The organism is Chitinophaga polysaccharea, assembly GCF_007829335.1.
Taxonomy (GTDB): domain Bacteria; phylum Bacteroidota; class Bacteroidia; order Chitinophagales; family Chitinophagaceae; genus Chitinophaga; species Chitinophaga polysaccharea_B.
Map to the genome: position 1 here is coordinate 403,701 of NZ_VIWO01000005.1, position 57,671 is coordinate 461,371.

The following is a 57,671-nucleotide window of genomic DNA, read 5'->3' on the forward strand; positions in this document are numbered from 1 at the left end:
AGGCCACGGAGCCGGTCAGGTCCTTCCGTTTGGTGCTACCATAACCTACTACCACATACTGATTGAGATCGTCGACTTTAGCTTTCAGTTCTATTTCCAGCTGAACCCTGCCTCCCAGGCTGAAGGTTTGTGATTCGAAGCCTACGCAGGACACCAACAGGGTGGCATTCCTGGTTACTTCTTTCAGGCGGAAATGCCCTGTAGCATCGGTAATAGCAGCCGTGTTGCTGCCTTTTACGCGCACAGAAACACCCGGAACGGGCGTCCCTTTGGCGTCGACTATTTTCCCTTCCACTTCCTGCGGGGGAACCGGCTCGGCCGCCGTTATTTCCGGCGCCACTGTTTTGCGGGAAATAACAATCGTGTTGCCTTCCATGTCGAAAGTCAATGGCTTATCCTGCAGCAGCTTTCCCAGGGCTACTTTCAGGGGTACTTCTTTCAGTTGTGCCGACACTGGCGTGATATCCGACAGGTCTTTACTGCGATAAAAAAATACGAAGCCGGTTTGTTGTTTAATAATACTGAATACCTGCTGTAAAGGCATATCCTTGCAGGACACACTGACCGTTTGTGATAATCCCTTGGCACAAACGTGCAGGGCCAGTACCGTTAAAAAGAGGGCGGTCAATCTCATTGCTCTCCAGATTTTGGTGACATAATCGTTCCCTGGTTGATGGGAATACTCGTTGCTGAAAGACGGGTCGTTGCGATGCCCGCTGCGAACAACATTAATTTTCATACCTTAGATTGGTTTTTGGTTGACAAAATGCTTCTAACCGCTTTTTTGAGCAGTAGAATCGTTTTCCTGAATGAGTTAACCATTACTAAAACCTGGTGCGGACGCCAATCTTGACACCAGGTTTTTTTTATGGATGAACATAACTAGCCCCTGTCCGGTGGACTATTATCGTTCATAACACGAAAATTGACAGGATAGCTATCGATGCAGGCGTTGGTGGTGCCTGGCATCATGGTGGCTGATATTGGTGGTATCAGCAATGGTTGGTGATTGGTTTTTGATTATGGATAAATGATAAGCTTTCTCCCCTCTTCCACTTTAAACTGAATCTTTGCCTGCGCCAGTATTTTCAGTAGTTGTTCCTGTGTCAGACTTCTGCCAATCTCCCCTGTAAACTTCTCTTCCGGTATTTTGCCGGCATAGCTCACTTCTATATTATACCACCTCGACAATTGCCGCATTACGGTAGGTATATCTGCATCATCGAATGAAAAGTAACCATTCTTCCAGGCCATCACATTATTCACATCTGCTTTTTTCACAAAGGCGATTTCCTCTTTACCGGGCATCACCCTGGCTTGCTGACCGGGGTCCAGCTGTTTATACTGGCTGCCGGCTCTTACCAGCACTGCGCCTTCCAGCAAAGTGGTATTCATGGTACTTTCGTCCGGGTAGGCATTCACATTAAAATGTGTACCCAGTACCAGTATTTCCATATTGTTGACCCTTACCGAAAAGGGCTGATGCGCGTTGGCCGCCACTTCAAAGTATACTTCCCCGGTAACGGTCACCGCCCTTTCCTTACCGGCAAACGCCGTAGGGTAGCTGATAGAAGAGGAAGCATTCAGCCAGGCATCCGTACCATCGGGCAGCTTGATTTTAAACTGTCCACCCCGGGGTGTGCGTAGTACGTTGTTGCTGACAGATTCCGCCGCTGGCCCGCCATGCTGGTAAACAATTTCCCCTTTGCCGCTTTTCTGTACCTTGCTGCTTCCTTGTATAGTGGCCCATCCGCTGCCTGTGGTATCCAGGTCCACTACCGAACCGTCGGACAGGGTGAGCGTAGCTTTATCGCCCCCGGGGGCGATAGGCAAAGCTTTGGCAGCCATGCTGTTTTTAGGTTTACTGGTAGAGACATAATAGGTGATACCTGCTCCCAGTAATAAAACCACTGCCGCGGCCACTCTCCAGCTTTTGTAAAACACCGGGCGCAAACGGGGCTGGCTTTCCGGCGGCAGGGTTGCCGCCAGTAAACGGGCCTGCATGCGCTGTTCCAGCGATGCTTCCGTTTCGCCTACTGCGGCCGCCATATGCACAGTTAAAGCCGCCTCGTCGTAGGCATTGTACCATTGTAACAACCGGGTCGTTTCTTCCTCACTGGCTTTCCCCGCAAGGTACTTCTCCGATAGTATGGCCAGCTCATTAGTTTCCATCCACAGTCATGATTTAATAAGGTGTTATATAAGTAGAGTAGGAAAATGGATGCCCTACCCTACCTCTCCGGAAAAAAATTTTTTTCCGCTACCACAGTACCAGGGTGTGAAAATAGTTCCGGAATTGTACGCGTAAACGCTGTAAGGCTTTGGTGATATGCTTTTCCACCGCTTTCTCAGAGATCTGTAGTTCGGCGGCAATTTCTTTATTGCTCATCCCCTTTTCCCGGCTATATTCAAAAACGATCCGGCATTTTTCGGGTAATTGTTTCAGCTGCTCCTGCATAGATTGTTGCAGGAAATGGATGGTGGCCGCATCGTCGGTTACGGCCTGCACTGCTTCGGGCAAGGCTTCCACCGGCGTTACCGGTATCAATTTCGATAGTTGTGTAAACACCGCGTAGCGGCTGGCGGTAGCCAGGTAGGCCGGTAAAGACCGGATAATCGTATGCCCTCTCCGTTGCCACAGGCCGGTAAGTACGTCCTGTACCACGTCTTCAGCCAGTTCACGGGAGCGTAAGCGATCATATGCCAGCACGTACAACCGCTTCCAATAGCGGTAATATATAGCGGTAAAGGCGTTGTGATCATCTTTACCCATCATCTGAACCAGCTCTTCATCAGCAAAATGGGAGTAATCAGTCATCATCTCACCTATAAATCTATTACATTAATGGCATAAAAAGTCAAACAAGATAAAGACTTATTTATGAAAGTTATACCCGTCAGCGCCGATACATTGCCGGCATAGATTGCGCCGCACAAAAGTGCAGCACTATCGCTCAAAAAAGTGTAAATTGTAAGTACCTATATATACCGATATGAGTATACCCAAACCAGGCCCCCGCCTTTTATGGGCATTATTATTTTTCTTTATCATAAACGATGCAACTGCTCAATCTGCGCAAATGTGGAAGGAGCGGGCGCAACTACCTTATATTAAAGACAGCATTGCCCTCATTGATGCGATGAACCGCGTAGGATTACTTTACCAGGCTAAAAATGTGGATAGTTGTTTTTATTTTGGACTTAAAGCCAAAGCCCTGTCTCAGCAAATGCATTATTTAAAAGGGGAAACAGATGCGGACAATGTTATCGCTATTGCGTTTTCCTACCGGGGACTCATCAGGGAAGCGTTAAGCTTATATAGTAGTGCACTGGCAAACTATCAGCGAATGCGTGATACCGCCAATATAGTGCAAATGCTCATGAACACGGCCTTGGTATATGCACAGGTAGACACGCTCAAATCCAGGGCTTATTTCCACCAGGCCATAGCGATGGGGAGCCAGTTAAAACAGGACAGTATTATGAGCATTTTATTCGCTAATTACTGTATCTGCGTCCCCTCACTAAGCACCGATAGCATTCACTATTACCTGGACAAATCCCGGGCCATTGCCCTCCGGTATAAGCTCGACTGGATTTCAGTCTTGATCATGCAAATGCAAGCCGATGTCCTGACTGGCCAGGGCAGCAAGGAGGCGTTGCCACTCCTGAAAGAATGCCTGGACAAATCCAGGCAACTGAACAACGAAGTATTTGAGATAAATGCGTTAGCCGGCATCGGCAGCTATTATGAACAAAGCGCCCCTGACAGCGCGCTCAAATATTATTATCAGGCCTATGAAGTTGTTCAAAAATCAGGTTATACCACTATGATGGTATCTGGCGCAACCCCAATACTGGCGGCTGCCAAACGTACCGGTAACCCGGCCAATATCAGCCGCGCCCAGGAGCTGCTCGAAAACGCCCTCACAAAAGAAAATGCTAACCTGAAAAACTTTATCGGCGACTATGTGAAGTATAACAATATAGAAGAAGCCAATAAGCTGCTGGCCGTTAGCAATCACAATAAGCAGTCAAAAATTTGGTTGTTGATCAGTATATGCATTGCCTGCGCATTACTGGCCATTTTTATCTACCGGCAATACCGGGTATCCAACCAGCTCAACAAAAAAATAATGGAGCAGAACAATGACCTGCAAACGACGCTCACGGCCCTGGAACAAAGCCAGGAAGACAATACAAGGATCATGAAAGTAGTGGCGCACGACCTCCGTAACCCGGTGGGCGCCATGACCACCATCGCCACCATGCTGCTGGAAGAAGGGGCGCAGTCGCCCGATAACCAGATAATGTTGGACCTCATCAAAACTTCCGGCGAACATTCCATGGAAATGGTAGACAACCTTTTAATGATGCACAGCCGCTCCGAAGAATTAAAAAAAGAGAAAGCAGATATATACGATATGCTGCGCTACTGTGTGGACTTATTACAGTTCAAGGCGGAAAATAAAAAACAACACATCCACCTCGGCGCGCCACGTGTAACGCTACCCATCAACCGCGAAAAAATATGGCGGGTGATGAGCAACCTTATTACCAACGCTATTAAATTCAGTCCCGACGGCGCCGATATTTTCGTACAGATGGAAGAAAAATCCGGAGAAGTGGTGATTACCGTAAAAGACAATGGCATAGGCATTCCGGATAACATGCACGACAAAATATTCCAAATGTTTACCACCACCCGGAGAAAAGGCACCGCAGGGGAACACTCCTTTGGATTGGGGCTGGCCATCTCCAAACAAATCGTAGAAGCACACAAGGGCCGTATCTGGTATGAAAGCCAGCCAGGCTATGGGACTACCTTTTTTGTGGCACTCCCAACAACCTAAAATATTTACTCCTATGATCATCAGAGAAGCCAGACACCACGACATCCCCCAAATACAAACGGTGAGAAACGCCGTGAAAGAAAATATGCTATCGAATCCAAAACTGGTTACCGACCAGGACTGCGAAACCTTCCTGTTTACCCGGGGCAAAGGCTGGGTATGTGAAATTGGCCGACAGGTAGTAGGATTTTCCATTGTCGATTTGCAGGATCATAATGTGTGGGCGCTATTTGTTCACCCGGAATTCGATCAGCGGGGCCTCGGCAGGCAACTGCATGATGTGATGCTGGACTGGTATTTTACCCAAACTGATACCCCGCTGTGGCTGGGTACTGCACCGGGTACCCGGGCAGCATCCTTTTACCGGAAAGCCGGCTGGAAGGAAATAGGCCTGCATGGAAAAGGTGAAATCAAGTTTGAAATGACGGTTGATCAATGGCGGCGGCTGTAATGATGTGCTGATAGCACTAAGCGACCAGCTCTGCCACCGGCATGCAAACAGGCCAGTCCCCGGATGTCCGGTTCCGGACGTTTAATCGTTCGCTGGCGGACAAAATCCGCATGATCATCAACACCAAACCATTGACAGTCCTACATTTGAAAGGCCGGCAATATTCTTGCCCCGGCACCTGAAAAGCAATTCTGATGTTAAAGAGCTACTTTAAAATTGCCTGGCGGAATTTATCCAAGCAAAAAATGTATGCCGCCATTAAAATTGGTGGATTTGCCCTGGGTATTGCCGCCTGTTTACTGATTTTCTTATACATCATAGACGAAGTGAGCTACGACCGGCAGATTCCGGGGGGCCACCAGGTCTACCGCATATTAGGTACTTATAACGACAACGGTAAATTAAACAAAGGTACCGCCTGGCCTGCGCCGCTGGCCAACACCGTTGAAAAAGATTACCCCGAAGTAGAAAAGGCCGGACGATACCTCGACAGCCCTGGCTGGGGTGATGGCGGCAACAGCCAGGTACGGCGCTCCGACCAGACAGAAAACAATTATGAAGAAGGGCTGGTATATGCCGACCAGTCACTGCTCAATATCTTACAGCCGCATTTCGTTTACGGCGATGCCTCACAGGCACTCACCGCCCCTAATACCATCGTTATTACCCAGAGCAGGGCAGAAAAGTATTTCCCGGGAGAAAACCCTGTGGGCAAGCTACTGGTACTTAACAACAAGATAGACAAGCCTTACCGGGTATCCGGTGTCATTGAAGACTTCCCTGCTACTACCCACTTCCGCCATAATTTCCTGATTACCCTCGCTGGTGTTGAATTCTGGCCGGGAGAACAAACCTTCTGGCGCGCCTCCAATTATACAACTTATGTAAAACTGCGGCCAGGTACAGATTACAGCGCGCTTGAAAAAAAGATAACCACCGGCATTATCGAGCATTACTTTATTCCTGCGATGAAAGAAGTAGGTGATGTAGATGCCGCCACCCTGGCAAAAAATGCAGCGCTTGTTCTGCAGCCGCTGCGGGACATCCACCTCAGATCAGAGGGCGTTGACGATGGCCTCCACCACGGCGATATACGCCTCGTATGGCTCTTTGGCGCCGTGGCGGGCTTTATCCTGCTGATTGCCTGTATCAACTTCATCAACCTGGCCACCGCCCGCTCCGCCGGCAGAGCCAAGGAAGTAGGGCTCCGGAAGGCCATTGGCGCACAACGTACCGGCCTCGTATATCAATTTCTCAGTGAATCCCTGCTATATAGTTTGCTTTCTTTTTTGCTCGGTATAGCACTCGCCTGGGTACTACTGCCTTTTTTCAATACCATGGCAGACAAATCGCTCAGTATTCCCTGGCAGGCCTGGTGGTTTGCCCCAGGGATGTTCCTGGCAGCCATTTTCACCGGGATAGTAGCCGGGCTGTACCCGGCCTTCTACCTGTCGGCTTTCCAGCCAGTATCAGTACTCAAAGGCACGATGATGGCCGGCAGTAAAAGTGCAGCGGTACGCAGCGGCTTGGTGGTATTTCAATTCACCGCCTCCGTAGTGCTCATTATTGCAACAATGATCATTTACCGGCAAATGGGATATATGCTGCATAAGAAGCTGGGATTTGACAAGGAACAGGTCATGGTGATACAGGGCGCCAGTACCCTGAAAGAACAGGCACCCGAGTTCAGGAAAGCCCTGTTGCAGGTACCAGGTGTAAGCAATGCCACCGTAAGTGGTTACCTGCCAGTAGAAGGTACCCGCCGCGATCAGAATGGATTTTGGAATGAAGGTAAACGGGAGCTGGAAAGTGGACTGTCTACGCAAATATGGATAGTAGACCAGGACTATGTGAAAACGCTGGGCATGAAAATAATCGCGGGGCGCAATTTCTCTGCTACCATGCCTACCGACTCCCAGGCCGTGGTGATCAACCAGGAGATGGCTAAAAAACTATCGCTCAAAGATCCGATCGGCAAACGCGTGTCTAATGCCTGGACCACCTATACGATCATTGGCGTAATGGAGAACTTCCATTTCGAATCCATGAAACAAACCATTGGTCCACTTTGCCTGAGACTGGGTAACAGCCCCGATATTGTAGCCGTAAAAACCAGTACCGCCGACTTTCCCAAATTGATTGCCGCTATCACCGGCGTATGGAAAGCATTTGCGCCGCATCAGCCTATCCGTTATACCTTCCTGGATGAAAACTTTGCCAGGATGTATGCCGATGTACAACGCACCGGCAGCATTATTACTACCTTTTCTATATTGGCGGTGATAGTAGCCTGTCTTGGGTTATTAGGGCTATCGGCCTTTACGGCGGAGCAACGTACCAAAGAAATTGGTATACGGAAAATATTGGGCGCCAGCGTACAAAACGTGGTGATACTGTTATCGAAAGATTTCCTGAAACTGGTGCTGATCGCCATTATCCTGGCTATCCCACTGGTATGGTATGGCATGCACCGCTGGCTGGAAAATTTTGCTTACCAAACCGATATCAATTGGTCGCTGTTTGTAATTGCCGGACTGATCGCCCTGTTCATCGCCCTTTTCACCGTTTCTTTCCAATCCATCAAAGCGGCTTTGATGAACCCTGTGAAGGCGCTCAAAACGGAATAATACGTATAGCCGGGATAGTTATTCCGGCAATTGAGCGGGTCAGGCCATGCCTACCATAAACTCAATAATGCGGGCATCTATCCTATCGCGCAACCACTGCACTTTATCCGCCTCCAGGTCGGTCAGGAGGTTGTTATGATCGATGTTGAAATCGGCGAAGATATCGTCCAGGAACTCCCGGCGGATCTCGCTCACACGTTGCGCATTGGTAAAATCGAGGCGACCGGTTTTCGACACAGCGCTGTTCAGCCTGTTTTTCGTAATATAGGCAGCCATTTCGGTTACCAGGAACGACAGCTCTTCTGACCGGGAGCTGACGCCCGGGATAAAGGACCACTTCTCTGCTTCGTGAAACTTCTTTTCTTCGTCGAACTCCGGGTTCTTAAGCTTAACAATTGGACGAACGCCGGGGGGCATGATATCCGTATGACGCAAAGGCTTGATCACTACGCCCTCCATCAGGTTGGGGCTTAGCTCCGGCAACTGCAACTGCCGGGGAATGGTGGAGTCGATCCGCATATTAAAGTTGAGTACTTCGTTTATTTTACCGGCGAATAATACCCTGGCGTGGAAGATGCCAAAGCGCTCAAAATAGGCCAGGGCCACCTCATAATCGAGGTAGGCCTTCCCGTCCGTTTCGGCTGTTTCCAGTGCAATATCGAAGGCGCAGAAACGTATCGCCGGACTATAGTACACCCCGGTTTGAATAGCCTGTACGTCCGGATCAGGCGCCACCTCCGGGTGAGGGTATTTTCCTCCAAACAATTCACCATACAAGATATATCGGTAGGCCGGCCTATCCTGCTTCAGCTGCTCAAACAGGGCCAGTACCCGGTCTTCCATTTCGGCAGCAACGGCCTGGAAACCAAAAAAATCGTCGGTCCACTTCAGGTAATCTTTTCGCTTGGCATATAACAACCGGCGGTCCTCATATACAAAGCTGAAATTGGCGCCATGTATTTTTTCGGTGACTACCCATTTTAATTTATTCAGCTCCTGTTGTGCTTTTTCTGAGAGGTGAAGGCTTTTCAGATTTTTGGGCATTTTCTCATATTCAGTATTCGGATTCATATCGGTTGTTCTCATCTCGCTGGCTGGCAATATAAAGCTTTCAGAAAAAATCAATCACACATTTCTCTAATTATCTCAGCATTAATTTGGCGGCAAAAGCAACGCCAGGCTTTAAAATAATCTTGAATTTTTTGGATTTTTAGTGTATCTTTCGTTGTGTCAGGCTCCTGCCTTTGCAATTTCTGATCTAGTCTGGATTATTTCTTTTCTTCCTCAGTCCCGCTTCCAGCTGCCGCATTTTTCATTTCTCAACTTTTACAATATGAATATTCCCGATAATAAATTCATCCAACTAAACGAACAACCATTAAAATATGGTTTAGCATAATCTGTGCTGTGATATAAATTGTGACACATATACGGTCGTATACAATGTTAATTAATCTATCAAAAATATCCAGGTAGGGATACATAACAACTATCATTTTAAAGTTAACGCGGATATGTTTCAATCTGTTATTACCGGATCGGGTTCCTATATACCCACTGAAGTGAAAAAAAATAGCGATTTCCTGGGTCAGCAATTCTATGCAAATGACGCACCTTTGACCCAACCTGCTGAACAAATCATTAAAAAATTCCAGCAAATAACCGGGATTGACGAGCGCCGGTATGTTTTACCTGAGCTAACCATATCAGACATTGGTTACCTGGCTGCAGAAGCTGCCATCCTGGATGCAGGAATTGACCAGGAAGAAATAGATCAGATCATTGTAGCGCATAACTTTGGCGATATGCGGGAAAATGGGAGGCAATCGGTGATGGTACCGGCCATTGCCTGCAACATCAAACAAAAGCTGGGTATATTAAATCCCAACTGTATTGCATACGACCTGATTTTTGGTTGCCCGGGATGGCTGCAGGGCGTTATTCAAATGGACGGCCTTTTCAAAGCCGGTATAGCCCAAAAAGCATTGATTATTGGTGCGGAAACCCTCTCCCGGGTTATCGATAAATACGACAGGGATAGCATGATTTTCAGTGATGGCGCCGGCGCTGTAATATTGGAATCTGTAGAAATGCCGCAACAACAACGCGGAATTCTTTCATCGTGTGCACAAACATATGCTTATACCGAAGTCGATTACATCAATATGGGAAAATCTTTCAGCCCAGTGCCGGACCCCGAAACGATGCATATCAAAATGAATGGCAGGAAGGTATATGAATTTGCATTGCTGCATGTGCCGCACGCCATGAAGTTATGCCTGGATAAGAGTGGTAGGAACATAATGGAACTCAAGAAAATTTTCATTCACCAGGCCAATGAAAAAATGGATGAAGCCATTATTGAACGTTTTTATGACTTATACGGAATAACGGAGTACCCTAAGGACGTCCTGCCAATGAGCATTCAATGGCTGGGAAACAGTTCAGTAGCCACTATTCCCACGCTATATGACCTGGTGCTTAAACATAAGATACCGGAACATACACTGGAACCGGGCGACCTGATTATGTTTGCTTCTGTGGGAGCGGGGATGAATATTAATGCGGTGTGTTACCGGTATTAACTCACCCGCTCAATAAAATAAAAAAATCGGGACCACTACAAGTCCCGATTTTTTTATTTCCCGAGGAGGCACTTCTAAAACCTTGCCGCCACGCCTGCGTAAAAACTCCTTCCATCGGAAGGGATAATACCAGGACCAGGATATTCATCAGTACGACGGGTAAAATAGGCCTTGTTGGCGAGGTTATTAACACCGGCTTTAAAAGTATACCGACTGATTTTATAGGTAGCGCTTACATCCATAACGGTATAGGCAGGAATATAGCCTGCAATGGGATCTTCGCTGAATTTTGCATTGGTGGCATCACCATAGGCATCTCCTACATTATTTAGCTGGAAAGTAGCGGAGAAGTGAGGATCGCTGTAAATGAGGCCAACGCGATTGATATATTTGGCAGCCGCTTCCACGCGATTGTTCTTAAACTCGCCGGACGTATACTTTGCATCTGTATAACCGAAAGCATCAAAAATGCTGATACCCTTCCTGGCAGCCGGATACAGCCATTTCAATATATTCAGTTCTACATAGCTTTCCACACCCTTATGTATGCTGTTGGCAACGTTAGTGCGGAGTGTATAGGGATTTCCCCGTTCATCGTTGAGTAGTACAGTGCCAATCCTCTTGTTGTAGGCGAGATAAAACAAACCAATATCGAAGTTCAGGAAATTTTTCACAGTGCCCCGGTAACCCAAGTCAGCATTGAATCCGGAGGCATCTTTCATATGCGGATCTATCTTCGATGTAATACCTATGGGTGTTAGCTGCGAATAATCTACCGGGCGGTAGGCCTGGCTGATATTTGCATACACATTGGTGTAGCTGCTGGTTTTATACTCCGCACCCAGACCGAACAACGGGAAGCTGCGCGATTTGCGGTCGTTTGTAAAAACTTTTTCACCGTCGGTGATATAGCCTTTAGCCGTGTTTTTCAGGTACTCCAGCCGAAAGCCGGGCGTAACAGATAACTTTTTCCCGATCCGGAAAATATTTTCAATGAATGGCGCCACATTGGTGGTGGTAAAGTCCAGTGCATATTCATATTCGCCGTTCACATGCAAATCGAAATCGCTGGCAGTAGTACCTTCACCGCCACCTTGCCGTTTAAACCATGTGTAACTGTAACGTATACCTCCGGCCAGCGTATTATTCATTTCTCCCAACTGGTAGTGATGTAACAGGCGTACTTCGGTGGTGGTGTTATGCATTATTTCGTTTTGTACTTCCCGGGAAATGTATTGCCCCGTAGCCGGGTCTATGGTATCCAGCACACCAGGGCCGCCATCTTCATTTCTCCATACCAGTGCCCTGCTGCTGAACAGGTAGGTAGTTTTTACATGCAACGTCGTGGCCGGAGAGATATCATAGTTGAGATACCCCGTAATCACATTCCAGGGGCTTTTCAGCCAGTTACGCGCGCGGAAGGAGGAACGCGGATCTGCATGAAACATACTGTCGTTGAGCCCACCAGGCATTTTAATACGATTACGTAACAGTGAATATTCCACTCCCACATTCAGCTTATCGGACGCATTATATTGCAATCTGCCGTAACCGGTAAACTGTTGCTGATGGCTATTGGGGCGATATCCGTCTAATGTGCGGTATTGCAGGAAGCTATAGTAGCTCCACTTTTTGATAGTGCCTGCAAACGAATGAAAGGTGTTGAACAATCCAAAACTACCGGCGGTTTGTGACGTGTAGTATTCAAATGGCTTATCGGCCGGAGGAGTATGTAAAACATAATTTACCAATCCCCCGAACTGAGAGCCAAATTGAAGCGACGCAGCGCCTCTTACCATTTCTACACGGCTTACGGCTTCCATAGGCGGCAGGTAATAAGCTTCGTTATAGCCATAAATATCTGCGGAGATGTTGTAGCCATTTTGCCGGGTGTTCATCTCAATGCTCTGGGTAGGATTGAGTCCGCGTGTAGCAATACCATTGGCCGTAAAGCCGCCGGTTTCCGTTTCCGTGATATTTAATCCGGGTATACGTCCCAAGATCTGGCGGGTATTGTTAATGGCTTTATTGGCATCCAGGCTGTCCACTTCTACCACTTCATTCTTTTTGCCTGCATAAATAACCCCGTCACTTTCTTCCGGCAGGTGGCCGGTTCCCCGTACCGTGCGAATACCTTTTACCTGGATATCTTTCAGGTAATAAATCCTGGTTGAATCGGTATGCCGCTGTGCAAAGACCAGCACCGGCAGTAAAATAAAGGGAAGCCCCGACAATAATTTGCGCATAAATGTCTGATGTGCTGCAAAGGTCGACCGGCTACCAGCCTGCCAGTGATCGAATCGGGAAATTGATTTACGCAATCGGGAAAATTATCTAGCGGCATTAGAAACAGCTTAAAATCAACTTAAAATCGGGGCAAAAGGGGCCTATTTACCTGTTTTCCATCCATTGCAAAAACTGCGTAATCTTCTCCTTCCCTATCACCAATGGCTCCGGCGTAACAACATTGAGCTGTAGGGCCAGCTTTCGTGCCGAGTAATGTTCCACCTCTTTGATAGCATCGAAATTCACCAGGTACTGGCGATTGAGCCGGTAAAACTGCCGGGGCGACAACTGCGACTGCAACTGTTCCATGGTTTGTGAAATGATGTATTTCTGGTCCTGGAAAGTAACGATATATGGCGCATCGTATTTGATATAAATATAGGCGATGTTATCGGTGCGCACCGTGAGGTACCGGTTATTATGAAAGACCAGGAAGCTGGTTTTGCCTTCATTTTTATCGAGGCGTTTAATCAACTCCTGCCAATCCGGCTGAGCAGATTTTTGCTGGAAGAAGTTCCGGAGGTTATCCGTTTTTTCGAAAGCGGCTTCCAGGTCGGCCACTGCGTATGGTTTCAGCAGGTAGTCGACACCATTGGATTTGATGGCATCCATGGAATATTCCCCGAAGGCGGTACAGAATACTACCGGGGAAGATATTTTTACCTGTTTAAATATTTCAAAGCAGAGGCCATCGGCCAGCTGTACGTCCATAAATACCAGGTCGGGCGGCTCGTGGGCCGACAAATAAGCGACGGCGCTTTCCACGCTGTGCAACATGGTTTCCACGGTGGCCGCGGGCCTTACTTTGGCGATCATGCCGGCCAGCGACTTAGCGGCTTTTATCTCATCTTCTATTATGACTATCCTCATGGATGATGGGTAATTTTACTACAAATAGGTCTGTACCGGGGGTGATGATAATATTCTTATTGAGCAGGTGTTGATACCGTTCGTTGATATTATCCAATCCAATCCCGGTAGATGATTCTTTCGTGATCTTTGGCCGCACATTATTCTTTACTACAATATACTCCTCTTCTGAATAAATGCTGATCTGCAGCGGCTTATCCGGCGCTACAATATTATGCTTAATACAGTTTTCCATCAACAGCTGCAGCGTAAACGGCGGTATCATGGAATGCTGGTGCTGCTCCGTGACCTGTATATCCACTTCAATGCCTTCTTCAAAACGGGCTTTCAGCAAAAAGAGATAGGCCTGTACAATTTTCATTTCTTCTGAAAACCTGATGAGATCCAGCTGCCTGTTTTCCAGCGTAAACCGGTAGAAATCGGATAGTTTAAGGATGAAGTCCACACTGTTTTCATCCTGGTTTTCCACCATGTATTTCAGCGTATTTAAAGTATTAAAGAGAAAATGGGGGTTTACCTGTTGCCGCAACAGCTCAAATTGTGCCGCGAGGTTATCCATCCTGGTGCGTTCCAGCTCAATGCTTACCCGCTGGTTCTGGTAGGTTTGGTACAGGAGATGGATAAACATATAGAAAGTGAGATTGATGAGTACCCCTCTCACTTCAAACATGAGCATCACCGGGCCAAAGTTCAGGTGGGTTAGGATCAGCTGTTGTAGATAAGACAACAGAAACATCACCACAATACCAACCACCAGGTTTTTCACGAGAGGATACATAGAAAATCCCCGGTTGATTTCCTGGGAAGTATATACCGGCAGCGTGAAGATATTATAATACCAGACAAATACGGAGAATATAAAGGTGATCGCTGAGTTCGCGATAGTTTCATAAACGTTGAACTGATGCTGGATCAGGCTGGGCAACGATACGATGACTCCCAGAAACAGGGAGCTAAACCATATGACCCGGCCGGAAATATTGAATGTATTTTTTTGCTGCATAACACCTCAAAGATATAAGGATTTAGGTGGTGTAGGACAAAAAGGAGGGCCAACCCGGCATTTTGGGTCGGGATACCGGCATTTTCCGGGCTTAACAGGACCGGGCACCACACCTGGCATGATGCCTCGGGAAACAAGGATGTTTTTCCAGGTGCGTTTTTGTCCGGTACAACCATTCAATTGCCGGGTACAGGGTATTGCATTTCCCCGGGGAGCCCGATTGCTGTCTCTTTGTATTGTAATACTTCGACACATGAAAATATCCAGGCTTCTTAAAATCGCGCTGCTTACTACGGGCGCATTGACCATGGCAGTAGCAGCCATTTCCTTTACCACGCAGGTAGTGGAAAATCCGCCGGTAACCGGCGAAATCAACGCACCTGAAGAAGTGAAACAACTGTTCAGACATGCCTGTTACGATTGCCATTCTAACAACACCCAGCTGGCCTGGTATGATAAACTACCTATAGTAGCGGGTCTTGTCAGGAAAGATGTGATAGCTGCCCGGGAGCACCTCAACTTCTCCGAATGGGACCGGCTGAGTGCTGCTCAGCAGCAGTCGGCCTTATGGGAAGCCTATAATATGATCAACTCAGGTACCATGCCCCTTCCCTCCTATGCTGCCCTGCACAGCAACGCCAAAGTAACGCCGGCGGAGCTTTCCGGATTGCGGAATTACCTTAATACCAAACGGGTAAAAGTAGTACCGGATAGCGCAAAAACAGCCCAGGCCCGGCAACAATGGGAAAAAGCGGCGCCTGCACAACTCCCGGTATCCGTAAATGGTATCCGCCATATGCCTGAATTCCGCCAGTGGCAGGTGATGAGCACCACCTCCCGTTTTGATAATACCACGATGCGGGTCATGTTTGCCAACCCGGTTGCCATGCAAGCTATTAAAGAGCAAAAAATCAACCCCTGGCCCGATGGGGCGGTTATTGTGAAAGTTGTATGGGAAAAATCCATAGACGCCAACGGCAATATTCATCCGGGTAAATTTCTGAACATCCAGTATATGGTGAGAGAGGCAAAACGCTACCAGGACACCGATGGCTGGGGATATGCCAAATTTGAAACACCCGCTTTAAAACCTTATGGCAGTACGCCCATGACCTTCCGGGAATGCAGCTCCTGCCACCGTGCTGCCAACAAAACAGGCGGCATCTTCGATCTTTCCACTTTAAACTAATTCGTATATGCGTTACATATATTTCATTCTCTTCGCCGCCGCTTTGATGAGCTGTTCCCAGGCCAAACAACAGATACCCGCTATCAGGCCTTATGAATTCAACGACAGCGGCTACCAGGTGATCACCACCGTTATCAATGAGAAAGACAATTCGGTAGCCATGCTGTATGGCAATAAAGCCGCCATGCACTTACCATCCACCGGCGCCGTATACAAACTGGTCACCTACCGCGAACAGGATAACCAATTCTGGTATGGCAGCTACATCAACGGGGAACTATTAAGCGTGGAAACGGTAGATATGGCGCCTGTGGCCAACGGACAACCACCCGCCTACCAGTTCATGCCATACCACGGCACTACCGCTGCCTGTGATGCCACTGCCAGAACCGCCTTCATACAAGCATTACAACCAGCCTGGTATCCCTGCGATCCACAATAATTCACTATTAAAATATTCATCTCATGAAATCACTGATCATCACCGCCATCTTTTCGCTTAGCAGTCTGCTGGGCGCCTGCACTAATGTACTGGGCAACAACAATGGTCCACTGGTAACCAGCACCGATAGCACCAAAGGATTTGCCGTAGTAGAACTGTATACTTCAGAAGGCTGCTCCAGCTGTCCCCCTGCCGACGAACTACTTTCCAGGCTGGAACAGGAAAGCAACGGCCAGCCACTGTACCTGCTGGCCTTCCACGTAGACTACTGGGACCACCAGGGCTGGCGCGACAGCTACAGTCAACATGCCTTTTCCGAAAGGCAGCAGCAATATGCTTCCTGGCTGGGGCTATCCACCGTATATACGCCACAAATGGTGATCAACGGCACTCGTGAAATGATAGGTTCTAATGTAGCTGCCGTAAAACAAGCAGTTAACACCGCGCTGGATCAACCGGCAAGTGCTAGCCTGATATTGCAGGCGCATTCCGAAGCGCGCCAATTGGAAGTAAACTGGCAGCTGTCATCTCCCCGGAAAAATACCCACCTGTTGCTGGCACTGGTACAAAAAAGCGGGCAAAGCCAGGTGAGGGCAGGCGAAAATGCCGGTAGAAAATTGTCACATGTACAAATCGTACGACAGCTTACTACGGTGAATGCGCAGGAAAGCAATCATACCACCCTGCAGCTTCCTGATGGGTTTAACAATACGGACTGGGAATTGATTGGCTTCGTGCAAAACAGCGCAAACGGGAAAATTATCGCGGCCGCCAAAGCAGCCCTTCACTAATTAATCATCTACTTCAACAACTTTTTTATGCAAACTACCAAAACATATAACCGGCGGCACTTTCTCGGGTTAGGAGCACTGGCATTGGGAGCCCTCAGCATTCCTTCCTATCTCCGCGGCGCTGTTGCCACCAACACTTCCCTAGGTCCTTTCAAACAAATTAATGCCGGCGTACTGAATATCGGTTATGCAGAAATGGGGCCTGCACAGGGCGTTCCCGTGATCCTGCTTCATGGCTGGCCCTATGATGTACACAGTTACCAGGAAGTAGCACCAGCGCTGGCTGACAAAGGCTACCGGGTAATTGTACCTCACCTGCGGGGCCATGGCACTACCACTTTCCTGGATGCCAGCACCATGCGTACCGGGCAACAGGCAGCCGTAGCACTCGACATCATTGCCTTAATGGATGCCCTGCACATCAAAAAAGCCATCCTGGCGGGTTACGACTGGGGTACCCGCACTGCCAATATCATTGGCGCCTTATGGCCGGAAAGGGTAATAGCACTAGTATGCGTAAACGGTTACCTGGTAAATAACCGCGAGAAAAATAAACAGCCGCTATCCCCACAGGCAGAATGGAGCTGGTGGTACCAGTATTATTTCGCTACGGAACGCGGACGGGAAGGGCTGAAACTACACCGCGAAGAACTGGCCCGCTTGATATGGAAGTTCAATTCCCCTAAATGGGCATTCGACGACAAGACCTTCCAACAATACGCCACCTCTTTTCATAATGTCGACTATACCGATGTGGTAATCCACAACTACCGGTGGCGTCTGGGCCTCGCCGACGGCGATCCCCGTTACGACTCACTGGAGCAGCAGCTGGCTACAGGCCCTGTGATCAGGGTGCCGTCCATTACACTGGACGGTGATGCCGACGGAATTGCCACCGCTACTGATGGACAGGCATATAAAAAGAAATTCACCGGAAAACATGTTCATCATATTATTCCCGGCGCCGGGCATAATCTGCCCGCCGAAGCACCAGGCATATTTACCAACGCAATTATCGAAGCCGCCTGCCTGACTGATTAATCCACTAATAAAACAGCATAAAAAATGAAAAAAATGTTCTTACAACGTATCCAGGAAGGCCTGCGATTCACGGCTTTCCTTCTGCTATGTCTTCCTGCACTATCTACCATGGCGGCTTCCGGCGACAATGATCCACCTCCCAAGGATATCAGGAACATTGTTTTAGTACATGGCGCCTTCGCAGATGGCTCCGGCTACAAAGCATTATTTAACATTCTTACCGCCAAAGGATATCATGTAACAGTGGTGCAAAATCCGCTTACGTCTTTGAAGGATGATGTGGCTGCCACCCGGAATATCCTCGATAAACAGGACGGTCCCTGCGTGCTGGTAGGACATTCCTGGGGCGGTACCGTGATCACCGAAGCAGGTACACATCCCAAGGTAGCTGCCCTGGTATATATTGCGGCCTTTCAGCCCGACAAAGGCGAAAATACTGCGCAGCTGGCTGGTTCAAGACCTGCCACTGATCCTTCAGGTATCCTCCCTCCCGATGATAAAGGCGTAATCTATTTTGATGTAGCACAGTTTCACGACGGTTTTTCAGCAGACCTGCCCATCGAAACTTCCAATTTTATGGCCGCCTCACAGGTACCCATTTTTGCGGCATGCTTTGGCACCCCGGTATCGCAGGTGGGCTGGAAAAATAAGCCCAGCTATGGGATCGTAGCTACCGATGATCATGCCCTGCATCCGGATATACAACGTCGCATGTATAAAAGAGCCGGCGATCATATTACCGAAATCAAAGGCAGTCAGTTTTTATTTCCCAGCCTGAAGCGGTGGCAAATGTTATCATCGCAGCAACACATACACAACAATAGCTTCATAAAAAGATCCATTTATATGCAAACTACTAACACTACTGCAAGAATATTGTATACCGGCAAAACACGTACTACCGGCGGCCGTGAAGGGAAAGCCATCAGCACCGACGGGCAACTGGATATTTCATTGGGCACACCCGGCAGTGGCAAAGGTACTAACCCTGAACAGCTGTTTGCTGCGGGATGGTCGGCCTGCTTTATTGGCGCAATGGGATTGGCCGCCCACGCGTTGAAAATTAAACTGCCAGAACAAACCGCCGTTAATGCGGAAATTGACCTGGTGTTGAACGACGGACAATACAGCTTACAGGCAAGGTTATACGTAGCGCTGCCCGGACTGGATGCTACGCTGGCGCAACAGCTGATAGACAGCGCGCATGCCAATTGTCCTTATTCCAAAGCCACCCGGAGTAACATACCGGTGAGCATTTCATTGGTGTAAAAGCTACCATACAATGTTTAAAGCCCTCCCCAGGCCGGGGAAGGCTTTAAACCTATTCATATCATCAACCGATTTTTACCGGGCGTTTGTCGTTGTCAATAGCCACGAATGTAAACTCCCCTGCTATCGCCTTCTCCCGGACCGTTGAGTACATTTGTTCGATAAACACTTCCACTCTTACTTTAAGACTGGTATTACCAACAAACGACACGATGCCTACCAACTCGATAATAGTGCCTGCGGGAATAGGTTTGGTAAAGTCGATACGATCGCTGCTCACCGTCACCATTTTCTGGCGGCTATAGCGGGTGGCAGTGATAAAGGCCACTTCGTCCATCAGCGCCATGGCGGTACCGCCAAACAAGGTATCATAGTGATTGGTACTATCAGGGAATACAGCTTTAAATATCCGGGTAACAGATTGATCTATCTTGTCCTGGCTCATGGTATTATTTTTTTATGAGAATAATTCAACAGGCGGTTAACGGCTGCTGAACGTCAGTTAGAAAATTCTTTGATGCACCAACAATGCTGCTGGAAAGATAGTAGTGTGAGTGATACGCACGATGGTTCATTCCCCGCCCAGGCGGGGTGGGTTAAAGCGTATATCAGTTCAACAGCTGCTTCATTCCGCGAAAGCATTGTCAATTGCATAAAGGCAGGTCTCCTGGCTTGTAACATTTCTACCGTCCTTCCCACCTCTATTCCAGAGAGACAGTGGACAACCAGGGTAAAAATTTTCAGGTTACTTACAGTTGCGGGACAGCTTGCGATTTACACGCAATTCCCTATTAATCCCACGTGACGTGGGAACCTTTGCTGCTTGATAAAATATCAGGAAAGAACTTAGGGGCACAAATTAGGATATTTTGAAGGATTTAAAAATAGGGTCAGGCGAAAAGGCATGGGAGGCTCGTTTTAATCATTTCATGAGCGCCATTCAAAAAAAATTTGCGCAAGTAAATACTTGCATATAAATTTGCAAGCAAATACTTGCATATCATGGAAGCACGCAGAGATGTTTTTCAGGCTATTGCCGACCCAACCAGACGGGCCATCATCGGAATGATAGCCCGGCAACCCGTCAACGTCAACACCATTGCGGAGCAATTTGACGTGAGCCGCCAGGCTATTTCCCTGCATCTTAAAGTACTCTCTGAATGCGGACTGCTACATATAAAGCAATCGGGCAGGGAACGCTTTTGCGAAGCCAAACTGGAAAAACTCAATGAAGTACATGAATGGGTAGCCCAATACCACAAGCTGTGGACAGGCAGGTTGAAAGCGCTGAAAGACTTTATTGAACAGGATGAAATACCGGCTTCCGCGAAAAAAAACAAACGTACCAACACCGCTAAAAAATAATATCATGGAAAATCGCGTCAACAATAACGAAGTATTCATTGAAGAAACGTTCAATGCCCCAGCTGAAAAAGTTTTCAGCGCCTGGACAGATCCTGATAAATTAATGAAATGGTATGCTCCCGAAGGCTGTACCATCTTTTTCAAAAAACTGGAGATAACACCTGGTGGACAATTCCATTCCTGTATCAGGAATCCGCAATACGGCGACTGCTGGTGCATTGGCGAATACAAGGAGATCCTGCCCTATAAAAAAATTGTATTTACGTTGGTCAATGCCGATGAAAACGGGCAGCCCATCAACCCGGCGGATGCTGGCATGGACGCCAACTGGCCCGGCGCTACACTGGTAACCGTCACCTTTGCCATGGAAGACGGGAAAACCAAATTGCAACTGCGTCAAACCGTTTCCCAGGAACTGGCAAAGAAAACCGGCGCCTATCCCAGTTGGCTGCAAATGCTGGATAAGATGCGGGCATTACTTCATCAAAACTAATGACATTCCATGAAAACATTCACTATATACATTGCTGCGGTATGGCTGTTGCTATCATCGTTCACCAATATCCAACAGGCAGGCACTACCCCGCCATCAGCAAAAGATAGCGTTCCTAACAGGCATGGTTACGCGGATGTGAACGGAATTAAAATGTATTATGAAATTTACGGAGAAGGCAAGCCACTGGTATTGCTCCATGGCGGCGGTTCTACCATTCAAACCACCTTTGGGAGAGTAATTCCCCTGCTGGCGCAGCACCGGCAACTCATTGCTGTAGAACTACAAGCGCATGGCAGAACCAGCGACCGGGCAAAAGATCTCACTTTTGAACAGGATGCCGACGATGTAGCTACGCTCCTGCAGCAGCTGCATATCAATAAAGCCGATTTCTTTGGATTCAGCAATGGTGGCACTACGACCCTACAGGTAGCTATCCGACACCCGGAAGTTGTAGATAAAATGGTGCTGGGCTCTGCGCTTTGCAAACGCAATGGCATGCCCCCGGGGTTCTGGGATTTTATGAAACAGGCGCAGCTGAGCAATATGCCCCCCGAGCTTAAGACCGCTTATCTGCAATTGACGTCTAATGCCGCCGGGTTGCAGAACATGCACGACAAGGATGTAAAAAGAGTGCTCAACTTCCGGGATATACCAGATGAACAACTCAAGGCTATTCATGCTCCCGCGTTGATTATCGTTGCCGACCAGGATGCTATACAGCCCGAGCACGCGATAGCCATGCACCGGCTACTACCTCATTCCACACTGGCCATTATACCAGGCGTACACGGGGAATATATTGAAGAAATAACCACCCTGACATCCGGCTCCCATGAAGCAGATTATGTAATTCCCATGGTGGAACGATTCCTGGACAAGGATACAGTGAAGCAATAACATTTACAATAAAGTGCGCCTGTACAAGCGTACAGACGCACTCACCCCCTATTAAACAATTTACTCTTCAGCAGCGTTCCGTTGTAAGGATTTCAACAGTTTGTTATAAGTGGAGAAATCTCTCTCCGGCTGATTCTCCAACCAGCCATAGGTAAGCCCCTGTATCCTCCCCTGGTAGAAATCTGCATCTTCAGGATACATATTCAGTCCTTCATAATATTTTGCCAGGAACCATTCGTAGTTAGCACGGTCTTTCCTGCTGGCAAATCCCTCCCCTTCCTGGTAGCCGTAGTTATACTCCCGTTCAAACGTTGTCAGCACCGGTGCGGTCTGAACAGGCTTAAGCGGCGGAAGTGTCTGCGCACTTACAGCTAAAGTACCGAATACGCCTATTAACAGCACCGCAGCTATTTTAGGAACTGCATTCCATTTGTCGCACCGGTTTTCTTTTTGTGTTTTACTTTCCATAAAATAGTATTTTAAGGAATGAATTTAGCACTCCTTACTATCAGGAAATAGTACAAAAACGACAAGTCGATTGTCCATCTATTCAAACCGCAGCAGCTTCCTCAGTTGGTAAAAGAATCGTTCTATCAACCGCAGGTCCTGCGTTACGATGTCGGCATTACCTTTTAATTCTTTATCAAATGGTAGGGTTTTATGGAAAGAAGTCTGTAGGCCGCGGGGCAGTATTACATTCACGTAATAATTACCGTCTTTATCGGGGCTGCTGGCAATATTCTTCACCCTTCCTTCCACGATACCAAATTCCTGGTAGGGATAGTTATCCAGCTTCAGGAGTACCTTCTGCCCTTCCTTCACCTTACCGGAATTGGTGGTGGGCACCAGCAGGCGGCCAATGAGCATATCTTTATCGTCTGGCATCACCGACAGCAGGATATCGCCGGCTTTCACGAACTGGTGCTTCCCCAGGAACTGCTGAAAGCTAACCACACCGGGCACCGCAGCCATTACCAGGTAATTTTGCTCCCAGGCATTGAGCGATTTTCTCATTTGCTCAAAGAGTTGCCCGGTTTGTGCGGTTAAATTGATTTTATCTTTTTCCGCATTGATGCTGGCGCCGCTCCTGGTTTTCTCAATTCCCAGTATTCCTTCCTGTAGCTGGGAGATGGAAATATTAATGCTTTCCAGGTTCTGGCCGGCCTGTAGAAATTTTATTTTCTCCTGGTTCATTTCCGCAGCAGAAACTACTCTTTCTTTGAAGAGCTCCTGGTAGCGCTCAAATTCTTTTTTAGACAATTCGTACTTCGTTTGCTCCAGGCTTTTTTGCTCCTGCAACGTACGGATCCTATTGCGCGATTCCGCCAGGCTTCTTTCTGCTGCCGCATAATCAGGGGAATAAGGCTGCAGCCGGGTATAGAGTTGCTCGTCGGTCAATGCCTTGGCAAAGGCATTATAATCTGCCTGGATTTCACCCAGCTTATACCCTGCCACTTCGCTGAGCGGGAAATGCACCAGCGCGCCATTGCCCAGGGAATCCACGATTTGCCGTAAGCGGATTACATCACGGTAATCGGCGGTCGACTGCAACACCATCAGCAGTTGGCCCCGGGAAACAGCCTGGTGGTCGTCTACAAATATTTCCTCTACCCGGGTATTCGTCCGGGCTTCCAGCTTTTCCGGCGGGTTCCGGGAGGAGATGATCACCGTGGAAGGCACAAACTCCGGGTACTTGATGATACAGCTCATCCCTACTATGAGTAGCAGGATGGTTAGTATCAGGGTATTGCCCCAGCGAACCATCCAGTTTGGCGGCTGCGAAAGGATATCCTGCACGCCTTCCGAATGCAGCTGGATGGTGTCTAATATCTCTTTTTTAGTTTCCAAGTTCCAATTGATTTTTTACCAGCCTGTAATATTCTTTGCGAAGCGCTACCAGTTCGTCGTGACTCCCTTCCTCCACTACCTTTCCTTTATCCAATACAATGATCTTATCAGCGTGCTTTACGGTAGACAAGCGGTGGGCAATGATCACAGCCGTTTTTCCTTTCAGGAATTGTTCCAGGTTACCCATGATGGCTCTCTCGGTATTGGCATCCAAAGCGCTGGTGGCCTCGTCGAAAAATATATACTCCGGCGATTTGTAAACTGCCCGCGCTATAAAGAGCCGTTGTTTTTGGCCACCGCTGATGCCGATGCCCTCATTACCAATTTTGGAATTGTAATTCAAGGGCAGGCTCTCCACGAAGTCCCGGATGCAAGCCACATCCACTGCTTTCTTCAGCTGCTGCCGGTTGATATCATCTATGCCTATGGCAATATTCCGGGCAATGGTATCATTGAATACATATCCTTCCTGCATCACTACCCCGCACTGATCCCGCCAATACCGGGGCGAAACATGCTGCAGTGGCATGTTCCCTATTTTAATTTCTCCCTCACCAGGTTCGTAAAATTTCATCAGCAATTTCAGCAGCGTAGTTTTACCACTACCGCTGGCTCCCACAATAGCGGTGGTTTTGCGGTAAGGAATGGTTAAACTCAGCTGCTCAAATACCGGCGTCCCTGCTCCCACGTACCGGAACGACACGTTATGCAGGGCAATGTCCTGTTCCGGGATCTCTGCTGCGGTGGGTATATCTGCACGTTCTTCATCTGCTTTATCATGGATTTCTCCCAGCCTTTCCAGCGATATTTTGGCATCCTGCGTTTGCTTTACAAAGTCCATCAATTGCACCAGCGGGCCATTCAATTGCCCGATGATATACTGCACGGCCAGCATCATTCCCAGCGTAAGCTGGCCATCGAGCACCAGCTTGGCTGCCAGGAAGCTCACAAAGATGTCTTTCATCTGGTTGATAAAATTGCCGCCCACTGTTTGCCATTGCTCCAGCGACAAAGCCTTCACATGAATTTTAAACAGTTTTACCTGCATAAACTCCCACCCCCAGCGCATCTGTTTTTCGGCATTGTGCATTTTGATTTCCTGCATACCATTCACCAGTTCAATCACTTTACTCTGCTCCTGCGCTACCTGCGAAAAACGTTTATAGTCCAGCTCCTTTCTCTTCTTCAGGAAGAAAGAGATCCATCCCACCGATAAACCCGCGCCAAACAAGTAGATCAGGAATAACCGGTAGTCATACAACAACAGCACTACGCTGAATATAACCAGGTTAAACAGCGAAAAAAGCGTATTCAGGGAGGAGTTGGTGAGCAGTTGCTCTATCCGCTGGTGATCATTGATCCGCTGCATAATATCGCCAGTCATGCGCGTATCAAAATAGCTGATCGGCAACTTCATAAGTTTGATGAAGAAGTCGGATACGATGGAGATATTAATGCGGCTGGAAAGATGCAATAAAATCCAGCTGCGCACCACTTCTATTCCCATTCTGCCGACGAACAGCATCACCTGTGCCAGCAATACCAGGTAGATAAAGTTCAGATCGTGGTTCTGGATACCAATATCTACAATACTCTGGGTCAGAAAAGGGAAAATAAGCGACAGGAGGCTGCCGGCCAACAAGCCGATGATCAGTTGCGTAATCAGTTTTTTGTACCGGAAAAAATAAGTGAACAGGAAAGAGAAGTCTTTCCTGCTTCGCGGCGCCGCCGCTTCCGTTTCGTAAAAAACAGGTGTCGGCTCCATCACCAAGGCAATTCCTTCCTCATCCTGCTCCCGCTTACCCTTTCCCATCCAACCGTCGATAAACTCCTGCCGGGTATATTTTATCAATCCATAAGCCGGATCAGACACATGTATGGTGGTGTGCCCTCCCGATTTGGTGATCTTGTATACGACAACGAAATGTTGTTGTCCCCAGTGACAAATACAGGGAAGCGGTACATCTTCCACCAGGGTATTGAAATCTATCTTTACCGCCAGCGTCTTAAATCCCAGTCTCTCTGCAGCAGTGGAAAGTCCCAACAGGGAGCTTCCCTCCCGCGTAGTTTCCGCGAGCGCCCGGACATCCGCGATATCTGTCAGTTTGCCGTGATGCTTACTGATGATCTTTATACAGGTAGGACCACAATCCTTTCCATCTGGCTGCCTGTAAAAAGGGAATGCTTTCAGCTTCATATTATTTTATTATCTCTTCCAGGCCGTAAGCAGCGATGGCAGTTTGTTTCAACGGATGCTCCGTCCAGTCGTCCCAGGTATTCGTATAGGGGTTGTACCCACATTTCAGCGGCTTAGAATACCTATCCTGGGGATTTTCTATATAGGCACGGCAATCGGTACATACATGCCTGAATTCACAGTCTTTACAAACGGCTATCTCGTCTTTGCGAATATTTGCATACTGGTGAAAAGCGGGGTTGTCTAACACTTCCTGTAAGGAAGTATCCCCTACATGCCCAAAATTCTCACGCATAGACGGGCAATTCCGTATATAACCATGTTGATCAACGCTTAGCTTCCTGTTCAGGCAGGTATTATGGTGCTGGCTTTCGGTAAACAGTTCCATATTGGCGGTAAAGTAGCCGGTACGGATCTCTCCACAAGCCAGGCAGGAGTTAATACTACTACTGAAACAGGCAACTGATACAGAGCCATCAAATACTTTCTCTACTTTGTTCACCGGCGCGGTATGCAGCAGCAGCGACTTCACCCTGGGATATTGCTTTACCAGCCTATCCCATACCGGCAGTGTCACGGCTTCATCATACGGCAGCACCAGTTTGATGTATTTTAAGGTGGTACCATTAAACACTTCCAGCAAAGCTCTGATGTTATCCAGCGTAGCAGGTTGGTAATACCTGATCTCCAATCCCTGTATATGCAGGTCGAACAGCTCCCGGAAAAAATTGCCGGTATAGTCGATACCGTTATTGTATTCAATAATGACATTCGTGATATCGGAATACCGGTCCCAGCTGAGGTCCAGCGGGATTAGTTCGGTCAACAGCCGGTTATCGATAAATCCCAGTTCCTTGCTGATCACGTAGTCGATATAGCCGGTGATTGCCTCCCGGTTGTCCTCCCCGTAGTGCGCGATGCATTCATCGATGGAGCCTTGTTGCAGGAAGGTGAGCACTTCTGCAGTATCATTAGGGAGATGGTAAAATTTACGCAACTGCAAATCGCAGAGCAGCGACATATTAGCTCCTTTTACCAGCTGGCAGTTTGCATACAGGTTTAAATATTCCATGGTCAGTGTAGGATCAAAATTTGGAAATCACTTTATAAAAACTAAATAACTCGAAACCATCCGCATTTATTTTTGGGGCTTTCTCAAATTTAAGAATAGGCCCGGCCGGCTGTGGGCGGCTTTTATCGAGGAAATACAGCGACAAGGGCAATCCTTTTTTATCTTTAAGGTTACTGGTGAATTTCTTCTTCATGCATGATATTTTTATGGAGCGCCTGGGCTAACTTCTTCTCCAGGAAATAATTACAGGGATAAGACACCATGCCGAACTGTCCTGCGGGGTTGATCTCCAGGAAGTAGTAGTTACCCTGCATATCTACCATGAGGTCGATAGAACCCGTACGGAAACCTAATGATTGCATCAGTTGGTGCAACTGCTGCTCCAGCTCCGCGGGCAATTGATAAGGCACTGTTCTGTTGGGGCGTTGGGTATCATAATCCCTGAAATCTTCTTTTGTACGTTGATTGTTTTGGGAGAAGATCGCCATAGAATAACAGGTTCCTTCCAGGTACACGGTGCGGATTTCAAATTTCTTATTAATTTTTTCCTGTACCAGGGAGGGAAAAAATTGTTCAGGTACAGCCTGTAGGTTGGCGGGGCTGATCGTTTTTGTCAGCATTTTATATTGGCCGCCGCTCGCATCTTCCAGGAAAATGCATTCACTCAGTGGTTTTACAATCAATTCGGGGTGGGTATCCAACAACTGGATGATCATTGCTTTGGTAGTGACTACCTCTGTGAATGGCGTTTTAATCCCGTATTTACGGGCGAGGGCCAGCACGTGCAGTTTATTGAGGTTATCTTCCGAGAGGGGATCATTCAACCACTTTGGCCGGTCGATGGTATGAAAAAGATAAGCGTGCAGCCCGTTGAATTCATCTACCAGGAAGCGTTTGATGGTGTATTGCGTTTGAAAATCTGGCTGTTTGAAACTATATTTCACCGGGAAGCTGTTGATCTTTCTCCGGTACCAAACCGTTGCTATGCTGGCGTTATCCGGCAAATCGGCCAGGCTTTGAAAGTGGAAAAAATCCTCTCCATTCACCCGCAGATGAGGTATCCGCAAATGGTTCATCCATTGACAGACAGCGTCTGTAGCCCCTTCCAGGTGCGACTGACTTAATATGAGGATCTGTTGTGACATAAAAATATGGTGTTGATGAGTAAGGACTGCCGGCATCACCGGCAGTCCTTTAATTTCCGTCCAGTGTAATAACGGAAGAAGGTATTTGCTATTTATCACGTTTGTGATCGCACAGATAAACGTCTGGTCCTGAATAGTGGGTAGGTGAGTGAACGGTAGTACCAGCTGATTCACCGCTGTCCTCCAGTGATTCTTCCATTAAAAAAGCTCTACCACCTTTGATGGTTTCCAGGGATTCTACTTTCTTTGCATTCAGTTTTTGCAACTTGTCCATTTTTTTAAAATTTTAAAGGGTGTACGGTTTGGGTTACAGTTTGGGGTAATTACTTCTTGGGATCTTCGCGGGTGTCGGTTACATAGTGCTGACCGTTCCAGGAAGGAGAATTTTCTGTAGTTTTTTCTCCACCGTCGTCGAGAAATTGTTCCAACTGCATTAATCTGCCGCCTTTTACAGTTTCTGGGGCAGTTACCTTTTTGGTAGTGAGTTTTTCTAACTTTTTCATGTGATTAAATTTTTATAACCTGTCGTAAAAGTAGGCAGGTGCTACGACTCTGTGAAGGTTAACACATATTTGGCTGAGGGTAAACCTATATTTGGGTTGCTTGGGGGAATATTTGCAATGCCGGGGTTAACAAACTTGTATAAAGTACTATATACCAATTAGCTACCGTCTCCACCAAACCATATATGGATAGGACCCCATATTACCTATGGCGTTGAAGGGCATGGCGTTGGAAGTGGTGATGAGGAGCGCTTTACGGCCTTGACGTGGCAGTTTGCACCTGGAAATCTTCCATTAACCCATAATCATACAAATCATAGTCATTTCCCGGCGGCTGCACTTTGATGTTGTACCATTTTCCGGGGTCCACTAAACCTGGTACCGGTTTATTATAAAAGGGCCCCAACAGGTTTTTGAGGCTGCCAATCACGGTTACTTCCACCGTATTATTCCCCTCTTTTACGAACGGTCCTATTTCCAGGCGATTGGGTTCGGCGATAATAGTGCCGGCCAACCGGCCATTTACTTTTACCGCAGCCACCGTACCTTTCCATTGCCCCAGCGTAATGGCGTAGGATACGCCCCGTATAGCCGTAAACGTTTTAGTGTAAGTTACTTCCTGTCCATATAACGGCAGGCCCTGGCTGCGCCAGGAACCCAGTTGTAATGGCTGCGGCGCCACGATGGTCCATCCTTGTGCAGCCGCTTCCAGGTTAAAATCTCCCAAAATATAAACCGGCTCAATCTCCGCATATACCCGCATCGGTGATACTGTTATGGCTAATTCATTATCCCCGGCTTTTATATACTGACCAATCCTGTATACACCAAAAGAACGATCCAGCCACCACTGCCCGGGCTCCTGCCGGATTGTAACGCCGTTAATTTTCACCTGCTGCCAAAGCTCCGGATGTTCTATCACCGCGCTGAAGCCCTGGTAATGTACGCCAGCCTGTATTTTAAAATGATAGGTAGCCGTATAGCCGGTACCGGTAGCAAACGTATCACGCCGCACAATGGCATCCCTGTATTGGGTACGGTTGTTCCAGGGATTACCTACCCCATCTGTAAAACCGAAGTGTTTAAATGCCATATTGGACGCCATTCCTACATGCAGTTGGTTATAACCGGAGTCTGGCTGATGTAATTGCAGGTCACAAAAGTCTATGGTGAGCGTGTTGCTGGTGAGCCGGCTCACTGTGGTAGAGGAAGCGCTTACGGTAGTCCATTGCGCAGGCGCCCTCTCTTTTTCATAACCGGGTATTTTTTTATCCGCCACAAACAGCATCATGCTTCCTGCAGGTGGGATGTTGAAGGCGATGCTAACCCCCTCTGGCTGCGGCGTATAGTCGTAATGGTGAATACTCCCTTTATACAGGTCCAGCGCCAGCACATCTTTGCCGGGCATATTGATGTTGCCCGCAGCGGCTCCCGTCATGCTGGCGTTGGTTAACAACAGCAGCTCACCATCCGCCAGCCGGCGGCGCTGATGATAAATGTTGCCGCCAATTGTGTCGCCGTGTAATGCTGCGATGCTAAAGCCATTGTTGTGCAATTGATGCAGTAATACAGACCGACTCACCTCATTTACCGTTTGGCGAATGGCATTCAACTCTTTGTTCGGGGCTCCATCTATCAATTGTACCTGCTCAAAATGTACCACCCTGCCACCAGCGGCGATATATTTTTGCAGCAAGCGAAACGTAGTACCGTCCATATTTTCCATTCCCGGTGGGATGACCACATATTGGTAGGCCCGCCGGCCAATTACAAAGTGTTTTCCTTCCACTCTTCCCTGGTCTTTGATAATGTTTTCTGAGCCCAGATCATACTCCAGGTACGCCCGTTGCATCATGGTCACAAAATCATTAAAGGCCTTCGTGATATCGAAGAATCGCTTATTTTCTCCATTCCTGGCATAGTACATCCAGGCGGAGGTGGTAGGCTCCAGTACCAGGATGTCGTTGTACTGTTGCCCTTTAGACAACAGGTAAGACAAGCGCGTATAATAATGATTCATTTCGTTGTAATACGGCCACCATGGTTCATGGTAAGAGAAACTCGGTGGGTAGTCATATTTACGTGCACCCGTTAACGTAGAAAATGATAAATGTTGATTTAAAAAATTTACCCCCAACACAAATTCCCAGTCGGCCAGGCGTTTCATATCTTTAAAGGTCAGCTCCCAGCCTCCGCCGCCATACGTTTCCGACAGGGTACGGGTTTTACCCAATTGATTGGCTACGCTTCCCAATTCACGCACTGCGCGGATATTCCCAAATTGTACCGGTTTGTCTTCGTTGTATTGGTTGAAGAGCATGTCGATACCCGGCATTTGCTGCCAGGCATACATGGCCATGTTATCCGGTCCGTGATAGGGACTGGGCCAGCCATGTTCCCAATAATGCCCGGTGCCGGTCAACTGGTGCGCAGCCATGTACTGATAGGTAGGCTTAGCCCACCGGTCGATGAACAGCGTTAGCAGTACCTGGTAATAGTTGTGCCGTACCCGTTTCCAGTCGCCCACCTCTTTAAACAGCGATGGCAAGTGCAAACGGAGGTCATAGCCCCAGGTATGGGAAAAACGATCGAATAAATCGGGTGTCCAGCGCACTGAATGTTGCCCTTCGTTGATAATAGTGGGCTCATCGGAAAAAACGCCTTTCACCGTTTTCCCAAATTCACGACCCACCACTTTCTCATAGGGTTTATAAGTAACATCTATAAATTTATCGGTAACGCCCTTTGCCATTAAGTCTACATAAGACACGCCGATAGGGCCTGCTACAGAGCCACGGTTGGATTTCTGGTAATTCACTTTCCGGAATAACAGGTAATGTCCCTGCTTGCCCGATTCATCTGCAACATGGCTGGTGATATCCTTATAGGCACCATCCTGTTCTTTCAGGCACAGGAAAAAGGGTGATAAATCAGCGGGTAACTGCGTTGCTTCTTCCATATACAACATCTGCCCCTGGTTATAGGCCTCTGGCATTTGATCGGCTACTAATCCGCCGGCAAAACCAGTTGGATAGGAGTTTTCATCGTATATCCAGATATTGAGCCCCAGCTTTTTTGCCTGCTGTACGGAGTAGTCGAACAAGTCGAACCACTCTTTTGACAGGTACTCCGTGATCAATCCCGGCCGCGCATGAATGATCACACCGCCGAAATCATTCTTCCGGTAATCGTTCAGCATAGAGTCGACCAGCGTTTTAGTGATCTTCGTATTCCACACCCAAAATGGTACTGTGCCATAATCGCGACCAGGACTTTTAAAGCCCGCTGCCACCTTGTCAAACCGTTCCTGTTGTGCACTTACACGGCTACACGCCAACGCTAGAACGGCTATCAACACACGAAAAAGAAAGAAGCGAATATTATACTGCATAAAAAGAAACTTAGTTTTCAGATGGCTTAGTATTATCCAGCAAAGTGCGCGTGACGATGCTTCTGCGCCCCGCCGGGGTAATCACGATGGTTTTAAGCGTGATGGTTTTCCCCTTAGGAATACGAATGGTAACGGGTTCCGTATACAGGTGATCGTAATCGCCTGGAGGCCGGTTGTTCAGTGTATAGTAAATTTTAGCGCCGGGAACCGGTGGTTGATCAATCGCTAACTTAAAAATACCGGTTACGATGGTGGTATCTGTATCATCAAAAACAGCCGGTACGCGGTAGTTAATGCCCGCTTTATCGAAGCGGGACAAGTGTACCGGAAGGGCCGTACCGGCAAAGCGCGGATAACTTTTCACCGCTTCGGCCGACCACCCCGTTTCCGCCAGGGCCAGCATACGTGGCAGCAACATGTATTGCAGCTTGGATATATTCGGGATATGTTCAGTCCACAGGCAGGCTTCTACCCCCAGGATATGTTGTTTATCCGCCTTTGATAAAGCCGGGTACTCCGGGTTATACGCGTAAGTCTTCCATACCGGTGCATTGCCACCGTGGCTGGAAGGTTCCTGGTCGGAGAGACTTTGGGCATAATCGAAATAAAAACCGTTGCCACCGGGCGCCAGTATAATATCTAGGCCTCTCCTGGTTTGTGTCATGGCGCCCTTCTCTCCGAAGCGGTTCATGACCGTAAAATTTCCGTCCGGGTTACTGGCGGCTACTTCATCCCAGGCAATCATTTTTTTGTGTTTGGCGAGAATGATCTTATTCAATCGCGCAATAAAGTAACCTTGCAGCGCATGTACATCGCGCAGCTGATGTTGTTTCATAAAATGCAGTACGGCGGTATCTTTCTCCCAAAAGCCTTTATAGCACTCATCACCGCCGATATGGATATAGGGATAAGGGAACAGTGCAGCTACTTCTTCAAATACATTATTGAGAAACTCGTATACCTTTTCATCTGTAGGGTTGAGGGAATTATCGACATACATTTCAAAACCTCCGGTAGAGAACCATTTGGCGAAGCTGCTACCGGGATTCACTTTAATATGCGGATTGCGCGTTACGCATAGTTCCGGGTAGGCAGCAATGGCCGCCATGGCATGCCCGGGTACATCTATTTCGGGAAGGATATCAATATGCCTGTCGGCCGCATAGCGGATGATTTCTTTTACCTCTTCCTGTGTGTAAAAACCGCCATCGGTGGCCGCTTCGCCCGGCTGCGGTGGTAATGTTTTATCGCCGAACCCGAGGCGGGGTACGCGCCAGGCCCCTACTTCCGTTAACTTAGGATAACGCTTGATTTCGAGTCGCCATCCCTGGTCATCAGTAAGGTGCCAGTGGAAACGATTCAACTTATAAGCCGCCATCAGGTCGAGCAGGTCTTTGATCTCTTCTACGGTAAAAAAATGCCGGGACACGTCCAGCATCAATCCCCGGTAACCAAAGCGGGGCGCGTCTTCTATGCGCATACATGGAATAGCGATGGTATCTTTTGTTTGTACCGGCAGCAGTTGCAACAAAGTTTGCATACCGTAAAACAAGCCGGCGCCTTTGCCGGCAAGTGTGATATGGGTGGGCGTTACCTCTAGCCGGTATCCTTCTTCCGGTAGTTGTGCAGTCCCCTTGTTGGTGATCAATAACTCCGGTTGGCCATTGTTATCTGCATGCGCTACTACTTTGTTATCAAAGCCGGTACTGCGCCGCAAATGGTCTGTAAAAATTTGTACGGTGCGGGCTTCCGCAGCATCGACACTTATCAACGTGCGGGCACTGAAAACAAAACTCCCCGTATCCGATTGTATTGTGCGGGGCGCCGGAATCAGCGCTGATGCCATATGCTGGGCCGTGCTACTATTAACCAAAAAGCCCAGCAAGGCCACTCCTGTTGTTATATATTTCTTCCAATACATTACTGGTAATTATTGTACACCATCTTTATTTTATAGAAGCAGGCGCCATTTACTACGCGTGAGCCCTGCCATTGTCCGCCGGCGGTATAAAAATCAATCGTGCTGGTAGACCAGCCATTCAGGTTGCAACTCACTTCCGGACGCGGATTTTTATTCGCGTCGGGGCGCACCAGCACAATCTGTCCGCTGGGCTGATTCACGATTCCTTTTACAAAAGTGAGATTGTTGGTAGGTGAGGCACTAAAGGTTTTAGTGGTTTTATTAAACACATATTCGCCACCGTTGGTGGTTACCCACAACAGGTTTTTATTGCCATAGTACGCGCCTACTTCGTGGCCCCACACAGTAGGTAACGTAACGCGGTATTGTGTGAGTTCCGTTAGTTCAGGCATGGCGTCTGTGCCGCCCACTGCCAGCGCGGTAAGGATATGCGCATTGTTGGACAAGTCCTGCCCGGTTACCCATAGCGCGTTGATACCAGGATCCCATAACACCGCATGCGCAGCGCCCAGGGTAAACTCCGCATAGGTATTATTATCTGCTCCCTGGGAAGATGCATATACGCGGATCCAGTTACCATCGGAGGCTGCCAGGGCTATGTTTCCATTGGGCAACAGCTCTGCGGAGTGCAGGTTGCCGCTCATTATTTTCGACCATACCCGCTTGCCGGAAGGATAGGCGATTACCGTTGCCATGCCGTTGTCGCTGATGGCCGCATAATCCGCATCCTGCCAGACTTTCATTTTCCTGACTTTAAAATCGGTACCGCCCCCAAATGCTTTGATTTCAGCGGTGCTGAATCCCTGCGTGGTAGTGGGTGACCAACTCCATTTCTTTGCCTCGCTGGTATTCCAGTTAGTCACTGTCGGATCGTAAATCTCTACCTGCTTGCTGTTATCGTTGGTGAGCGCCAGCTGCAGCCCCGGATAAGACACCGGAGGCTGCACAGTTGGCGGGTTATTATCTGGACCGTTGGAGGAACCCGACTTTTTACTGCAGGCTATCTGAAAAAACACGCCGCCAAGCAGGGCGCCTGCAAAAATTATTTTCCTCATCGTATCAATAGTAGTTTGGATCAAATGTTTTTCCTTTATAGATGGCGGCGCCCCCTACGGTACGGGAGCCGGTAGCGGCGCCGGTGGTGGCATCGTAAAAATTAACTACAGAAGTGCACCAGGTATTGGCGGGATACAGCGGACAAGCATTACTGGGCACCGTTTCCACCAGGGTGTTCTGACCCGGTTGACTGCTGATACCTTTTACCATGGTTTGTTGTGCCGCGCCGGGCAGGTCGCTGAAGGCGCCTGTTGAAATATGGAATACATAAGTGCCGCCATTGGTGGACAGCAACAGCTGATCGGGATTATTTACATCGGCCGACAGGTCATGTCCCCAGGCGGAAGGTAACACGGTATAGGAAGCGAGTAAGTCTAATTTCGGATTGGTGATGGTACCTCCCGATCTTGCGGTATTGTAACCGTATTTTCTCAGCTCATTGCCCAGCGCCCATAATACCTGGTGGGTATCATCCCACAGCACGGCATGCGCAGAAGTAAAAAAATACTGGGTGTTAACGCCATGATTGGGCGCTGGCTGTGAAGAAGAATAGATGCGTATCCATCCCTGCGGCCATGCGGCGCCGGCGCTGGCTACTATGCAGTTGCCATCGGGCAGTATTTCCATGGCATGTAGCCGCGTTGTATCATTAAAGCCCATTACCCAAAGCTTCTGGCCACGTGTACCCGTGCCCGTATACCGGGCAATAGTAGCCAGCCGGTAAGAGGTGGCGGTGATCACTTGTGCGGTACCGGTAAATACGGTGTTATTCCTCACTTTAATATCTGTAGGGGCTTCCCACAGGGGGATTTCGCTGGTAGCGTTGTACGACAGCGCGGTGGTCGGCATCCAGCTCCATTTGGGCGTAGTCCAGGAAGCATCTGCCGGGTCATATACTTCTATCTTGCTGTTGGCCTGGTTGGTGACAGCTACCCAACAACAGGTGGGAGCTGTGGTAGCGGCGGTAGTTGTTTTTACCGTCCCGTTTCCGGGGGTACCGGCTAAAGTGGGTAGTTGTTCTGCCCGTTGTGTACAGGAGGCAGCTAACAAGCTACAAGCAAAAACTGTTAACTGAACACGGGTTGACCGTAAGCGGGCAATACCTGCCCTCATCACGACATTTTTCATGATAGTAAGTTTTAGTTATGGATGCAGTTTTTTGTAAAAACAAGGGGGGACTTGCCTATCCCCCGCTTGGTGTAAATCATTGCTTCATCTTGTTATGTAAAGCGAGTTTAAAGGACTTAGTATCCTGGGTTTTGTGTGAGTTTGTCGTTTAGCAATACTTCCGCATTGGGTATCGGAAACAATAGCCTGTCCTGCGTTACATTGTAGCTGCCTGGCCGCAGGTAACTGTACTGTGCCTTTTGCTTCACGCCAAAGGCATTCATTACCGTGATGGCATTACCGGTACGCACGAGGTCGAGCCAGCGCTTATTTTCAAAGGCCAGTTCCACCCTTCTTTCTTTCAGCAGCACAGCTTGCAGGTTCGTCTTATCGGCGGTAGTGATATCATGCAGTGCATCCCCAAAGGCGCGTTCTCTCACCGCATTGAGGTAAGGCAGGGCTTCACCTGTCTTACCTTGCTGGTTGAGGCTTTCCGCGAGCAACAACAACACTTCTGAATAGCGGTAAACAGGCCAGTTGTCGTTCGTTTGGTTGCCGATGGTATGAGTGTGGAGAAACTTTTTAGGAAACGGGCGGCCTACTTTGCCTGGCGCCGGCGTATAATTCACCGATGATTTTACAGCGGTGGCGGTAAAATCGTCGGTGCCATTAAAGGTGCCTTCCGCTATGGCTATGGACGCATCGAGGCGCTGATCACCTGCTTCATAGGCATCGATCAGGTCTTGTGTGGGCGTATTATAACCTCCAACGGTGGTTACGCTGTTGAAGTTAACGCCCGTTACTACCGTGGTGTTGACCATGCGCGGCAGGAAATTATAGATCGATGCGTCGGTATTTGCCTGTGGGGTGGCGAGCCCGCTGTTGAACTGGATTTCAAACACGGATTCGAGGCCGTTTTTATTAGAGAGTTGAAAGGCGTCGCCATAGTTTTGATACAACGAATACCCCATGGTCGTTACCTGTTTCAGGGCTGCTTCTGCCAGGTCGTATTTTTTCAGCGTCAGGTATACATCGCCCAGCAGGGTTAAGGCGGCGCCTTTGGTGGCACGGCCGGTTTGCGGGAATGTAGGCGCCGCCAGTTTTGCTACCGCATCGGTGGCATCCGCAATGATCAGGTCATACACCTGTTGCGCAGTGGAACGCGGAATATAGGTTTGCTCACGGCCCAATGGTGCATGATCATAAATGGGTACGCCTCCGTAAAAACGCACCAGGTCGAAATAAGCCAGGGCGCGGATAAATTTCACCTGGCCCAGGATGGCGTTGCGACTGGCATCCGACAACTTAATATCGTTGATATGGTCTACGATTACATTCACCGCGGAAATCGCATTATAAGCGGCATTCCACTTGGGTGGCGTCTGGTTGTTATATTTATCATCCAGGAAATCGGCCACTGCATAACGGTTTACCGTAGCTACGGCCTGATCGGAAGATTTATAATCATAGTGTGCATTATCGGAGCGCATTTCGCCCATGGTCCAGGCGCTCTTGTTGTTATATAATCCCCGTAACTGGTTGTAGGCGCCGTTCACTGCCAGGTTAAAGTCGTTTTCCGTTTTGAAATAACTTCCTAACGTTACATTGTTGGGATCATTTTCGGTAAGGAACTTTTTACAGGACGTTGCTGAGAGGCTTAGTACCGCTAATATGGAACAGATAATCTTTTTCATTTTTGCTGATTTTTAAAGGCCAAGGTTCAAGCCAAACGTAAAGGTTCTTTGCAGTGGGTAAGCACCCAGGTCTTGTCCCTGCTGCGTCACAAATGCCAGTCCTCCAGCACTCACTTCCGGGTTACCGGGATAGCTGGTAAAGATGTACACGTTTTGTGCAGAAGCATACAACCTGAGGTTCTTGATATATTGCGTCCTGAACTTTCTCAGCATATACCCGAGCGTGATATTGTTGATGGTGATATGCGATGCATCATGGATAAACAGGGTATTGTCTGTACGGTAAGCGGCCGTAGTATTGGCTAATGTGCGCGCCACTTTTCCATCTCCGGGATCTGACTCAGAGCGCCAGCGGTTCAGCAATTCCGGCGGACCGTTGAATACGCCATCCAGGTTGTAGGTACTTTCCTGCATACCATTCTTCAATTTGTTGCCGTAAGTGCCTGATATGGCAATACTCAAATCAAAATTTTTGTATTGAAAGCTGTTACTCAAACCAAAGATAAATTTTGGATTAGGATCCCCTATTACGGTTTGATCTTCCGGGAAGGTGATCTTACCATCGCCGTTTAAATCTTTGAACCGCACGGTGCCCGCCTGGGAAAGCGTGGTGGTACCTGTGCCATAGTATTTGGGGCCTGCATCGGCTTCTGCCTGGTTTTTGAAAATGCCATCAAACACATATCCATAAAACTGGCCAACAGGTTTTCCCACCAGCGTTCTGTAGTCGGTAAATTCGGAGAGGGTAGTCGTAGGGGCATCTGCAAAAGAAATATTATTCAGGCCAATCCTTTTCACGATGTTCCTGTTAAAGGAGATGTTGAAGTCGGTATTCCATTTAAATGCACCAACCAGGTTTTTCGTGCTCACTGTAATTTCATGTCCCCACTGGCGGATATCACCCAGGTTGTCCTGTACGCTGCTGAAGCCGGAAGATTGCGGCACCGGTACGGTAAACAACAAGCCGTCGGTGAGCTTATCGTAGTAATCGTATGCCAGCGTGATGCGGTTGTCGAACAGGCCCAGGTCAAAACCTATATCCAATTGCTTATTACGTTCCCAGGCTAGTCCTTGATTACCTAAGCTGTTCTGCACTTTTCCGGGAGCCAGGCCATTTGAGAACACATAGTTGGCAGAGCCTACACCGGCTGCGAACCTGTAATTCCCACCCATTTCATTCATACCGGTTAAACCATAAGAGGCTCTTACTTTCAGTAAACTCAGTTGAGATATATTTTTGAGAAAGGCTTCGTCACTCACCATCCAGCTGGCGCCAATGGAAGGGAAAGTCCCCCACCTGTGATCGGCGCCAAAGCGGGACGAGCCATCGCTTCTCATGGTAGCCTGTAAAAAGTAACGGTCTTTATAACTATAGTTGACACGCGCCAGCAGCGACGCCATTGTCCACGCATCAAACCGGGACGTGTTGGTAGTAAAGCGGGTAGCAGCCGATAGCTGGGATACGCTGTTATCGGGATAATCGCGACCCACCACATCGCTGGAAAAAGCGGTGGAGCGTTGTACGGTAAAACCACCCATTACATTCAGCGAGTGATTTTCACCGAAGCGGTTCTGGTAAGTCAACGTGTTTTCGTTGAGCCAGGAATAAACATTATTGATCAGCGACTCTCCAAGGGCGGTATTATTTCCTGGTGGCGGGTTTTCGATTGGCAGCGCGTTGAATCCCCCCATGGAGGTAGATGGAATAAACCGGTTGCGGGTCATATTGCCTACATCGGCACTACCAGAAGCGCGGAAGGTCAGGTGCTCCAGCAGTTTTATTTCGGTAAACAGGTTCGCCAGTACACGCAGGCGATTTGCATCATCCTGTACTTCCAGTAGTTGCCGGAGTGGATTAGCCCATACAAACTGGTTGGTAAACCCTGAAATGCCCAGGGCCAGCGAGCCATCGGGATTATAAGGCGACCCCATGGTAGGCATCATAGAGGCTGATGCAAAAATGGCGCGTTGACCATCTACGTTAAAGCCGGTACCCTGGCGGTTATTATGCTCCAGCTGCATAGAAGGTGCTACGCCGAAGCCCAGCTTCACGCGCTTGCCCAGGTTAAAGTCGCCATTTACACGCAGCGAAAAGCGTTTATAACCGGTATTCTTCAGGATACCCTGCTGGTCAAAATAACCACCCACCATGCTGAAGGCCGACTTGTCGTTACCGGTATTGATGGCAATGCTATAATTCTGTACAGGGGCTGTCCGGGTTAATACGCTGAACCAATCGGTTCCTTTACCGTATTGCTCCGGGTTTTGGTATACCGCGGGGATACCGCCGGTATAGCCTTCGTACTTGATCTTATCTTCATAAAATCCCTTCATGTAAGTAGCCAGCTGAGTGGCATCCATTACCGGGGGAATCAGTTCCCGCATCAGGGAAGCGGCGCCGTAGTAGGAATTAAAATTGATTTGTGTGGCGCCGGACTTTCCTCTTTTGGTAGTGATCAGAATCACACCATTGGCCGCGCGTGAACCATACAAGGCGGTAGAGGAAGCATCTTTCAAAATGGTAAAGGATTCAATTTCATCGGGGTTGATATTATTGATATTATCGGGGTCGCCAAGCATCGGTTGCCCATCTACTACCACCAGGGGGCGTACGTTGGAGGTTAAAGATGCAGCACCGCGTATACGCAAATCCATGCTTTGTCCGGGCCGGCCGGTGGTTTGCGCTACCTGTGCGCCTGGCAATTTACCCTGCAATCTTTCAGCGAAGGTACCGGTCGACTGGTCCTTGATATCGGTAGCCGACAGCGTTGCTACGGCGCCCACGATTTCGCGGGTATGCTGTCTGCCATAGGCCACCACTACTTCTCCCAGTTGAGAAGAGGTTTGTTCCAGTTGTACATTGATCACGGTTTGACCATTAATAGGTACTTCTTTAGGTGTATATCCCAGGTATTTGAAGGATAGTACGCCTTCTCCATCGGGTACATTAATAGAATAAGAACCATCCGGCTGGGTAGCGGTACCGGTTTGGGTTCCTTTCAATCGCACTGCCACGCCGGGCAATGGATGATTACTCATATCCGTTACCCGTCCTTTAATGGTAATGGCTACAGGCGCTTCCCCGCGCTTGCGTGTTACCACTATGGTGTTTTCCTGGATGGTATAAAGAAAGGGCTGGTTCACGAAACTTTTCTGCAATACTTCTTCTACGGTGGCGTTGTTAACACGTATATCCACCCGTTTGGCATCTCTTAACGTTTCTACATCCCATAAAACGTTATAGGCCGTTTGCTTCCGTATCTGGCGGAATACATCTTCGAGTGAGATCTGTTTAGCTGATAGCGTTATCTTCTGCGCATAGCTGGAAGCGCTTACCTCCATAAGAACTGCGATCATTAAAACAAAGGTCAGTTTCATAATCAACAGGAGTTTTTTGTGCGTACAACTGCCTTTTTCATGGCATACGTCAGGTATGTAAAATTTCATTACATTTGGATGTTTGAGTTCTATAATCAGATGACTGTGACTACAATTGCGAGAAAAATTTGTCTTCCACAGGGATAAGCGCTCAAACTGACCGTTTCCGCGGTCATTCTTCCGGGGGCGTTGGCGCGCTCCCGGTTGTTTTTATAGCCTTCCTGCGGATTGCAGATAGTTTTATGGCATAACGATGATCCTCCTTCCTTCTGTTTTAAAGTGAACGGCGCCGGTGAGTTCCAGCATCCTTAATATTTCAGATACATTTTTATAGCGTGACAAGCTCCCACCGATGGCCTTTTTCGACACATCGCCCTGGTAAGTAATTTCTACATTATACCAGCGGCTGATTTGCCGCATAACATTTTCTATTTTATCATTATTAAATAAGAAGTAGCCATTTTTCCAGGCTACAGCCTCTTCGGTATCGGCGGCTTTGATATCCATTTTTCCGGACACCTTATGCAGGATAGCCTCTTTGCCGGGCACCAGTAATAAGTTGGTTTGATCATAGTTTATCTTTACAGCTCCTTCCAGGAGCGTAGTGATATTATGCTGTTCGTCGGGATAAGCATTGATATTAAAATGGGTACCCAATACCTGCACCGTCATGGATTTATCGGTGGTGGTATTTACGGTGACGAGGAAAGGTTTCGTTTTATCTTTAGCTACTTCAAAATAGGCTTCACCGGTCAATTGCACCTGGCGCTCATTTCCGGGGAAAGTAGTAGGGAAGCGCAGGGAAGATCCGGCATTCAGCCACACTTTAGTGCCATCCTGCAACGTTACCTGGTATTGCCCTCCATAGGGCGTGCTTACGGTGTTGTAAACAACCGCCATAGTCCCTTGCGCTGCTACATTATTATATAGCAGGTTAGCGCTGTCTGTTTTATTTACTGCCGCATTGCCCTGCCGGGAAATCACGCCGTTCTTCGCATCTTCCAGTATCACTTTGTCGCCGTTATCCAGCGTTAATATAGCTTTATTACTACCGGGACCAATATCACCGATGGCCTGTGCAATGGCTGCTGGTTTAGGCGCCGGATGAAGCCGCGGATAAATAAAATAGGCGGCAATACCCAATATAACGATTACAGAGGCGGCGGCCGATAGGTAATATACTACCCGTTTGGAACCTTTTGGGGCAACTGACGGCACTTCCATTTGCTGGTGCAGGCGCATCAGCATACGCAAACGTACCGTTTCCTCCTCGTCAACGGTATCGGACGGCCATTCGGCATCGGTTTGATTACGATGCTGGTACCAGTCCATCAGCGTTTCTTCCTCCGCTGGCGTAATGGTGCCCTCCAGGTATTTTTCAATGAGTTGAGATATATTGTCCTTCAACGTATGGTTTTTATAGTTACAGCAATATGTACCACGGAAATAAGGTTATCCCTTAGTGTCTGAAATAATTTTTTTGAGAGAGAAAAAATGACTGGTATCAGTAAGGAGGATTCAATTTAAGCTTCAGCACTTTCAACGCCTTGGTAAGGTGCGATTCTGCCGTTTTCTCCGCGATGCCCATTCGCCGTGCTACTTCAGGGATCGTGAGCCCATCGATCCTGCTTAGCTTGAATACCAGGCGGCATTTTTCAGGCAATACTTCTACAATCCCGTTGATATGTTGCTGCAAAAACCGGGTATAGATCTTTTCTTCATCCCAGGTGCTGGTGGCCGGTCCTGCTGTTTGCGCGATAATTTCCGCCCGGCGCTTTTGGCGCAGGTAACGTTTAAAAACGGACAGCCTTACGGCGGTGGCCAGGTAAGCATTCAGCTGATCGACACACAGGTCATGGCGCCGGTTCCAGAGGCTGATAAAGACTTCCTGTACAATTTCCTCCGCCGCAGCTTTATTCCTGTTATGGATATAGGCGATGGCCAACAGCTTCTTCCAATAGCGTTGGTAAATTTCGGTAAAAGCATGCCGGTCGCCCTTTCCCAGGGACGTCATTAAGTCTGCATCCGTTTGTTGCTGGTACACCTTCATACAATTGGCCAATTTCCGCCCCGTGCCAGGCGAAATACATTATTTTCCAATAACATGGAATTACAGTTACAGGGATATGTACCCTAAGGGGCCTACTTTCCCTTAGTGCAGGTGCTACTTTTTTTGTGAAGTGGAAAAATCTATGGGATCAGTACCTTCAGGAGCAGCATCAGTCCCCATATATAAGGACGATTCAATTTGAGTTTCAGTACTTTCAGGGCTTTGGTGAGGTGTGCTTCTGCTGTTTTTTCGGCAATGCCCATACGCTGGGCAACTTCTGGGATGCTCAGCCCCTCTACTCTGCTTAGTTTAAATACCAGGCGGCATTTTTCGGGTAAAACTTCCACGATCCCATTGATCTGTTGTTGCAGGAACCGGGTATAGATCTTTTCTTCGTCCCAGCCGGATATCACCGGGTCGGCAGTTGCGGCAATGATCTGCTCCCGGCGTTGCTGCCGGGCATACTGTTTAAAAACAGATAGCCGTACGGCGGTGGCCAGGTAAGCATTTACTTTGTCAACAGACAGCTCCTGCCGCCTGTTCCACAGGCTGATAAACACTTCCTGTACAATTTCTTCCGCCACCGCTTTATCCCTGCAATGGATATATGCAATGGCCAGTAATTTCTTCCAGTAACGGTTGTAGATTTCGGTAAAGGCATGCCCATCGTCCTGTTGCAAGGACAACATCAGGTCTGCATCCGTTTGTTGCTGGTACCGGTTCATATAAGTGGTGTGGTACGCAAGATTATAAAAATAAATCCAGCTTTTGCACCAGGAAACAGAAATATAATATTATATAAAACAATACTATAAATAATTGCCTTTTCGTCCGGGATATAGCCATCCATGACAACCAGAAAGATGATTATAATGAAACACCAGCAGTATGATATGTAGATACACATCCATCTGTTTATCATTCATTTCTTTATTTAAAAACGAGCTCACCGCAACGCGGCCGTTTAGTCCTCCTCTCCTGATTTTATTTCACCCCCGATATTTTCGCGTTTACTAACCCAAAACGATCGTTTGCCAAAAAAAAATAATTGTCAACGGGCAAACTCTTATTTTAGCATTTGAATGTCATGGTGAAATTACTTTCACACTTTGAGTAAATGAATCTAGCGAGTGAACGAGCCTGACTTACTAACCTGACGATAATTTTAGCCAACCTTCTCCTTCGACAAATCCTCAATGCCGCCAGACATGTGCCTTCCGGCAGGTATGTAACTTTTATTGTCTTCATAGGATTGCAGCTATAGCCTGGCTAACTGGGCGATTTTTTTTTGCGATTCAAGTTCAAAAACTTAGGAAATGTATAATATAAATATACTTTCATGAGTATTAATTTTAAATACATACACCTTCTAGTGCCCATCATGCTTGGCCTGCATGTAGTCAATGCACAATCAGCATTAAATCCCAACGATCCGGTTATCACTTACAATTCAGCAGCTCCGCCGGCTACCCCACAATATAATAAAATCACTAAGTGGGTTAGAACTGTAACCATGGCCTATAATACCGATTCCTATAAATGCTATATTTATAAAAATATGGCGTTCCGCCTCAAATTCCCCAAAACGTATGTTCCTGGTATAAATGATGGAAAAAAATATCCCATATTCCTGTTCTTTGCCGGAGTAGGCGAAAAAGGAACGATTTACAATAATGAAAAGCAGCTAACTTGGGGAGGACAGCTATGGGCTTCCCGTGTAGACAATGGTCAATTCGATGGCTACCTTCTTTATCCCCAAAGCCAGGGTGGCTATTGGGGGCCTAATGACTACGACAATCTGAAAGAGGTAGTAGACTCAATAGTTAGCTCTTGTAAAGGTGATCCTGATCGTTTAGTTTTGAATGGCTTGTCTGGTGGAGGATGGGGCACCTGGGAATTTACCTTCCGCTACCCTCAACTTGTAGCTGCATTCCTTCCCATGAGTGCTATGACGCTGGCTTATGGTGATTCTATCAACATATTCAAATACACCCCCCTGTGGCTTTTCCAGGGCGGATTGGATGGTAGCCCAGCCCCTTACACCACCAACCAGGTAGCCGCCAGGATAGTAGCAGCAGGCGGTAATTTTAAACTCACTACTTATCCTAAAGATGGGCACAACACCTGGACAGACGCATGGAATGAACCGGATTTTACCCCTTTCATGCTAAGAGCCAACAGGCTGAATCCATACCCCTTATTTCATGCTACTACATTTTGTCCGGGGCAGTCTATCACCATTGGTATAGCTCCCAGATTCCAGCAATATGAATGGCAGAAAAACGGTGTCACCATTTCTATTACTACTGCCGACTCGTTGGTAGTAACCAGCCCCGGTAGTTATCGTGTAAGAGGCAAGTTGCCCAATGGATGGACCGGTTGGTCACCGACGCCATTGGTGATCAGTTATAAACCTTCTTCTCCTGCACCAATCGTGACTACTTCTCCGGCCCTTGCCAGCAATGTATTGCCCGCCCCCGACGGCAGTACCACCGTTACAATGCAGGTACCTACAGGTATGATCCAGTATGAATGGAGACGTGCGGGCAGTAATACAGTACTCAGCAGTACGAACACCTACACTACGTCTGTGGCAGGTGGCTATCTGGCACGTGTAACGGCTCCCAATTACTGTATCGGCGCTTATTCCGACACCTTTAAAGTCATTAACGCCACCGGCTTAAATGGCCCTGCCGCCATCAGCAACCTCACGGTAAGTAGTGTCACCTCAACCTCCATCTCGCTTTCATGGACCAAGAGCTCTACGCAGGTATACAGCGAAAAATATTTTGAAATTTACCGAGGCACTCAAACCGGTGGGCCCTATACGCTGGTAGGAAAAACCGGCACCAATGTACTAACGTTTACCAATAGCGGTCTTATTGGAAATACCAGCTACTTCTATAAGGTACGTCCGGTAAATGATTATGCTGCCGGCCCGGTATCTGCTGAAGTAAGAGGAACAACCGCTCCATACGGCCCCGCTGTATCCACCAGTAAGTGGTTCATGAACTTCATGCTCAATAACCATGTAAGTGCACCGTGGAATAATATTTCCGGCGCTACGACCACTAACTTGAAGGACAGCGCCGGACATGCCACCAATGTAAGTCTTACTTTCAGTGACACCTGGTGGGCAGCTGGCACAGAAGGCCCTGTTACGGGCAATAATAGCGGTATATATCCGGATTCTGTGATGGCGGAATACCTGTATTTTGGCTCTTTGTCAGGCTTCTTCACGGGAGCACCTGCCATGCACGGTCGTATCTCCGGCCTGGAAGCTTACAAAACTTATACAGTGAAATTCTACTCCGGTTCCAAGTGGTGGGCACCTCAGCCTGACAATGGCAGTACACAATACACTATCAACGGTATTACCCAATCACTGTATGTTCAAAATAATACCTCCCACCTTGCCATCTTCCAAAACGTAGCAACAGATGCGACCGGTCAGATTAACTTTACACTGAGCATTCCTTCGGGTGGACAGGTAGGTTATCTCAATGCAATGGAAGTAGATCCAGGCTCATCTGGTAATCATCCACCAGTAATAACAGACATCAGCAACCAAACACTCAATGCCGGCACTACGCTCAGCATACCTGTAACAGCTATAGATCCGGACGGAGATCCGATTACCTATAGTACAGTAAACCTGCCATCGTTCGTGACGCTAGTCCAATCCGGAGGTAAAACATCGTTGTCCGTTGCCCCTCCGGCCGGCACTTCAGGTACCTTCAGTAATATCCGGGTGATAGCACGGGATTCCCATAATGCTGCAGATACAACCACCTTCAGCATCACTGTAAACATACCTGCTACTTCGAATGGCAGCTATAAACTGTTCCTGAACTTCAAACTCAATAACACGGCTCCTGCGCCATGGAATAACCTCTCTACAGGAACTGCTTCCGGCCTTAAAAACGACCAGGGTCAAACTACTACTGTAGGACTCAGATTTGATGAAAGCTGGTGGGCAGCAGGTATAGAAGGAGCGGTTACGGGCAACAACAGTGGTGTTTACCCGGATGTAGTCCTCGCTGAATACCTTTACTTTGGTGCGCTCCCGGGCTTCTTTACCGGTGCGCCGGTCATGCACGGACATCTGACCGGGTTGAGCTCCAATACAACGTACACCATCAAATTCCTGTCTGACAGTAAATGGTGGGCGCCGCAACCAGACAATGGTAGTACCCAGTTTACCATTAATGGCATCAGCAAAACATTGAAAGCACAAAATAACACCTCTACTACCGCTGACTTTACTAATCTGACTGCAAATGCCAACGGTGAGATAGCTTTTACCCTCAGCATTCCTACAGGCAGCCAGGTAGGCTATTTGAATGCAATGGAAATTGATGCCGTGTCAAATGTTCAGACCCTGCAACAAACGACGGTAATGGCCGCTAACATCCCGGATCATTCACCTGCTTTGACATCCGATAATAATCCAGCTGGCAGTATTCAGACTGCTATCTATCCAAATCCATTCACAGATAACCTGATTATAGATATGACACTACTGCATTCAGCTCCTGTGATGGCGATAGAAATAAGTGATCTGAATGGTAAACGCGTTTATACAGAAATCAGAAGAGATGTGCCAGCCGGCAAAAACCTTGTCCGTATCAATACCTATAACAGTATTAGCATACCGGGTATATATCTTCTGAAGATAACAACTTCTACAGGTGAAACCAGGAGTGTGAAATTGGTGAAGGTAAATTAAGTTGTATTTAAAAGGAGGGCCCTTCACAATAACACGGAAGTCAGTCCTGTTTGTTCTTAAATAAAAGAAGTCTTGCAGTTTTAACGCTGCAAGACTTTTTTAGTTAATGCTTTGTTGTATATAGTAGGGATAACATTCCGGAGAGAATGCAAATAGGGTTAACAAACAAGTGAAACAACAAGAACTAGTGACAGGGGGTTTGCTATGGCATACAACATATGCTCTCCGCTGTTACAGCGGATAAAAAGTGCGCAGGGTCGGATAACAGGAAGGGTTAACTTAATCTTTCATTTCCACCATAATCAGTTTGATGGTGGTTTTCCCAATATTTTTTGCCATGTGTGTTACAGCAGGTACATAGATCGCGGTTCCGGCTTTGATATCCTGATCCTGGGCCGGTTTGTCTTTTTCGGTAAGCTGCACCTTTCCGGAAGTTTCTGCATATACCACATGGTTAGGGTGACTATGCCAGGGTATTTCCACGCCTGGTTTCATTTCCACTTTTAGTACACGAACATGTTCATTGTCCAGCAGTACTTTGTTGTAACCTGCGGGCGCTACTTTTACAACATCCTGGGCCAGTGCTTTGTGAGGCACGCAAAGAGATAACACTACTGCTATTCCCAGCAGGAATGCCGATTTAGAGATTGATTTCATAACCAGGGGTTTAAGTGAAGAATTTCTGGCAAAGTTAGCCCCTGGCGGGGGATGCGCGAAGCACCGGTTATTATCTGGTCTGCTATAACGGAAATCTGGCGACAGACCATCGATAAATGGTAAACTGCCGCCAGACGTTTCTCCTATATAACAGTTGTTAAAAAGAATACCTAACCCCTAACTGTCCCTGTGCCCGTGAATTAAAGTAATCGATGGCATAAGGTTTCCCCGGGTCGGCGAACCTGAATACCGGGTAGTTACCTGCATTCTGCTTCTGCGGGAATAATACCGGCGCCAGGCCCACGCTGGCGGTAGAATTGAAAGTATTGGGTGAAAAGTATACCCGTCCCCAGTTGGCATTGATCAGGTTGGTAAAGTTCATGATATCTATCGTTAGGGTGATAAACCCGCTGCTCTTCGGGAAATGGAACTCCTGCGCAAAGTGCAAGTCTGCGGTAGTGTTCCAGGGCGTACGCCCGGCGTTCCGCGCTGTAAAGCCGCCACGCCGGCTGCTCAGGTATTTGTTACCATCAATATAGGTATTAAAGGCATCGGCCTGTTGCGCCGCTGTAACAATAGCACCACCGGCGTCGGCATAGTCCTGGAAGAAACGGATCGCTTCATCGTGTTGTGGAATGTAGGCGAGGCTCAGTTGCTGCGGTAATCCCTGCAGGCTGTTATTCACGATACCATAGGTAAATGGACTGCCGGATTGCGCGCTCACAAACAGGTTCAGCGTGGTGGTCCATTTTTCGTTCCAGGCATGCTGATAGCCCAGGTTCACAATTAACCGGTGACGGATATCGAAGTTAGACCAGGCCAGGCCGGCATTATTCGGATTCAGGGCCTGGTTGAGCTGCCAGTTACTTTCCATAGAGTTACGGATGCCATTGAAAGCATCTTTAGAGCCACCGTAAGTATAAGCCACCGATGCGTTGACACCCATGTTAAACCGCTTACTCACGGTACCCGTCACCGAATACCGGTAGCCCAGGCTGGTGTTGCTCAATTCATAGGCATTTGCAAAACGTGGATCTACAGCACCGCTGTATACCGGTTGTTCATGTTTTGTGTCGTAGCCAAAGTAGCGGGGATTATCTTTAATGTTTACCTGCTGGAAATACACGTCCTTTATCGTTTTCGTATACAAGCCTTCCAGGCCCAGCTTATAGCCGTTGAGAGTGGTATAGTCCAGTGCGAGATTGGTACGCAATACTTTCGGCATGGAAAAGTTATTGTCGACCAGGTCCACCTGGGTTTTCCCTGCCTGTGGGCTATTCACAACAGTACCATTCTTTGCAATAAAGTCGGCGATGCCATTGGCGCCAGGCTTAACAGGATCGGTTCCGGCTGCAAATGGCTGCTGGTCGGCCTTCTGGTCGTAGGAGCCGTAATGGATGCCGGTGTTGTAAAAGGCATATCCCAGCCAGGCCAGCGGAATGCGCCCGGTAAATAACCCGGCGCCTCCTCTCAATACCAGGCGGCCATCGGCGGTTACATCATAACGGAAACCAATACGTGGCGATACCTGTATATGATTCAGATAGTTGTTCGTGATGCGCGACAGGGGTGTGTAGGTATAGGTGTTTCCGAAGTAGCTATCCGTATAGGCTGTTTTCACCTGGTTGCTGAGCGGCTGCTTATTGGGCACCAGGCTATAGTCGGCCCGTAGCCCCGGAGTAATACGAAACCGGTCTGTAATCCTGATCTCATCCTGGAAATAGGCGCTCAGCATATCTACATCAAATACAGCTTCGGGATGCGACAGGATATAGTCCCTGCTATTGTTGGTGTAATTATAGTTACCCCGTACCCGGTAAGGATTACCATGCAGGTAGTCTTCTATGCTCAGGTAATCAACCCTTCCATTCCAGGAATTGACAAAGCCATAGCTGATATGATACAATTCGTTGTGGGTACCCAACAGCATGGTATGTTTTCCTTTGTGCCAGGTGAGGTTGTTGGTAATTTCCCAGGTGCGCTGCTTCATGTTAAAGATAGCGGCTTCCCGGTCGGTACCCATATAAATCGTAGTTCCCGGCGTGCGGCCCATGATCTGTATCTGCGGCAAAGAGGGATCTGACAAGGGATCGCGGTAATCGTGTATAGATGAATAGCCCACGATGAGACTATTGGAGAAACCGTTATGGAATTTCGTTTTTAGCTCCACAACCGTAGACGTTTGATTATTGGTTTGCCGGTAAGCCATAGCGCTAAAACGGAAATCCATCTGATCGCGGTCCATATTTACCGAACGGGAAAAAATGGTGTTGTTACGGACCGATAACTGGTTGTTGTCGTTGATGTTCCAGTCGAGCCGGTTGAAATATTTTTCCGACCGGGCCTCACTGTTGTAGGCACCGGCTGTTCCGGGATCGAAGATAGCGCCATAGTGCCCGATGGTAAAATTGCGGATATCATCGGCATCCTTCGCGCTGAGTATCTGCGCGGTTTCCGGCTGACCGGCCATCAGTTGAGCAGGATCCCGGCGGCGCGTAATTTCTTCATTGGTAAAAAAGAACAACTTATTCTTAATAATTGGAAAGCCTACACGAACACCTGCCTGGTAATCGTAAAAATCGCTGTTCATTTTACCTAACGAGCCTATCTTATCTTTCCCGGTGATGGCCGCATTGCGACCGAAAGCGTAGACGGAACCGGTAACGATGTTGGTACCACTGCGGGTAACTGCGTTGATGCTACCGCCGGTGAAGTTACCAATCTTCACATCGTAGGGCGCCAGGTATACCTGCATGTCTTCAATTGCATCGAGCGAAATAGCGTTGGATCGCGTACTGGCACCGGGTGCGCCGGAGGTGCCGGTAATCCCGCCTGCAGAGGGACTGAAGCCAATAGCATCGTTGTTGATGGCGCCGTCTACGGTGATATTGTTGTAGCGGAAGTTGGTGCCTGCAAAGCTGTTGTCTTTGGATCCCTGTGGTACCAGCCGGGTAATATCCTGTAAGCTGCGGTTAATGGTTGGCAGGCTGTTTAACTGCGCACGGGTAATATTTTGCGTGGTGCCATACGTGTTGGCTTTGGCGGTTCGTGGCGAAGACTGGATCACAATTTCGGCCAGTTGTTTTTGTTCTCCCGCCAACATAAAATTCAGTTGCTGTGGCTCGCCCAGGCGAACCGTTACCTGTTGCATACTGGTGGTCTTTTTACCTACCATGCTCACCGTTACCTTATAAGGCCCGCCTATGCGTAAGCCTGGCAGGAAGAAAGTGCCGGTTTTGTCGGCCGTACCACTGTAAGTAGTACCGGAGGGTTGATGTATGGCCACGATGGTGGCGCCGGCCATGGGCAGCCGGCTACTGTCGGTAACCTTTCCTATCAGGCTGCCATCCGTTTGCTGAGCGGCGGCGCCGGCTATACAGCACAGGAAAAGCACCAGCGTTATCCAGCCCTGTTTTATTCTTTTATTCATTTGTTATCATTTATTGGGTAAGTATGCTGGAGATGTTGTGTACCACACCATTTCCTGCGATGACATTTTTCCGGGAAAGGGTAGCCATCGCCGCTCCCTGTATGTTGATACCCGCAAACCGGCCGGGTTGCGTGGCATCTCTTACCAGGGTAATATTGGTGGTAGTGCCGTCGAGCATTTGCTCGGTATAGCTGTTGGTAGTAACGTTGGCCTTCAGGATATAATCGTATACAAAATTCCGCCCTTTGGTTATATGCGCTTTCACGATGGCCTGTAACTTAACCGGGTCCATGTTATAGACACTATCGGTAGTAGGGATGCCGATGGCCTGGAAAGCGGCATTTACCGGCGCAAACACCGTATAGGGGCCGCCCGACTGGTACGTGGATGCCAGGCCGCTTTGAATAATGGCGGCGTTGAAAAGCGACAGGGCCGGATCGCCGGAAACTGCCTGTTGTACATTGCTGTAGGTAATGGGACTCAGCAATCCATCGCATACATTCACGAAGCCGTTGGCGGCAGACTTATCACGGGTGCTCACACGAACGCCGTTCACTACTACAGCAGTATCCCGGGGGTTGATCCAACGGGTTACGTATACCGGTTGTCCGGTCAGCGTTGCGAACGTCTGGTTAAAAGCCAATGGTAACGAATCCAGCCGAACATTGCCACGTATCACATGATACGGTATCATACCTTTTATAGAGTCGACCGCCCGCATCACCGCAGCGCCGGTGGACAGGCCAGCGGCTATCAATGCATCATTGGAGGGGCCCAGTAAGGTATAGGGACCGGGCATGCTCAGTGTATCACTATAGGCGGTTGCTACCAGGGCATATTTGAACAAAGAGAGACTAAAGTTGCTGTTCACTACAGCAGCAATCCCATTCTTTGCATACCTATTTTCCGGTTGTACTTTATCTTTTGAGCAAGCGGTGAATAACAGTGTTCCCGCCAGCAACCATCTCCACAAAAAATTTCGGTTATATTTCATATATACTTTCTTTTAGGGTGTAGGTAAAAGCAGGTTATCTACACGGTGTATCACGCCCGTGAGCGTAGTAATATCAGCGCCCTGGATAATGGTGGCACCTCTTCCCGACGGCGCATCCTGCCGGTGCAGGGTAATCTTGCCGTTGCCGGATTGTACCTGTAGTGCACCAGTTATAGGTGCGTTGCTGAGGTTTACGTTATAGAAGTGATTCAGCAGGTCGGTGGTATACAGGTAGCCATAGTTTTCATTAACATCGCCATATACACTCACTATTCTATGGTGGGCCAAAATGGAATCCATATTGGTGAGCATGGGCGTGTAAGGGTCTGCCGCCGCCAGCGCCGACTGATCAATGTACTGATTGATCGCTGCAATAGAATTAAAACCGGCTTTCCGGAAGGCATTATTATCTGGTGCAAATGTGATGGAGAAGGGATCCGTGCCTGATACAAATCCTCCCACTTTCAGCACAAGCGAGATGGTATCGTTATATTCAACCACTTCCGGTGCCAGCAAACCTTTCTCCAGGTAGAGGTCATTGCTTTTCTTCAACGCCGCCATATAAAAGCTAAAGCTGGTATCTGCATTCAATACCTGGTAGCTTTCATAAAACGGTTTGGTAATCAGGCTGTCGATCATAAAGATGGCGCCGTTGGTAGCAGGAATAGCCGGAGTATGTCCTACTGGCAGACCATTTAGCCGCAATGTACCTTTCGTCATACCCACAATGAGACGGTAGTAATAATACACACCTCCCCAAAGCTGAAAAGGAGAAGGCACCTGTGACCGGGTGATGTCGCGGTCCGGATACATTAAAGGATAACAGGTCGTTTCTCCAAACAGGTTGGTGGCCCCAGCCGGCAGGCCGCCGGACACGGCCAGGTAACGGATGATGGTATCCAGTTCGGCTACCGGCACAATGCTGATATTATTCATCGTATAACCAGCTGCTGCCCAGGCTTTATTGGTAGGTATAAACAGCGTATAGTAAGCTTTGCTGTTACCAGCTGCCAGGCTATCCATGTACTGTTGTACCTCTGTTCTGCCCAGTGCTGCGCGGTAAACGGATGCCTCAGGAATGCTATCCAGCAGTGCTGCCAGGTTCTTAGTAGTGGTATTGTTGTATGGTATTTTATCCCCCACGGGTTTCGGCGGCTCTTCGGTTTTACTGCAGGCGGCAGCAAACGCCAACAGCAGTATACAGAGAACGGATAAGCGATATTGCTTCATAAAAAATATCATCTGTTGTAGTAGTTTATAATTTTACCTGCTCACTTTATCCGGCATCACCAGCAAATCGGATAGCAAATGAACTACCCCATTTGTACAGGTGTAGTTGGTATAAATGCCATTTAGGGTTGTCATGAAAATGGTATTACTGGTTTCCCCCAGGAAAAGCGTTCCTTGTTCGCCATAAGGCTTGCTGGCATTGGGTCCAACGAGAACCAGTATGCGGGTAGCTGTAGAAGCAGCTGTTACGATACCCACACCGGAACCAAAAGGTTGCTGGGTCATGATCAGCTTATATTTTACATCAGGACATTGAAACGCAAGGTAGATAGTGCCCGCGGGTGGCGGCAGTTGTAACATATCCAGTACAAACAGGTGATTAGGCTTAAGGAAATAGCCGCCAAATACTACCGGATCAATACGATTTACATCAATGCGGCTGATGCTATCCAACGTTATACCGCGGCGTTCAAAGCTCGAATCCATTGGCGCGTAAAGCGTAAACGGCCCATCGGTAGCCAGTTGATCCCAATACCCGAATTTCCTCAATCCCGCAACAAGATGCGAAAACTGCGGTCTTGCTAACAGGAACGCCTGTACGGTTACCGGCACTACTTTTATAGTGTTGGGCAACGGGTATATTACGCCATTCAATTGCGTAATACCGTAGGTGGCACCCGTAGTAGTGCCTAGTGAAGGCTGTTTCTGTACATTCACCCCATTCACTGTTAACGCGGCACTAATATCCTTGGACCGGGAAATATACAACCGGGTATTATTCAGGTTATCGTACCGATTGTCGGACGACAACGGGATGGTATTGTAAAACAACTTGATGGGTAGTATGTGCGTTCTGACAAAATAGCGGAGGCTATCGGCCGGCCATTTGTCGAAATCGGAAGCATTATAAATACTGTCTTTATTCAATGCGGTGTTGGTGGGCGCCATCACCGTTAATGTGGCGGTAGCCTGATTCAGGCTATCCATCAACCCGGCCTTGCGCACAGCGGCTGCAAAGAGAGAAAAATCAAAATTATTGGTCAGATAGTCGCTGATCGTACCGGCGGCCTGTGCCTGTTGCTGCGCCTCGAAGTCGGGCTTTTTGCAGGAAGCGGTTGCCAGCAATACGATGAAGAGCCAACGGGTATAGATATATTTATTCATTTGCACGGAATTATTTTAGTTGAACCATGGAAGTACACAGGATGATCACTTAGTCGGTGGCGGATAACTACGTTGCACGCTCATCATATATACCTGGTTATTGATAATTTCTATGGTACTGATGGTAGCAAAAGCGCGTTGCGCATAATTACCGGAAGCGGTATACCGGATCAGGTTGGGCAGCCAACTGCTGGCCAGGTAGCTGCTGTTTGCTATCCTGGGAATGCTTCTCCTGGCTGCTGCAGAGGTAGTGCCTTTGCCATCACTGCTGCCGTTACTGCAACCGATAGCGCCGAAATTGGGATTTGCCTGTACCATTCCCCCGGGTCCGCTCACCGGCACTGCGCCGGGAAGCGGGAACATACCGGGCTTCATCAGTATAAGGAGTTCCCATTGCCTGCTGAGTATACCACCGGTAGTATCGGTAGCGGCAAACATGGGCATATTGTAATAAGGTGTTACGCCTGCCGTATGAGAACGGATAATAGTACCGAGCCAAATATTGTTATACCCCGGGATAAGGTTGGAACCAATAGGCGCGCCATCTACATAAGGATACGGGCAATCATCTTTATACAACGAGTAATACAGGTTCAGCGTATCACCAAATGCTACGGTTTTATTGGTAGCGTTGTAGTAGGCTTGTTGCCCTCGGCTGGCTGCCTCCGGGTGGGCAGCCGCATAGCCTTCAGCACTCAGGTTATAACAATTCACGTACAACATAGAATCGGAGAAAGGCATTTTGGTAAACTGTTCCTGCCGCAGGTATAAGGTGATAGGCAGCGGATATTGCGTAGCTACGGTTTTCTGCAACACCTCCATGGTATAAATCTCTCCCGGTTTAAAATCAATGATACTATCTACCAGCAGGCTTTTACGATCGCGTTCGAGCAGGTCGAAAAAAGGCTGGTCACTGATCGGCCGGCTGTAGAATACCACGCGGTGTTTTCCCGAAGGAATCTGCGCCCAGCTGGATAAATTAATGCCGTTGATAATGGGACCCACTAACACTTTTTTATTACCGGGATATTCTGTATTTCTGAAGGAAGTATTGCCGGCATTGGCGGGATAGGGACCCGCATAAGCGCTGCGCTGGTCCAGGTGATCGCCGATTATTTTTCCACCGGTGACCAAACCGGCGCCGTCATACTCCGGGTCGATAATCATTGCCAGGAAAGGCGGCGGCTGATCTTTGGTGGTTACATTCACATCGTAATTGAGGCTGTTGAACACCCGCAGGTAGGCCGCTTCCGGAATAACGTTGTAAGTTGTTTTCCGGCAACCACCTGCCACGAGGAGTAGCCCGTAACATAACAGGATCAGGCTCCAGCGGCTGCGTATCATGCTAAAAAAATGTGTCATCGTATAATTGCTTGTCTTTTTACTGGTTATGTTTTATCACGATCAGCTGCGGATGCGCCCCTGCTGTATTATGCCCTACTAACGCTACCGTATACACGCCGGCCTCTGCCCCGAAGTTGCCATCGGGGTAAAAGGTAGCCGGCATCTTCACAAAATCGGCAGTCGTTAACGCAGGCACACCGGTGATCCGGTCGCCGGGTAATACACCGGGTTGCGAGCGATACACCTGTACGGCTCCGCCGGTAACAGTTCCCAGGTCCACGTATGGATAAGGAACAGCAACAGGTGAAGGCGCCTGCCCTGGTAGCAGATGCTGCGCAGCTGCAGCTGATGAAAACATGCCTTCTTTAAACAGTGTACCATTCACACCCGTGAAAGTAACTTCCGGCAGCTCCGGGCATAGATTGAGGAAGCGGGTTTGCACCAGCATCTTAAACTTAAGCGGATTGTATAGATTGTTCAGGGCATCCGAACCATCAGCGTTTGTTCCAATCATCCGGGTACCACCCATATTGTTAGTAACTACGGTAAGTGTTGTTCCGGTACCGGCAATAGGATAAGCCCATACTGTAAGGTTA

General features: G+C 48.2%; 45 protein-coding genes and 1 riboswitch (2 of these 46 cut by a window edge). Of the genes, 13 read left to right on the top strand and 32 right to left on the bottom strand.

The features are described 5' to 3' along the window. From FHW36_RS18540 to FHW36_RS18550, 3 genes are all read right to left on the bottom strand, one after another. Nucleotides 1-739, bottom strand: the 5' portion of a protein-coding gene (locus tag FHW36_RS18540) for a TonB-dependent receptor (RefSeq protein WP_246121185.1). It extends 2,795 nt beyond the left edge of the window; the window shows 739 of its 3,534 coding nt (coding positions 1-739); it begins with the start codon at nt 737-739; its stop codon lies off the left edge, out of view. A gap of 281 nt (nt 740-1,020) precedes the next feature. Further along, a complete protein-coding gene (locus tag FHW36_RS18545; protein ID WP_145671065.1) occupies nt 1,021-2,172 on the bottom strand; it encodes a FecR family protein in 1,152 nt (383 codons plus the stop codon). A gap of 88 nt (nt 2,173-2,260) precedes the next feature. Then, the gene (locus FHW36_RS18550; protein ID WP_145671066.1) at nt 2,261-2,821 is read right to left on the bottom strand and encodes a sigma-70 family RNA polymerase sigma factor; all 561 of its coding nucleotides are present in this window, start codon (nt 2,819-2,821) and stop codon (nt 2,261-2,263) included. Between the two features lie 172 nt (nt 2,822-2,993). On the opposite strand from FHW36_RS18550, the gene FHW36_RS18555 reads away from it, so the two are divergent. From FHW36_RS18555 to FHW36_RS18565, 3 genes are all read left to right on the top strand, one after another. Then, complete coding sequence (locus FHW36_RS18555) at nt 2,994-4,853, top strand: sensor histidine kinase (RefSeq protein WP_145671067.1); 1,860 nt, start codon at nt 2,994-2,996, stop codon at nt 4,851-4,853. A 13-nt stretch (nt 4,854-4,866) separates the two neighbouring features. Next, on the top strand, nt 4,867-5,304 hold the full coding sequence (locus FHW36_RS18560) for a GNAT family N-acetyltransferase (RefSeq protein ID WP_145671068.1): 438 nt from the start codon (nt 4,867-4,869) through the stop codon (nt 5,302-5,304). Nucleotides 5,305-5,498: 194 nt separating this feature from the next. Then, nucleotides 5,499-7,931 carry an ABC transporter permease gene (locus FHW36_RS18565; RefSeq protein ID WP_145671069.1) on the top strand — a complete coding sequence of 811 codons (2,433 nt, stop codon included), beginning with the start codon at nt 5,499-5,501 and terminating at the stop codon, nt 7,929-7,931. A gap of 39 nt (nt 7,932-7,970) precedes the next feature. Here FHW36_RS18565 and FHW36_RS18570 read toward each other — a convergent pair whose 3' ends face one another. Beyond that, complete coding sequence (locus FHW36_RS18570) at nt 7,971-9,017, bottom strand: RNA ligase family protein (RefSeq protein ID WP_145671070.1); 1,047 nt, start codon at nt 9,015-9,017, stop codon at nt 7,971-7,973. Between the two features lie 428 nt (nt 9,018-9,445). On the opposite strand from FHW36_RS18570, the gene FHW36_RS18575 reads away from it, so the two are divergent. Next, nucleotides 9,446-10,516 carry a 3-oxoacyl-ACP synthase III family protein gene (locus FHW36_RS18575; RefSeq protein ID WP_145671071.1) on the top strand — a complete coding sequence of 357 codons (1,071 nt, stop codon included), beginning with the start codon at nt 9,446-9,448 and terminating at the stop codon, nt 10,514-10,516. A 74-nt stretch (nt 10,517-10,590) separates the two neighbouring features. Here the strand turns inward: FHW36_RS18575 and FHW36_RS18580 are convergent, their stop codons facing one another. The 3 genes from FHW36_RS18580 to FHW36_RS18590 all read right to left on the bottom strand — a co-directional run bounded on the left by FHW36_RS18580 (nt 10,591) and on the right by FHW36_RS18590 (nt 14,675). Next, nucleotides 10,591-12,837 carry a TonB-dependent receptor family protein gene (locus FHW36_RS18580; RefSeq protein ID WP_145671072.1) on the bottom strand — a complete coding sequence of 749 codons (2,247 nt, stop codon included), beginning with the start codon at nt 12,835-12,837 and terminating at the stop codon, nt 10,591-10,593. Between the two features lie 70 nt (nt 12,838-12,907). Continuing rightward, complete coding sequence (locus FHW36_RS18585) at nt 12,908-13,672, bottom strand: LytR/AlgR family response regulator transcription factor (protein ID WP_145671073.1); 765 nt, start codon at nt 13,670-13,672, stop codon at nt 12,908-12,910. Beyond that, the gene (locus FHW36_RS18590) at nt 13,647-14,675 is read right to left on the bottom strand and encodes a sensor histidine kinase (protein WP_145671074.1); all 1,029 of its coding nucleotides are present in this window, start codon (nt 14,673-14,675) and stop codon (nt 13,647-13,649) included. Before FHW36_RS18590 ends, FHW36_RS18585 begins: the two co-directional genes overlap by 26 nt. 253 nt (nt 14,676-14,928) lie before the next feature. Here FHW36_RS18590 and FHW36_RS18595 point away from each other — a divergent pair, with 253 nt between their 5' ends. The 5 genes from FHW36_RS18595 to FHW36_RS30875 are packed head-to-tail and all read left to right on the top strand — an operon-like array spanning nt 14,929 to nt 19,407. Beyond that, nucleotides 14,929-15,864 (top strand): heme-binding domain-containing protein, encoded by a 936-nt coding sequence (locus FHW36_RS18595; protein WP_186452514.1) that lies wholly within the window; start codon nt 14,929-14,931, stop codon nt 15,862-15,864. A 7-nt stretch (nt 15,865-15,871) separates the two neighbouring features. Beyond that, on the top strand, nt 15,872-16,306 hold the full coding sequence (locus tag FHW36_RS18600; RefSeq protein WP_145671076.1) for a hypothetical protein: 435 nt from the start codon (nt 15,872-15,874) through the stop codon (nt 16,304-16,306). A 23-nt stretch (nt 16,307-16,329) separates the two neighbouring features. After that, nucleotides 16,330-17,097 carry a DUF1223 domain-containing protein gene (locus FHW36_RS18605; protein ID WP_145671077.1) on the top strand — a complete coding sequence of 256 codons (768 nt, stop codon included), beginning with the start codon at nt 16,330-16,332 and terminating at the stop codon, nt 17,095-17,097. Between the two features lie 27 nt (nt 17,098-17,124). Further along, nucleotides 17,125-18,138, top strand: a complete 1,014-nt coding sequence (locus FHW36_RS18610) for an alpha/beta fold hydrolase (protein WP_145671078.1) — start codon at nt 17,125-17,127, stop codon at nt 18,136-18,138. A 24-nt stretch (nt 18,139-18,162) separates the two neighbouring features. Then, nucleotides 18,163-19,407: an Ohr family peroxiredoxin gene (locus FHW36_RS30875; RefSeq protein WP_246121186.1), complete on the top strand. Its 1,245-nt coding sequence runs from the start codon at nt 18,163-18,165 to the stop codon at nt 19,405-19,407. Nucleotides 19,408-19,471: 64 nt separating this feature from the next. Here the strand turns inward: FHW36_RS30875 and FHW36_RS18625 are convergent, their stop codons facing one another. Beyond that, nucleotides 19,472-19,852: an acyl-CoA thioesterase gene (locus FHW36_RS18625; RefSeq protein WP_145671080.1), complete on the bottom strand. Its 381-nt coding sequence runs from the start codon at nt 19,850-19,852 to the stop codon at nt 19,472-19,474. A 195-nt stretch (nt 19,853-20,047) separates the two neighbouring features. Then, nucleotides 20,048-20,240, bottom strand: a riboswitch (cobalamin riboswitch). 169 nt (nt 20,241-20,409) lie between these two features. Between FHW36_RS18625 and FHW36_RS18630 the strand changes: the two genes are divergently transcribed. Genes FHW36_RS18630 through FHW36_RS18640 form a run of 3 tightly spaced genes read left to right on the top strand, consistent with a single transcriptional unit; the run spans nt 20,410 to nt 22,165 of the window. Next, nucleotides 20,410-20,772, top strand: a complete 363-nt coding sequence (locus FHW36_RS18630; protein ID WP_186452516.1) for an ArsR/SmtB family transcription factor — start codon at nt 20,410-20,412, stop codon at nt 20,770-20,772. Nucleotides 20,773-20,776: 4 nt separating this feature from the next. Then, a complete protein-coding gene (locus FHW36_RS18635; RefSeq protein WP_145671082.1) occupies nt 20,777-21,265 on the top strand; it encodes an SRPBCC family protein in 489 nt (162 codons plus the stop codon). A 9-nt stretch (nt 21,266-21,274) separates the two neighbouring features. Further along, complete coding sequence (locus FHW36_RS18640) at nt 21,275-22,165, top strand: alpha/beta fold hydrolase (protein ID WP_145671083.1); 891 nt, start codon at nt 21,275-21,277, stop codon at nt 22,163-22,165. Between the two features lie 60 nt (nt 22,166-22,225). Here FHW36_RS18640 and FHW36_RS18645 read toward each other — a convergent pair whose 3' ends face one another. The 17 genes from FHW36_RS18645 to FHW36_RS18725 all read right to left on the bottom strand — a co-directional run bounded on the left by FHW36_RS18645 (nt 22,226) and on the right by FHW36_RS18725 (nt 44,252). Continuing rightward, on the bottom strand, nt 22,226-22,633 hold the full coding sequence (locus FHW36_RS18645) for a hypothetical protein (protein ID WP_145671084.1): 408 nt from the start codon (nt 22,631-22,633) through the stop codon (nt 22,226-22,228). A gap of 78 nt (nt 22,634-22,711) precedes the next feature. Continuing rightward, on the bottom strand, nt 22,712-24,013 hold the full coding sequence (locus tag FHW36_RS18650; protein WP_145671085.1) for an HlyD family secretion protein: 1,302 nt from the start codon (nt 24,011-24,013) through the stop codon (nt 22,712-22,714). Beyond that, nucleotides 24,003-26,210: a peptidase domain-containing ABC transporter gene (locus FHW36_RS18655; RefSeq protein WP_222429118.1), complete on the bottom strand. Its 2,208-nt coding sequence runs from the start codon at nt 26,208-26,210 to the stop codon at nt 24,003-24,005. Before FHW36_RS18655 ends, FHW36_RS18650 begins: the two co-directional genes overlap by 11 nt. A gap of 1 nt (nt 26,211) precedes the next feature. Then, on the bottom strand, nt 26,212-27,282 hold the full coding sequence (gwsS, locus tag FHW36_RS18660; RefSeq protein ID WP_145671086.1) for a grasp-with-spasm system SPASM domain peptide maturase: 1,071 nt from the start codon (nt 27,280-27,282) through the stop codon (nt 26,212-26,214). 13 nt (nt 27,283-27,295) lie between these two features. Then, nucleotides 27,296-27,475, bottom strand: coding sequence for a hypothetical protein (locus FHW36_RS18665; RefSeq protein WP_145671087.1), 180 nt, complete (start codon nt 27,473-27,475; stop codon nt 27,296-27,298). Then, nucleotides 27,453-28,427, bottom strand: coding sequence for a grasp-with-spasm system ATP-grasp peptide maturase (gene gwsG, locus FHW36_RS18670; RefSeq protein WP_186452517.1), 975 nt, complete (start codon nt 28,425-28,427; stop codon nt 27,453-27,455). Before gwsG ends, FHW36_RS18665 begins: the two co-directional genes overlap by 23 nt. 88 nt (nt 28,428-28,515) lie before the next feature. Further along, the gene (locus FHW36_RS18675) at nt 28,516-28,701 is read right to left on the bottom strand and encodes a hypothetical protein (RefSeq protein WP_145671089.1); all 186 of its coding nucleotides are present in this window, start codon (nt 28,699-28,701) and stop codon (nt 28,516-28,518) included. Between the two features lie 49 nt (nt 28,702-28,750). Beyond that, nucleotides 28,751-28,930, bottom strand: coding sequence for a hypothetical protein (locus FHW36_RS18680; RefSeq protein ID WP_145671090.1), 180 nt, complete (start codon nt 28,928-28,930; stop codon nt 28,751-28,753). Nucleotides 28,931-29,183: 253 nt separating this feature from the next. Next, entirely contained in the window at nt 29,184-32,321 is a 3,138-nt protein-coding gene (locus FHW36_RS18685; RefSeq protein WP_145671091.1) for a glycosyl hydrolase, read from the bottom strand. Nucleotides 32,322-32,331: 10 nt separating this feature from the next. Next, complete coding sequence (locus FHW36_RS18690) at nt 32,332-34,242, bottom strand: family 20 glycosylhydrolase (RefSeq protein WP_145671092.1); 1,911 nt, start codon at nt 34,240-34,242, stop codon at nt 32,332-32,334. Further along, complete coding sequence (locus FHW36_RS18695) at nt 34,242-35,297, bottom strand: DUF6528 family protein (RefSeq protein ID WP_145671093.1); 1,056 nt, start codon at nt 35,295-35,297, stop codon at nt 34,242-34,244. The genes FHW36_RS18690 and FHW36_RS18695 overlap by 1 nt, the downstream gene beginning before the upstream one ends. Nucleotides 35,298-35,301: 4 nt before the next feature. Next, a complete protein-coding gene (locus FHW36_RS18700; RefSeq protein WP_145671094.1) occupies nt 35,302-36,426 on the bottom strand; it encodes a DUF6528 family protein in 1,125 nt (374 codons plus the stop codon). Between the two features lie 116 nt (nt 36,427-36,542). Beyond that, nucleotides 36,543-38,099: a RagB/SusD family nutrient uptake outer membrane protein gene (locus FHW36_RS18705; RefSeq protein WP_145671095.1), complete on the bottom strand. Its 1,557-nt coding sequence runs from the start codon at nt 38,097-38,099 to the stop codon at nt 36,543-36,545. Nucleotides 38,100-38,111: 12 nt separating this feature from the next. Then, on the bottom strand, nt 38,112-41,477 hold the full coding sequence (locus FHW36_RS18710) for a TonB-dependent receptor (protein ID WP_186452518.1): 3,366 nt from the start codon (nt 41,475-41,477) through the stop codon (nt 38,112-38,114). A gap of 240 nt (nt 41,478-41,717) precedes the next feature. After that, nucleotides 41,718-42,884 (bottom strand): FecR family protein, encoded by a 1,167-nt coding sequence (locus tag FHW36_RS18715; protein WP_145671097.1) that lies wholly within the window; start codon nt 42,882-42,884, stop codon nt 41,718-41,720. A 97-nt stretch (nt 42,885-42,981) separates the two neighbouring features. Then, nucleotides 42,982-43,527, bottom strand: coding sequence for an RNA polymerase sigma-70 factor (locus FHW36_RS18720; RefSeq protein WP_145671098.1), 546 nt, complete (start codon nt 43,525-43,527; stop codon nt 42,982-42,984). 140 nt (nt 43,528-43,667) lie between these two features. Then, nucleotides 43,668-44,252, bottom strand: a complete 585-nt coding sequence (locus tag FHW36_RS18725) for an RNA polymerase sigma-70 factor (RefSeq protein WP_145671099.1) — start codon at nt 44,250-44,252, stop codon at nt 43,668-43,670. A gap of 614 nt (nt 44,253-44,866) precedes the next feature. Here FHW36_RS18725 and FHW36_RS18730 point away from each other — a divergent pair. Beyond that, entirely contained in the window at nt 44,867-48,256 is a 3,390-nt protein-coding gene (locus tag FHW36_RS18730; RefSeq protein ID WP_145671100.1) for a T9SS type A sorting domain-containing protein, read from the top strand. Nucleotides 48,257-48,535: 279 nt separating this feature from the next. On the opposite strand, the gene FHW36_RS18735 is transcribed toward FHW36_RS18730, so the two are convergent. The 7 genes from FHW36_RS18735 to FHW36_RS18765 all read right to left on the bottom strand — a co-directional run. Next, complete coding sequence (locus FHW36_RS18735) at nt 48,536-48,913, bottom strand: cupin domain-containing protein (RefSeq protein WP_145671101.1); 378 nt, start codon at nt 48,911-48,913, stop codon at nt 48,536-48,538. 157 nt (nt 48,914-49,070) lie between these two features. Next, nucleotides 49,071-52,343 carry a TonB-dependent receptor gene (locus tag FHW36_RS18740; RefSeq protein WP_145671102.1) on the bottom strand — a complete coding sequence of 1,091 codons (3,273 nt, stop codon included), beginning with the start codon at nt 52,341-52,343 and terminating at the stop codon, nt 49,071-49,073. A gap of 10 nt (nt 52,344-52,353) precedes the next feature. Beyond that, complete coding sequence (locus FHW36_RS18745) at nt 52,354-53,337, bottom strand: fasciclin domain-containing protein (RefSeq protein WP_145671103.1); 984 nt, start codon at nt 53,335-53,337, stop codon at nt 52,354-52,356. Nucleotides 53,338-53,349: 12 nt separating this feature from the next. After that, nucleotides 53,350-54,579: a fasciclin domain-containing protein gene (locus tag FHW36_RS18750; protein WP_145671104.1), complete on the bottom strand. Its 1,230-nt coding sequence runs from the start codon at nt 54,577-54,579 to the stop codon at nt 53,350-53,352. Between the two features lie 21 nt (nt 54,580-54,600). After that, entirely contained in the window at nt 54,601-55,731 is a 1,131-nt protein-coding gene (locus FHW36_RS18755) for a fasciclin domain-containing protein (protein WP_145671105.1), read from the bottom strand. Between the two features lie 45 nt (nt 55,732-55,776). Further along, complete coding sequence (locus tag FHW36_RS18760) at nt 55,777-57,093, bottom strand: hypothetical protein (protein WP_145671106.1); 1,317 nt, start codon at nt 57,091-57,093, stop codon at nt 55,777-55,779. Between the two features lie 19 nt (nt 57,094-57,112). Beyond that, a protein-coding gene (locus FHW36_RS18765) for a hypothetical protein (RefSeq protein ID WP_145671107.1) crosses the window boundary here: on the bottom strand, nt 57,113-57,671 show its final stretch. 1,133 nt of this gene lie beyond the right edge of the window; 559 of the gene's 1,692 nt are visible here — the last part of the coding sequence; its start codon lies off the right edge, out of view — the gene reads right to left on this strand; the stop codon is at nt 57,113-57,115.

Excerpts from the sequence above, each read along its gene's own strand:
- FHW36_RS18595 (WP_186452514.1), top strand. The coding sequence starts at position 14,929 with ATGAAAATATCCAGGCTTCTTAAAATCGCGCTGCTTACTACGGGCGCA.
- FHW36_RS18730 (WP_145671100.1), top strand. The coding sequence starts at position 44,867 with ATGAGTATTAATTTTAAATACATACACCTTCTAGTGCCCATCATGCTT.
- FHW36_RS30875 (WP_246121186.1), top strand. The coding sequence starts at position 18,163 with ATGAAAAAAATGTTCTTACAACGTATCCAGGAAGGCCTGCGATTCACG.
- FHW36_RS18690 (WP_145671092.1), bottom strand. The coding sequence starts at position 34,242 with ATGTATTGGAAGAAATATATAACAACAGGAGTGGCCTTGCTGGGCTTT.
- FHW36_RS18755 (WP_145671105.1), bottom strand. The coding sequence starts at position 55,731 with ATGAATAAATATATCTATACCCGTTGGCTCTTCATCGTATTGCTGGCA.
- FHW36_RS18675 (WP_145671089.1), bottom strand. The coding sequence starts at position 28,701 with ATGGACAAGTTGCAAAAACTGAATGCAAAGAAAGTAGAATCCCTGGAA.
- FHW36_RS18745 (WP_145671103.1), bottom strand. The coding sequence starts at position 53,337 with ATGAAATATAACCGAAATTTTTTGTGGAGATGGTTGCTGGCGGGAACA.
- FHW36_RS18705 (WP_145671095.1), bottom strand. The coding sequence starts at position 38,099 with ATGAAAAAGATTATCTGTTCCATATTAGCGGTACTAAGCCTCTCAGCA.
- FHW36_RS18665 (WP_145671087.1), bottom strand. The coding sequence starts at position 27,475 with ATGAAGAAGAAATTCACCAGTAACCTTAAAGATAAAAAAGGATTGCCC.
- FHW36_RS18735 (WP_145671101.1), bottom strand. The coding sequence starts at position 48,913 with ATGAAATCAATCTCTAAATCGGCATTCCTGCTGGGAATAGCAGTAGTG.
- gwsG (WP_186452517.1), bottom strand. The coding sequence starts at position 28,427 with ATGTCACAACAGATCCTCATATTAAGTCAGTCGCACCTGGAAGGGGCT.
- FHW36_RS18560 (WP_145671068.1), top strand. The coding sequence starts at position 4,867 with ATGATCATCAGAGAAGCCAGACACCACGACATCCCCCAAATACAAACG.
- FHW36_RS18570 (WP_145671070.1), bottom strand. The coding sequence starts at position 9,017 with ATGAGAACAACCGATATGAATCCGAATACTGAATATGAGAAAATGCCC.
- FHW36_RS18610 (WP_145671078.1), top strand. The coding sequence starts at position 17,125 with ATGCAAACTACCAAAACATATAACCGGCGGCACTTTCTCGGGTTAGGA.
- FHW36_RS18635 (WP_145671082.1), top strand. The coding sequence starts at position 20,777 with ATGGAAAATCGCGTCAACAATAACGAAGTATTCATTGAAGAAACGTTC.
- FHW36_RS18630 (WP_186452516.1), top strand. The coding sequence starts at position 20,410 with ATGGAAGCACGCAGAGATGTTTTTCAGGCTATTGCCGACCCAACCAGA.
- FHW36_RS18700 (WP_145671094.1), bottom strand. The coding sequence starts at position 36,426 with ATGAAAAATGTCGTGATGAGGGCAGGTATTGCCCGCTTACGGTCAACC.
- FHW36_RS18585 (WP_145671073.1), bottom strand. The coding sequence starts at position 13,672 with ATGAGGATAGTCATAATAGAAGATGAGATAAAAGCCGCTAAGTCGCTG.
- FHW36_RS18695 (WP_145671093.1), bottom strand. The coding sequence starts at position 35,297 with ATGAGGAAAATAATTTTTGCAGGCGCCCTGCTTGGCGGCGTGTTTTTT.
- FHW36_RS18640 (WP_145671083.1), top strand. The coding sequence starts at position 21,275 with ATGAAAACATTCACTATATACATTGCTGCGGTATGGCTGTTGCTATCA.
- FHW36_RS18545 (WP_145671065.1), bottom strand. The coding sequence starts at position 2,172 with ATGGAAACTAATGAGCTGGCCATACTATCGGAGAAGTACCTTGCGGGG.
- FHW36_RS18605 (WP_145671077.1), top strand. The coding sequence starts at position 16,330 with ATGAAATCACTGATCATCACCGCCATCTTTTCGCTTAGCAGTCTGCTG.
- FHW36_RS18625 (WP_145671080.1), bottom strand. The coding sequence starts at position 19,852 with ATGAGCCAGGACAAGATAGATCAATCTGTTACCCGGATATTTAAAGCT.
- FHW36_RS18740 (WP_145671102.1), bottom strand. The coding sequence starts at position 52,343 with ATGAATAAAAGAATAAAACAGGGCTGGATAACGCTGGTGCTTTTCCTG.
- FHW36_RS18550 (WP_145671066.1), bottom strand. The coding sequence starts at position 2,821 with ATGATGACTGATTACTCCCATTTTGCTGATGAAGAGCTGGTTCAGATG.
- FHW36_RS18565 (WP_145671069.1), top strand. The coding sequence starts at position 5,499 with ATGTTAAAGAGCTACTTTAAAATTGCCTGGCGGAATTTATCCAAGCAA.
- gwsS (WP_145671086.1), bottom strand. The coding sequence starts at position 27,282 with ATGGAATATTTAAACCTGTATGCAAACTGCCAGCTGGTAAAAGGAGCT.
- FHW36_RS18760 (WP_145671106.1), bottom strand. The coding sequence starts at position 57,093 with ATGACACATTTTTTTAGCATGATACGCAGCCGCTGGAGCCTGATCCTG.
- FHW36_RS18645 (WP_145671084.1), bottom strand. The coding sequence starts at position 22,633 with ATGGAAAGTAAAACACAAAAAGAAAACCGGTGCGACAAATGGAATGCA.
- FHW36_RS18710 (WP_186452518.1), bottom strand. The coding sequence starts at position 41,477 with ATGAAACTGACCTTTGTTTTAATGATCGCAGTTCTTATGGAGGTAAGC.
- FHW36_RS18555 (WP_145671067.1), top strand. The coding sequence starts at position 2,994 with ATGAGTATACCCAAACCAGGCCCCCGCCTTTTATGGGCATTATTATTT.
- FHW36_RS18725 (WP_145671099.1), bottom strand. The coding sequence starts at position 44,252 with ATGAACCGGTACCAGCAACAAACGGATGCAGACCTGATGTTGTCCTTG.
- FHW36_RS18685 (WP_145671091.1), bottom strand. The coding sequence starts at position 32,321 with ATGCAGTATAATATTCGCTTCTTTCTTTTTCGTGTGTTGATAGCCGTT.
- FHW36_RS18590 (WP_145671074.1), bottom strand. The coding sequence starts at position 14,675 with ATGCAGCAAAAAAATACATTCAATATTTCCGGCCGGGTCATATGGTTT.
- FHW36_RS18720 (WP_145671098.1), bottom strand. The coding sequence starts at position 43,527 with ATGAAGGTGTACCAGCAACAAACGGATGCAGACTTAATGACGTCCCTG.
- FHW36_RS18655 (WP_222429118.1), bottom strand. The coding sequence starts at position 26,210 with ATGAAGCTGAAAGCATTCCCTTTTTACAGGCAGCCAGATGGAAAGGAT.
- FHW36_RS18750 (WP_145671104.1), bottom strand. The coding sequence starts at position 54,579 with ATGATATTTTTTATGAAGCAATATCGCTTATCCGTTCTCTGTATACTG.
- FHW36_RS18680 (WP_145671090.1), bottom strand. The coding sequence starts at position 28,930 with ATGAAAAAGTTAGAAAAACTCACTACCAAAAAGGTAACTGCCCCAGAA.
- FHW36_RS18575 (WP_145671071.1), top strand. The coding sequence starts at position 9,446 with ATGTTTCAATCTGTTATTACCGGATCGGGTTCCTATATACCCACTGAA.
- FHW36_RS18600 (WP_145671076.1), top strand. The coding sequence starts at position 15,872 with ATGCGTTACATATATTTCATTCTCTTCGCCGCCGCTTTGATGAGCTGT.